This is a genomic window from Pseudomonas frederiksbergensis (assembly GCF_000802155.2).
In the GTDB taxonomy this organism is placed as follows: Bacteria; Pseudomonadota; Gammaproteobacteria; order Pseudomonadales; family Pseudomonadaceae; genus Aquipseudomonas; species Aquipseudomonas frederiksbergensis_A.
In genome coordinates this window covers 173,014-230,684 of sequence record NZ_JQGJ02000009.1, presented here as the reverse complement: position 1 = coordinate 230,684, position 57,671 = coordinate 173,014, and the positions used below count along the sequence as shown (strand labels likewise).

Genomic DNA, 57,671 nt, shown 5'->3' with positions numbered 1-57,671 from the left:
GTCCCTGCGCCGCCAGCAGGGTCATCCCGACCAACAGTAGCAGTGATCCCAAGGCGTAGCGAAACATGCGCCCGCCGGCTATCGCCAGAGTTTCAGTGTCCATAGTCAGCCTTGGATTGTTCTTAGTAGGGACTCAAGCGACCGCTGCCTGGTAGCGTCGTGCAACTTCCGGCCAATGGATCACGTTGTAGAACGCGTTGATGTATTCGGGACGACGGTTCTGGTACAGCAGGTAATATGCGTGCTCCCACACATCCAGGCCGAGAATTGGCGTGTTGCCACTCATCAAGGGGCTGTCCTGGTTGCCACTGCTTTCAACAACCAAGGTCTTTTGCGGGGTCACGCTCAGCCAGGCCCAGCCGCTGCCGAAACGGCTCAACGCGGCTTTGGTGAAGGCTTCCTTGAACCGCTCGATGCCGCCCAGCTGCGCTTCGATCGCCGCCGCCAGTGCGCCGTCCGGCTTGCCACCACCGTGGGGCGCCATCACCTCCCAGAACAACGAATGATTCGCATGGCCGCCGCCCTGGTTGATCACCGCAGCTTTCAATTCCTGGGGAAGCTGCTCAACGCTGGCCACCAGTTGCTCGACGGGCCAATCGGCGTATTCGGTGCCCTCCACCGCCGCGTTGAGGTTGTTGATGTACGTCTGGTGATGCTTGGTGTAGTGGATTTCCATGGTCTTCGCATCGATGTGCGGTTCCAGGGCGTCGTAGGCATAAGGCAACGCAGGCAAGGTAAAAGCCATCTCAATGGACTCCGTAATGAACAGGGGTGTCGCGATGCCGGGTCGAAGCGGCATCGCCGTGGAGCAAGCGGTGGGTGCGTGGGTATTCGCCGTGCTCGCCGATGAAATTCAACAGCTCGACATAGGTCTTGTGGCTCTGGCGCATCGCAGCGGCACGCAGGGCCGGGGCCAGGCGTTCGTCCTGCAGGGCCGTCAGCAGGCGCTGGTGGATGGCACACAGGTACTCCGCGCTCTCCTCCGGCTGATTCAAGCGCAGGTGCAGGTCCGCCAGGTTGTGGTGGGACACGACACAAGCCGCCACGGCTTCATCCGCGTCCGCCCAACGCTCGAACAACACCTGCGCCAGCGCCAGCGCTTGCAGGTAGGCTTCGCGAGCATCGACCAACTCGCCTTGCATGAAACAGCGATTGGCACGCTCGATCGTACGTTTCCAGTGTTCCATGATGAGTCCTCCACATGAGTGTCGGGGTCACACCCCCCCGGCGGTGAGTTTCTCGGGGTCCAGCAGGACCTCAAGCTCGGCGCGCGTCAGGTCGGTGTGCTCCAGGGCGACATCGATGACCGGGCGACCTTGCTGATAAGCCTTCTTGGCGATTTCAGCGGCCTTCTGGTAACCGATGATCGGATTCAGCGCCGTGACCAGGATCGGGTTACGCGACAGCGCCTCCTTGAGCCTGGCTTCGTTGACCTTGAACGTGGCGATGGCCTTGTCCGCCAGCAACCGGCTGGCGGTGGACATCAACGTGATGCTGCTCAGCAGGTTCTGGGCGATGATCGGCAGCATTACGTTGAGTTCGAAATTGCCCGATTGACCGGCGATGGTGATCACCGTGTCGTTGCCGATCACTTGGGCCGCTACCATCGCCGTGGCTTCAGGAATGACCGGGTTGACCTTGCCGGGCATGATCGAGGAACCCGGCTGCAAGCCTTCCAGCTCGATCTCGCCCAGGCCCGCCAGCGGCCCGGAATTCATCCAGCGCAGGTCGTTGGCAATTTTCATCAGCGACACGGCCGTGGTCTTGAGCTGTCCGGAAACCGCCACGGCGGTGTCCTGGGAGCCGATCAGCGCGAACAGATTCGTTCCCGGCGTGAATTGCACCTGGGTCAACTGCGTCAGTTGTTGGCTGAACAACTCGGCGAAGCGTGGATGGGCATTGACCCCGGTGCCGACCGCCGTACCGCCCTGGGCCAAGGATTGCAGGCTCGGCAGCAGGTCCTGCAGATGGCCGATATTGGCCTTGAGCTGCTGCGCCCAACCGTCGAGCACCTGGCTCAGGCGCACCGGCATGGCATCCATCAGATGGGTCCGACCGGTCTTGATGAACGGGTGGACCTCTCCCGCCTTGCGCTCGATCACCTGCACCAGGTGCGACAGCGCTGGCAGCAACTGCTCATGCAAGGCCAGCGCGGCGCTGACGTGAATACTGGTGGGAATGATGTCGTTGCTGCTCTGCCCGCAATTGACGTGATCGTTCGGGTTGACCGGCTCTCCCAACAGGCGACTGGCCAGGGTGGCGATCACTTCGTTGGCGTTCATGTTGGAACTGGTGCCGGAGCCGGTCTGGAAAATATCCACCGGGAAATGTTCCATGAAGTCGCCTTCCAGCAAGCCCTGGGCCGCATCGACGATGGCCTTGCCTTGGGCCGCGCTGACTTGTCCCAACTCTACGTTGGCCCTGGCGGCGGCAGCCTTGGCCAGGATCAGGGCGCGAATGAACTGCGCCGGCATGCGCTGGCCACTGACAGGAAAGTTATCCACCGCACGCTGGGTCTGCGCGCCATAGAGCGCAGCCACCGGCACCTGGAGTTCGCCCATGCTGTCGCGTTCGATACGGGTATTACTCATCGGGGAATCCTTGTTCCAGTTCAGTAAGGGAAATCGATGGCTCCAGCGCGCAGGTCGCCAGCGCCCAGGCGTGGCTCTGCCAACGCCTGAGACGGCAGCGGCAATTCGACTGCTGCTCCAAGTCGCGAAGTGGACGCCAGGCTTGATCAAGACACAGGTTGCGCCAATGCCATGGCAGCGCGACGTCGCGGGCGGTATCGAGGAGCAGGCGAAAGGCGGTTTCGGAAATCATCCACGGTGAAGTGGCAGTGCAGCAGGCAAGGTAGCGGCCCTCGGCCAGGTAATGCTCGATCAGCCGAGGCTCGTCCGGACTTGTCGCGCAACGGATCTGGCGACTCATCCAGCGCAAGCTTTCAAGGTAGGGTTGTTCGTGCAGGGCAACACTCATGACCGGGTCCCGCTCAGCAAATGAGATTTATTATTAAATGATAATAAGACGCAACACAAGCGAGACAGGGGACAAAGGAAATTTGCTGGCACAAAAAAGGCGCGTCACCTCAATGGATGACGCGCCTTTGTTTTACACGGTGAGGTGTTAGCTACCCGCCACCGTCATCCGTTCAATCAACACCGAGCCAGTGCGAATGTTGCTGCGCAGCTCCAAATCATTCCCCACCGCCACGATTTGCTTGAACATGTCGCGCATGTTCCCCGCAATGGTCACTTCCTGGACCGGGAACTGGATCTCGCCATTCTCGACCCAGAACCCCGCCGCGCCACGGGAATAATCCCCGGTGACCATGTTCAGGCCATGGCCCATCAGTTCCGTCACCAACAAGCCGCGGCCCATGCGCCGCAGCAGTGCAGCCTGGTCCTCTTCGCCATGGGTAACGAACAGGTTGTGCACGCCGCCGGCATTGGCGGTGCTTGGCATGCCCAGCTTGCGGCCCGAATAAGTCCCGAGGATGTAGGACACCAACTCGCCTTTTTCCACGAACGGCTTGGCATAGGTGGCCAGGCCATCGCCATCGAACGCCGAACTGCCCATGGCTTGCATCAGGTGTGGTCGCTCGTCGATGGTCATCCATTCCGGGAACAGTTTCTGGCCCAGCGCGCCCTCGAGGAACGACGACTTGCGGTACAGGTTGCCGCCGGACACCGCCGACAGGAAGCTGCCGAACAAGCCACCGGCCAGTTCGGCAGAAAACAGCACCGGCACTTCGCAGGTCGGTACCGGCCGTGCGCCCAGACGGCTGGCTGCCCGTTGCGCGGCTTTCTGGCCGATGCTCACAGGGTCCGCCAACAACGTGCCCTGGCGGTTGACGTCGTACCAGTAGTCGCGCTGCATCTGCCCGTCGGCCTCGGCGATCATCACGCAACTGAGGCTGTGGCGGGTCGATGCGTAACCGCCGACAAAGCCATGGCTATTGCCATAGACGCGGCAACCCTGGTGGGTATTGAGCGTCGTACCATCGGCATTCTTGATCCGGCTGTCGGCCTCGAATGCCGCCGCCTCACAGCGCAGTGCCTGTTCGATAGCCTGCTCGGGCGTGATGTCCCAGGCGTGGAACAGGTCGAAATCCTTCAGCTCCTTGCACATCAGCGCGGCGTCGGCCAAGCCCGAGGCTTCGTCTTCGGACGTGTGCTTGGCAATCGCCAGCGCCGCGGCCACCGTTTCGCGAATGGCCTCGGGCCCGCTGGCCGAAGTGCTGGCCGAGCCCTTGCGCTGGCCTACGTACAAGGTAATGCCGAAACCCTGGTCGCGATTGAATTCAACGGTTTCCACCTCGCGCTGGCGCACCGAGGTCGACAGTCCCTGCTCCAGCGATACCGCCACTTCACAGGCGCTGGCCCCCTGTCGCTTGGCCTCGGCGAGAATCTGCTCGACTTGCTCCTGCAGTGCCGGCAATGCTTGCGGGCCGACGCTTTGAACTGCACTCATGGTGTTCTCCACTCAAATTCTGCTTTCGGTAACGGTTTTGAACGCAAACGGCCTGCGCGGCGATTTTTCGTACAAACCCTTGGCCTTCTAGCGACCGGGCCGGACAAGCGGCCCCCGACTGGTTATCATGGCGGCGTTTCTTTGCGGACTGCCACCATGGTTGATTCTTACGACGACTCCCTCTACGAGGGTGAAAAAAGCAAATCCCAGGTCAAACGCGAGCTGCATGCTCTGGTTGACCTCGGCGAGCGCCTGACAACACTCAAGCCTGACTTGCTGGCCAAACTGCCCCTGACCGACGCCTTGCGCCGGGCCTTGGCCGATGCGCCCAAGCACACCGCGAATATCGCGCGTAAACGGCACCTGCAATTCATCGGCAAACTGATGCGCGACCAGGACACTGACGCCATCCTCGTTTTGCTCGACCAGCTCGACGCCTCCACCCGGCAGTACAACGAGCGCTTCCACAACCTGGAACGCTGGCGCGATCGCTTGATCGCGGGCGATGACGGCACCCTGGAAAAATTCGTCATCGATTACCCGGAGGCTGATCGCCAGCAATTGCGCTCCCTGATCCGTCAGGCCCAGCACGAACTGGCGCAGAACAAACCGCCGGCCTCGAGCCGTAAAATCTTCAAGTACATCCGAGAGCTGGACGAGACTCAACGCGGTCTGCGCTGAGTTACGCCCTTGGGTGGAGGCCATGCACTCCACCCAATGCTCCATCATGCGCCCGTGCCACCCACGGTAATCGCATCGATCTTCAGGGTCGGCTGGCCGACGCCCACCGGCACCGATTGTCCGTCCTTGCCACACGTCCCCACGCCGCTGTCCAGCGCCAGATCGTTACCGACCATCGACACCTTGCTCATTGCCTCCGGCCCGTTGCCGATAAGGGTCGCGCCTTTGACCGGCGCGGTGATCTTGCCGTCTTCGATCAGGTAGGCCTCGCTGGTGGAAAACACGAACTTGCCGCTGGTGATGTCCACCTGGCCACCGCCGAGGTTGGCGCAATAGATGCCTTTCTTCACCGAGGCGATGATTTCCGCCGGATCGCTCTGGCCGCCCAACATGTAGGTATTGGTCATGCGCGGCATCGGCAGGTGTGCGTAGGATTCGCGGCGACCGTTGCCGGTTCGGGCCACGCCCATGAGCCGGGCGTTGAGCTTGTCCTGCATGTAGCCCTTGAGCACGCCGTTTTCGATCAAAGTGGTGCACTCGGTCGGGGTGCCTTCATCGTCGACGCTCAGGGACCCGCGACGTCCAGCCAGCGTGCCGTCGTCGACGATGGTGCAGAGTTTCGAGGCGACCATTTCGCCCATGCGCCCACTGTAGGCCGAGCTGCCCTTGCGGTTGAAATCGCCTTCCAGGCCGTGGCCCACCGCTTCGTGCAGCAACACCCCGGACCAGCCGGACCCGAGCACCACTGGCAAGGTACCGGCCGGGGCCGGGATCGCTTCGAGGTTGACCAGCGCCTGGCGCAGCGCTTCGCGGGCGTAGCCCATGGCACGGTCTTCACTGAGGAAATAACGGTAGTCGGTGCGCCCGCCACCGCCATGGCCACCGCGCTCGCGACGGCCATTCTGCTCGACGATCACGCTGACATTGAAGCGCACCAGAGGCCGTACGTCCGCCGCCAGGCCGCCATCGGTAGAGGCCACCAGGATCCGCTCCCAGACCCCGGCCATGCTGACCGACACCTGCTGGATACGCGGGTCGAGGGCGCGGGTGGCGACGTCGATGCGCTTGAGCAATTCGACTTTCTCGGCACGGCTCATGACTTCCAGCGGATTATCCGGGGCATAGAGTTGCGCCACATCCCTGCTGCTGAAGGCCTGGACCGTGCCGTTCTGCCCGGCCCTGGAGATCGATCGAGCGGCACGGGCCGCCGTACCAAGGGCTTCGAGGGTGATGGCATTGCTGTAGGCAAAACCGGTTTTTTCCCCGGATTGGGCACGCACGCCCACGCCTTGGTCGAGGTTGAAACTGCCTTCCTTGACGATGCCGTCTTCCAGCGACCATGACTCGGAAATCTGGCCCTGGAAATACAGGTCGGCGGCATCGATGCCTGGGCCGGCCAGGTCGCCCAGCACGCCTTGCAGGCTTTCGAGGGTCACGCCACCGGGGGCTAGAAGGTGTTCACTGACTGAGGACAACAACCCGCTCATATGTTTTACGCCTTGAATTCGTCGTCTTGGGCAGGTCGCTGTCGAGCGCCCTGCGAGAAAAAGCGCCGATGACTCGCCACCGGCATGCGCGCCCTTATGGACGCCTGTTCGCTGCTGTCGAGCTCGGCCAGCAGCACGGCCTCGCCTTGATCCTGTTGCGCCAGCACGCGGCCCCACGGGTCGACAATCGCGGCATGGCCGAAGGTTTCCCTTGGCCCCGGATGCGTCCCACCCTGGGCAGCCGCCAGCATATAGCACTGGGTCTCGATGGCCCGGGCGCGAATCAACACGTCCCAATGGGCGGCGCCGGTCACCGCTGTAAATGCGGAAGGCGCGGTAATCAGTTCGGCCCCGGCTGCCCGCAGCTCACTGTAGAGCTCCGGGAAACGCAGGTCGTAACAGACCGTCAACCCCACCCGGCCCACGGGGGTATCGGCGACCACCACGTTGCGTCCATAAGCATAGTCATCGGATTCACGGTAGCGCCCCCGATTGTCCGCCACGTCCACGTCAAACAGGTGCAGCTTGTCATAACGCGCGACGATCTGGCCCTGGTCGTCCACCAGCAACGAACAGGCATGAACCCTGGCTTCGGGCTCGTCCACCGGCGGCAACGGCAGCGTGCCGGCGACAATCCATAACTTGAGGTCGCGGGCGACCTGTTTCAACCAAGGCAGGATCGGTCCCTGACCAAAGGCTTCGGCGCGCCCCATGTCGGCGACGTCCCGCCGCCCCATTGCGGCGAAGTTTTCCGGCAGCACCGCCAGCCTCGCACCGCCCGCCGCCGCCTGCTCCAGCAGTACACGGGCACGGGCCAGGTTGGCGAGGACATCGCTCTGGCTGACCATTTGAATCACGGCGACTGGCATGCGCTCCCTCCCTTCTCGTATCGCTCCCCCAGGGGATCAGTGCCAACTCGTCAGAACGGTTTGTCGAAAGTGATTTTCGGCTCTTTCCACGGCCCCTTGACGTCGTATCTTACGCTGGCAAAACGCGCGACGCGGTCACCGATCAGTTTGTCGATCAAGAACAATGCCCCACCCACCGCCGGGGCGCCAACGATCAGCGCGGCGATGGGCAGGTTATTGGTTACCGGCAACGTCACCAGCAGCTTGGCATCGACCCGGTCAGTGACCATATCCAGCGTGCCGTTGAGCTCCAGATTGCTCGAAGGCCCGGTCAAGGTGATGGGCTCGCGTGTCACATAGACGCCACTGCTCGCCACCAGCAAACCCTTGACCCGATCGTAGCTCAGCCCTTTGCCGAACAGGTCGGAGAAATCCAGGCGCAGGCGTCGGCCAATGGAATTGAAGTTCAGCAGGCCAAATACCCGCAATGCCTGCGCGCTGCCTTCGACCTCGACGAACTGCCCCTTGTTCAGCGATGCATCGAGGCTTCCAGAGAAGCGCTTGGTGGCCACCCAGGCGGGTGAACCCGGCCAGCGGCCATCGACGTCCAGGCGAAACTCCTGGCTGGTCACGCTGGGGGCGAATCCCCAGCCCTTCAGGACATCAGCCAGGTTCTTGCCCTTGATACGGCCTTTGTACCAGCTGCTGGTCGAGCCCGGCGCGCCTTCCCAGGCGCCGTTGCCATTGAGGACCATGCCCTTGAGGCCCATGTCCAGGTCGTTCAACGCGATGCCCTTGCCGGTCGGGCGCACCTTCAACGACCAGGCTCCGATCAGATCCGGCCCTTGGAACAACTGGTCGATGGCGATATCCATCGCCGGTATCTTGCTTGGATCAACCGAAGCCAGCGGATCCGGGGCGTTTTCATCGGCCTGGACGGTCGGGTCGACCGCTGGCAAACGCACGTAGTCCAGCTTGATACCGATCGGGGCGGCTTTGGCGTCCGGCAGGTTGACGGTGCCCTTGGCCTGCTGGCTGTCGAGCCGCATGGCCCAGGCGTCCGGCTTGCGGTCCAGTTGCACCGATGCCTGGTCCAGCGTCGTGCCCATGGCCGTGAGCTTGCCCACTTTCAGGTCGGCGCTGCTGAGCACTTGCCGGGCACTGCCCCCCGGATCCTGGCCGGCATATTTGGCCACCAGGTCCTGCCAGGGGCTCACGTCCAGTTCCGACAAGGTGCCGCGCAAGCGCAGCCCCTTGCCTCCAGGCAGTACTGCCTCGCCCCCGCCCAGCAGCAATTCGCCACGGCCGTCGGCCGTTTTACCGCTCGGCGCGGCATACGTGAAGCTCGCCAGGTCGCCGTAATTGCCCCAGTAACGCCGCTCCGGCCCCTGCAATGTCATGCGAAACACGGTATCGCGCCCAACATCCGCAGCCATGCCGAAGGGGGCCGGCAAATCCACCACGACGCCTTTGAGATTGGAATTGATCGACAGTTGGCTGTCGGCACCGTCGAGGATCACTTGCAACTGGTACGGAACCACGCCGGAGACAGGCAGCGGCTGGGTCACGCTCAGCCAGTCGGTGAGTTTTTTCACCTCGACCCGTCCGGACGCCGTGACACGCGTGTTGAGCGCACCAGCGCGGCCCTCGGCGAAAATCTGTGCGGTCACGGGGCGGTCGAATGCCCGGGCGGCGATGTTCTTGCCGCTCAGGCCCTTGCTGCTGTCGAAGCGGAAGTCGCCCTTGAGCTGCGTCAATTCCAAGGCCGGTTCGCTGAGCTTGAGTCGCGCCTTGTCCGTGGCGAAGTCCACGAGGATTTTCGGTTGTTCGCCCTTCTCCAGCGCAATATCGAGCTTCACGCTGCCTTGCAGATCGCCCTCGCCTTCCCAGCCGGCGAATGTCTCTGCCGTGCCAATGGGCGCGGTCTGGAGAATCTTTAATCCGTCGCCCAGGCCGCCGGCAAACCCACCGTCCAGCAGCAGATGGGAGCTCTGTCCGGTTGGCACATGGGGAATGTTCACCGAAACATCCTTCACCTGGGTATTCAGCAATTGCCCCTGGCTGGCGAAGATGCGTACACCGCTGTCTTCGACAAATACATCGCCGCTGACCTTGCTGACCGAAGGCCAGCCGGGCTGGAACGCCAGCTCGGCGTCATGCACCTTGAAAAACAGGCTGATGCTGCGGGCCGCGTCCTCGGCGCCTTTGTTCAGCGAACCTTGGTACTGGAAAAAACCCTCATCCACGGCGCCTTTGACAATCGCCGTGCGCAGCCACTCGTCCAGCGCCGGGCTGAGGACGGTCGGCAAGTACTTGGCGGTGTAGCGCCCGTCGCCGTCCACCAGGCCGACCCGCAGGTCCATGTAGTCTTCCTGGCTGTGGTCGAAATGCAGGCGGATCAGGAAGTCGCCGGCAATCCGGCCCTCCTCTCCCAACACTTTCAGGTAAGGCGCGACCAGGGTGAACCCTTGTTTGTCCAGCTTCCAGGTCAGCCGGGCGTTGGCCTGCAAGTATTGCCAGGGCTTGGCGAAGATCGGGTCCAGGTGCAGGGAAAAATCCTTGCTGTCCATGCGCAGTTCGCCACCGCCGAGGTCGCCGCTGAGGCTGCCCGAGACATTGCGCGCGGCCGGTGCGCCGCGATAGGCGTTGAAACCCACCGTATCCAGGTTCGTGGCAAAGCTGATTTTCTGATCGCCGGTATTCTGTGGCCGGTAATCCAGCAAGACATTACGCAAGCCACCGGTCACCTTGAGCCGGTCGATTGCGGTGGCAACCCCTTCGGGCAAGGGCGCCAGGGCATTGAGCAACGGCGTCAGCGGCGTCAGGTCGAGGCGATCGGCCTGCAAGTGCCAGCGCTCCTCGGCCTGGTCGGTGGCGTCGTTGTGTTGCAGTTGCAGGCGCGATTCCCAGCGGGTCTCGCCCAGGCTCATCGCCAGGGTGTCGAAGGTCGCGACGAATCCTTGGCTGCCTCGCTGGAAATAGCCGTTGAGGGCCAGGTTGTGGACCTGCACCGGCTTGCGGTCGGCATACGCGCCTTGCAGCTGCGGCGCGTTCAAGCGCATGGCTGCGCTTTGCACCGTGCCTGCGGCCCAACTGAGCCAGAACTCGCCACCGGCCTTGATCTCGGAAAAATTCCACTGCCGGGTCAGGCGTTTCGGCAGCCATTGGGACCAATCGCTTTGCGGCAGGCTCAGGTAGGCATCGGCCTCGCCGTTTTTCCAATCGTTGGCGCGGATGCGGGTACGCAGGTTGATCGCCACGGGCTGGCCATCAGGCAGGGTCAGCCGCGCGTCCAGGCGCTGGCGGGAAACACCGGTGCGCAGGCTCAGACCGACGTAGGTCAAGCTCAGGGGCGGATGATCCAGCGGCTGCAAGGTGACCTGGCTGTCGAGCACCGACAGCTTCGAGACCATTTGCATCCGATCCAGCAGTTGCTGCGGATCGAGCGGCTGGTCGTCCCGCACCGGCAGGCCTTCCAGGGCCCATTTGCCGTCGGTGCCTTCCTTCAGGCTGATTTTCAGGCCGCTGACTTCCAGATGGGCGATGCGCACCTGTCGCGCCACCAGGCTATCCCACACTGCGGGCACGGCGCGCACATGATCCAGGTGCAGCGTATTGGGTCCGTCGCCGACCACTACATCGCGCGCGGCGAGTATCGGCGCCAGGGCGCTCCAACTGCCTTCGAGGCTACCGACGTGCACCGGCATGCCTAGCGCTTCGCCAGCGCGGGCCTCGACCTCGCTACGGTACTCGGCAACCAACGGGACCAACTCCCGGCCGAGGCTGACGTACAAGGCCAGCACCACCAGCAGCAGCGCGCACAGGCCCAACCCCCAGCGTGTCAGTGTCGCCAACAGGCGTGTCAGACGCTCCATGTCAGCAGCCCCCCTTGGCAAAGGCATTCACGGCGCGGCCTCGCCACTGCGCCTGCGACGTCAGAGCAACACCACGTCGTATTGTTCTTGGGAATACATGGTCTCGACCTGGAAACGAATCGTACGACCGATAAAGGCTTCCAGCTCCGCGACATTGCCCGACTCTTCATCGAGCAGCCGATCCACCACTTTCTGGTTCGCCAACACTCTATAGCCGGTCGCCTGGTAGGCGCGCGCCTCCCGGAGGATTTCACGGAAGATTTCGTAACACACGGTTTCCGGGGTCTTGAGCTTGCCTCGGCCCTGGCAGCTGCTGCATGGCTCGCACAGTACTTGCTCAAGGCTTTCACGCGTGCGCTTGCGGGTCATCTGCACCAGGCCCAGTTCGGTGATGCCGATGATGTTGGTCTTGGCGTGATCGCGCTCCAGCTGTTTTTCCAGGGTCCGTAGCACCTGGCGCTGGTGCTCTTCGTCTTCCATGTCGATGAAATCGATGATGATGATCCCGCCGAGGTTGCGCAGGCGTAGTTGCCGGGCAATGGCGGTCGCCGCTTCAAGATTGGTCTTGAAGATGGTTTCCTCGAGATTGCGATGGCCGACAAAAGCACCGGTGTTAACGTCGATGGTACTCATCGCCTCGGCTGGATCGACCACCAGGTAACCGCCCGACTTGAGCGGCACCTTGCGTTCAAGGGCGCGCTGGATTTCGTCTTCAACGCCGTACAGGTCGAAAATCGGCCGCTCGCCAGGGTAGTGCTCCAGGCGATCGGCGATTTCCGGCATCAGCTCGCCGACGAACTGGGTGGTTTTCTGGAAAGTTTCCCGGGAATCGATGCGGATCTTCTCGATCTTGGGGCTGACCAGGTCCCGCAGGGTACGCAACGCCAGGCCCAGGTCTTCGTAAATCACGCTGGGGGTGGCGATGGTCTTGATCTGTGCGGCGATCTGGTCCCAGAGCCTGCGCAGGTAGCGGATGTCCATGAGGATCTCATCGGCCCCGGCGCCTTCGGCGGCGGTGCGCAGGATGAAGCCGCCGGCTTCCTTGATGCCCTCTTTTTCCACGCAGTCGCTGACCACTTGCTTCAAGCGCTCGCGCTCGGCTTCGTCTTCGATCTTCAGGGATATGCCGACATGGGCGGTGCGCGGCATGTACACCAGGTAGCGCGATGGGATCGACAGCTGGGTGGTCAAACGCGCGCCCTTGGAGCCAATGGGGTCCTTGGTGACCTGCACTACCAGGCTCTGGCCCTCGTGGACCAACGCACTGATGCTCTCCACCGCCGGCCCTTCGCGCATGGAGATTTCCGAGGCGTGGATGAACGCCGCGCGGTCCAGGCCGATGTCGACGAACGCGGCCTGCATGCCCGGCAGCACCCGCACTACCTTGCCTTTGTAGATATTGCCGACGATGCCACGCTTTTGCGTGCGCTCGACGTGAACCTCTTGCAGCACACCGTTTTCAACCACCGCCACGCGCGATTCCATCGGCGTGATGTTGATCAGAATCTCTTCACTCATGGCAGGGTCTCGTTCAGGCATATTCACGATTATGGCCGCATCTAGTCAGACGGCGCTCAGCGCGCGCTCAAGGTTTGCCAACAGGGTATGCCGAAATGGCCGAGCAATTCTGCGGTTTCGCACAACGGCAGCCCGACCACGGCCGAATAACTGCCTTCAAGCCCGGCGACAAACACCGCGCCCAGCCCTTGGATACCATAGCTGCCTGCCTTGTCCCGCGGTTCGCCGCTGGCCCAATAGGCGAGCGCTTCCTGCTCCGTGATCAGGCGAAAGCGCACCCGGCTGCGAACCATCCGGGTCTCACAGCGCCGGCCATCCAGCACGGCAACGGCGGTCAGTACGTCATGGTCGCGACCTGACAGGCCCAGGAGCATCGACAACGCGTCGGCCTGGTCGACCGGCTTGCCGAGAATCCTTCCATCCAGCACGACAGCGGTATCCGCGCCGAGCACGCAGCCCTCCACACCGGCTTCCAGGGCTCGCAGCCCGGCCTCGGCCTTGCCGCGCGCCAGGCGTTCGACATAGGCCGACGGGGTTTCATGATCGAGGGGAGTTTCGTCGATGTCCGCACTGACGGCGGTAAACGGCACGCCAATCTGCGTGAGCAATTCACGCCGGCGCGGCGAACCTGAGGCGAGGTAAAGCGGTTTCATCAAGACATCTCCCTTCCAAGGTACGGGCCAATGCCTGACCGAATCAGTTGATTTTGAAACGCAGCCGCAAGCCACGCAAACCGAAGCTTATCCACGGCCAGAGCAAGGCGCTGACCAAGGCCGGCAATACCAGCGCCAGGGTCGGCTGGCGGTTGCCGGTCAGTGCGCTGAGCCACAGCTGCACCAGCTGTGCCAGGCCAAAGATCACCAGGATCACCAGGCTCTGCTGCCACATCGGGAACATCCGCAGGCGCTGTTGCAACGACAGCACCAGGAACGTAATCAACGTCAGGATAAGCGCGTTCTGGCCCAGCAACGTGCCGTAGAGCACATCTTCGGCCAAGCCCAGGCACCAGGCCGTGACCATGCCGACCTTGTGCGGCAAGGCCAGCGCCCAGAAGGCCAGCAACAAGGCCAGCCACAGCGGGCGCAGGATTTCCATGAACTGCGGCAGCGGTGAAACACTGAGCAACAGGCCAATGGCGAAGGTCAGCCAAACCATCCAGCCGTTCCCGGATCGAGTACTGCTCATTCTTCTCGTGCTCCCCTGGTGGCGGGCGTAGCGGCAGGCGCCGGGGCCGGCGGTTTGGTCGCCGGCCTGGCAGGTTGGGTGGCAGGCCTGGCAGGTGGGGCCGCCGGCTGCTGGGCGGCTGGGCGGGCTGGAGTCGCGGCGGGTGCAACCGGGGCCACCGTTGCCGGGGCCGCAGCAGCAGGCGTTGTCGCCTGGGGCTTGGGCACAGCGGCCGGTGCAGGCGCAGGCGTCGGTGTGACCGGAGCGGATGAATCGCTGCCCTGGCGATCCTGGGCCTCCTGCGCCACGGCGGCATCGTTGGCGCGCTCTTCAGGCGTGCGGTTGTCGCTGAACACCAGCAGCAGGTAGCGACTGCGGTTCAAAGCAGCCGTCGGCACCGCCCGCACGATCGCGAACGGCTGGCCGGAGTCATGGATGACTTCCTTGACCGTCGCCACCGGATAACCGGCCGGGAACCGCTGGCCGAGGCCGGAGCTGACCAGCAGGTCGCCTTCCTTGATGTCGGCGGTATCGGCCACGTGCCGCAGCTCCAGGCGTTCCGGGTTGCCGGTGCCGCTGGCAATCGCCCGCAGGCCATTGCGGTTGACCTGCACGGGAATGCTGTGGGTGGTATCGGTCAGCAACAGCACACGGGACGTGTACGGCATCAATTCCACCACCTGCCCCATCAGGCCCCGGGCGTCGAGCACCGGTTGGCCGAGGACCACGCCGTCGCGTTCGCCCTTGTTGATGATGATGCGGTGAGTGAACGGGTTGGGGTCCATGCCGATCAGCTCGGCCACTTCGACCTTCTCATTGACCAGCGCGGAGGAATTGAGCAACTCGCGCAGCCGCACGTTTTGCTCGGTGAGCGCCGCCAGCTTCTGCATGCGCCCCTGCAGCAGCAGGTTTTCCGTCTTGAGCTTTTCGTTTTCGGCAACCAGTTCGGTCCGGCTGCCAAACTGGCTGGCCACACCCTGCCACAACCGTTGCGGCAGATCGGTGATCCAGTAGGACTCCATCAATACCAGCGAAATCTGGCTGCGCACTGGCTTGAGCAGTGTGAAGCGGGCATCCACCACCATCAGCGCAACCGACAGCACGGCCAGCACCAGCAGGCGTACACCCAATGAGGGGCCTTTGGCAAAAAGCGGTTTAATAGGCCGCTCCTCCCAGGCAAATGTTTTCTTTATTCATACGGCATCAAACCGGCCTGGATACGAATGACAGAAGATAAACGCCAACGGGCAGCACTGCAAAGTGCTGCCCGGGAGCGAACAACATAGGCGATCCCGCCAGCTTATTCGCTGGAGAGCAGGTCCATGGTGTGCTTGTCCATCATTTCCAGCGCACGGCCACCACCGCGGGCAACGCACGTCAGCGGATCTTCGGCAACGATCACCGGCAGGCCGGTTTCCTGGGCCAGCAGCTTGTCGAGGTCACGCAGCAGCGCCCCGCCACCGGTCAGCACCAGGCCACGCTCGGCGATATCCGACGCCAGCTCCGGCGGCGATTGCTCCAGGGCGCTCTTGACCGCCTGGACGATGGTCGCCAGCGATTCCTGCAGCGCTTCGAGCACTTCGTTGGAGTTGAGGGTGAACGCGCGTGGAACACCTTCAGCCAGGTTGCGACCGCGGACGTCGACTTCGCGCACTTCACCGCCCGGATAGGCCGTGCCGATTTCCTGCTTGATACGCTCGGCGGTGGATTCGCCGATCAGGCTGCCGTAGTTGCGGCGCACATAGGTGATGATCGCTTCGTCGAAACGGTCGCCGCCTACACGCACGGATTCGGCGTAGACCACACCGTTGAGGGAGATCAGCGCGATTTCAGTGGTACCGCCACCAATATCCACGACCATCGAACCGCGGGCCTCTTCAACCGGCAGGCCGGCACCAATGGCAGCGGCCATCGGCTCTTCGATCAGGAACACTTCACGGGCACCGGCACCGAGGGCCGATTCACGGATGGCGCGACGTTCCACCTGGGTGGACTTGCAGGGCACGCAGATCAGCACGCGAGGGCTGGGCTGCAGGAAACTGTTTTCGTGGACCTTGTTGATGAAGTACTGCAGCATCTTTTCGCAGACGCTGAAGTCGGCGATCACGCCGTCCTTCATGGGGCGAATGGCTGCAATGTTGCCCGGCGTACGGCCCAGCATGCGCTTGGCTTCCGTACCGACAGCCACGACACTTTTCTGGTTACCGTGGGTGCGGATGGCCACGACCGAGGGTTCATTCAGGACGATACCGCGCTCGCGCACGTAAATAAGGGTGTTGGCAGTGCCCAGGTCGATGGATAGATCGCTGGAAAACATGCCACGCAGTTTCTTGAACATGGGAAAGGGACCCTAGGCAACGCGTGGGTAAAAAAGTGCGGCAAACTCTAACAACGACAGGGATTTTGGGCAAGGCGCCAATATGTTAAATTGGCCGCTTTTCTGTGCACCAAACACCGAGATCGCGGCCGTAGGGCCGTAGAAATGCGGTAGTGTTCCGACAATCTAACACACGGACAGACTGCGTCCGTTTTGTTTTCCACTGGAGAATCCCATGGCGCTTGAACGCTCCGACGTGGAAAAAATCGCTCATCTGGCCTGCCTGGGCCTCAATGAAGCCGATCTTCCACACATCACTTCTGCCCTGAACAGCATTCTCGGGCTGGTCGACGAGATGCAGGCGGTCGATACCGACGGTATCGAGCCGCTGGCCCACCCACTGGAAGCCAGCCAGCGCCTGCGCGCCGACGTCGTGACCGAGTCCAATAACCGCGAGGCCTACCAGTCCATCGCGCCAGCGGTCGAAAACGGCCTGTACCTGGTTCCGAAAGTCATCGACTAAAGGGAAAGAGCCTCTCATGCATCACATGACACTGGCCGAGATCGCCCGCGGACTCGCCGATAAAAAGTTTTCCTCCGAAGAGCTGACCAAGGCCCTGCTGGCGCGCATCGCCCAGCTCGACCCGCAGCTCAACAGCTTCATCAGCCTCACCGAAGAACTGGCCCTGGGCCAGGCCAAGGCCGCCGACGCCCGTCGCGCCAACGGTGAGAGCGGCGCCCTGCTCGGCGCGCCGATCGCCCACAAGGACTTGTTCTGCACCCAAGGCATCCGCACCAGCTGCGGTTCGAGGATGCTCGACAACTTCAAGGCCCCGTACGACGCCACCGTGGTCGCCAAGCTGGCCGCCGCTGGCACCGTGACCCTGGGCAAGACCAACATGGACGAATTCGCCATGGGTTCGGCCAACGAGTCGAGCTACTACGGCGCGGTGAAAAACCCGTGGAACCTGGAGCACGTACCGGGCGGCTCGTCCGGTGGCTCCGCCGCTGCCGTGGCCGCGCGCCTGTTGCCGGCCGCCACCGCCACCGACACCGGCGGTTCGATTCGCCAACCGGCGGCGTTCACCAACCTCACCGGCCTCAAGCCCACCTACGGTCGTGTCTCGCGCTGGGGCATGATCGCCTACGCCTCCAGCCTCGACCAGGGTGGCCCACTGGCCCGCACCGCCGAAGACTGCGCGATCCTGCTGCAAGGCATGGCCGGCTTCGACCCGAACGACTCCACCAGCATCGATGAGCCCGTGCCGGACTACAGCGCCAGCCTCAACGGCTCGCTGCAAGGCTTGCGCATCGGCGTGCCGAAGGAATACTTCAGCGCCGGCCTCGACCCACGCATCGCCGAGCTGGTCCACAACAGCGTCAAGGAGCTGGAGAAGCTCGGCGCGGTCATCAAGCAAATCAGCCTGCCGAACATGCAGCACGCGATTCCGGCGTACTACGTGATCGCTCCGGCGGAAGCCTCCTCGAACCTGTCGCGTTTCGACGGCGTGCGCTTCGGCTATCGCTGCGAGAATCCACAAAACCTGGTCGACTTGTACAAGCGCTCCCGTGGCGAAGGCTTCGGCGCCGAAGTGCAGCGCCGGATCATGGTCGGCGCCTACGCGTTGTCCGCCGGCTACTACGATGCCTACTACCTCAAGGCGCAGAAAATCCGCCGCCTGGTGAAGAACGACTTCATGGCCGCCTTCAACGAGGTCGACATCATCCTCGGCCCGACCACGCCGAACCCGGCCTGGAAGCTCGGCGCCAAAAACAGCGACCCGGTCGCCGAGTACCTGGAAGACGTCTACACCATCACCGCCAACCTCGCCGGCTTGCCGGGCCTGTCCATGCCGGCCGGTTTCGTCGATGGCCTGCCGGTGGGCGTGCAGCTGCTCGCGCCGTATTTCCAGGAAGGCCGCCTGTTGAATGTTGCCCACCAGTATCAATTGAATACTGATTGGCACACCCGCACCCCAACCGGCTTCTGAGGAGAAACACATGCAATGGGAAGTCGTGATCGGGCTGGAGATTCATACCCAGCTCACCACCCGGTCGAAAATCTTTTCCGGTAGCTCGACCACTTTCGGTTCCGAGCCCAACACCCAGGCCAGCCTCGTTGACCTGGGCATGCCCGGCGTGCTGCCGGTGCTCAATGCCGAAGCGGTGCGCATGGCGGTGATGTTCGGCCTGGCGATTGACGCCGAGATCGGCCAGCACAACGTGTTCGCCCGCAAGAACTACTTCTACCCGGACCTGCCCAAGGGCTACCAGATCAGCCAGATGGAATTGCCGATCGTCGGCAAGGGCCACCTGGACATCGCCCTGGAAGACGGCACGGTCAAGCGCGTCGGCATCACCCGCGCGCACCTGGAAGAAGACGCCGGCAAGAGCCTGCATGAAGAGTTCAACGGTGCCACCGGCATCGACCTGAACCGTGCCGGCACGCCGTTGCTGGAAATCGTCTCCGAGCCGGACATGCGCAGCGCCAAGGAAGCCGTGGCCTACGTCAAGGCGATCCATGCATTGGTGCGCTACCTGGGCATCTGCGACGGCAACATGGCCGAAGGCTCGCTGCGCTGCGACTGCAACGTGTCGATCCGGCCGAAAGGCCAGGTCGAGTTCGGCACCCGCTGCGAGATCAAGAACGTCAACTCGTTCCGCTTCATCGAGAAGGCGATCAACAGCGAGATCCAGCGCCAGATCGAACTGATCGAGGACGGCGGCAAGGTCATCCAGCAGACCCGCCTGTACGACCCGAACAAGGACGAGACCCGTCCGATGCGCAGCAAGGAAGAAGCCAACGACTACCGTTACTTCCCCGACCCGGACCTGCTGCCGGTGGTCATCGAGAATTCGTTCCTCGATGAAGTGCGCGCCACCCTGCCGGAACTGCCGCCACAGAAACGCGAGCGCTTCCAGGCGCAGTTCGGCCTGTCGAGCTATGACGCCAACGTCCTGGCCACCAGCCGCGAACAGGCCGATTACTTCGAGAAAGTCGTGAGCATCGGCGGCGACGCCAAGCTGGCGGCCAACTGGGTGATGGTCGAGTTGGGCAGCCTGTTGAACAAGCAGGGCCTGGAAATCGATGAGTCGCCGGTTTCGGCCGAGCAACTGGGCGGCATGTTGTTGCGGATCAAGGACAACACCATTTCCGGCAAGATCGCCAAGATGGTGTTCGAAGCCATGGCCAATGGTGAAGGCAGCGCCGACGAGATCATCGAGAAGCGCGGCTTGAAGCAGGTCACCGACACCGGTGCGATCAGCGCCGTGCTCGATGAAATGCTCGCGGCCAATGCCGAACAGGTCGAACAGTACCGTGCGGCAGACGAAGCCAAGCGCGGCAAGATGTTCGGTTTCTTCGTCGGCCAGGCCATGAAAGCGTCCAAGGGCAAGGCCAACCCGCAGCAAGTCAACGAACTGCTTAAAAGCAAGCTCGAAGGCTGATGGCCATGGAGCCAGCCTTCCAATCTGGCTCAATCCCCCGTGGCGAGGGAGCTTGCTCCCTCGCCACAATGATCCTCACAACCACACCGACGTGGGAAACCCTTTGATGAAGCGTCTCCTCGGCGCCTGCGCCCTGCTGTCCCTGCTGGCCGGTTGCGCCAGCCAGAGCGGGACGGTCGATCCACACGGCTACGACCAGACGGGCGTCGCCTCCTATTACGGCGCAAGGCACCATGGCAAGCGCACCGCCAGCGGCGAGCGTTTCGACCAGCATGGCCTGACCGCCGCCCATCGCCAGCTGCCATTCGGCACCCGGGTGAAAGTCACCAACTTGAAAAACAACGACAGCGTCGTGGTCCGCATCAACGACCGTGGCCCGTATACTCGTGGCCGTTTGATCGACGTGTCCCGTGAAGCCGCCGAGCAACTGGGCATGTTGCGCAGCGGTACCGCACGGGTGCGCGTGCAAGCCCTCGACGACTGATAGACGGAGCCCGGCCATTTCCCTGATCAACGCTTTACCGCTGCTCAGCCTGATCGAACTGTTCGGTGCCCTGCTGTTGCTGATCGCAGGCGCCGAACTGCTGGTGCGCGCCGCCGTCGGCCTGGCGGCACGCTTGCAGGTCCGCCCCTTGATCATCGGCCTGACCGTCGTCGCGTTCGGCAGCAGCGCGCCGCAAATGGCCGTCAGCCTGCAGGCGACCCTGGCGCAGAACGCCGACATCGCCGTGGGCAGCGTGATCGGCAGCAGCATCTTCAACATCCTCGTCACCCTCGGGCTGTCGGCGCTGATCATTCCGCTGCGCGTCTCGCGCCAATTGGTGCGGTTGGACATCCCGCTGATGATCGGCGCCAGCCTGCTGGTGTTCGTGCTGGCCTGGAACGAGGAACTGACCCGACTCGACGGCGTCCTGCTGCTGATGGCCCTGGCGGTGTACCTGGGCTTGTTGCTGCGTCAGTCACGGCATTCGGCGCGACCGCACCCGGTGGGGGGCGACGTGGCCCACATGCCCTGGTTCAAGAGTGTGCTGATGATTGCGGCGGGCCTGACAATGCTGATTTTCGCCGGCCACCTGTTGCTGGGGGCGGCGGTGGAAGTGGCCACGGACCTGGGCTTGTCGGAGCGCATCATCGGCCTGACCATCGTCGCCGTCAGCACCTCGCTGCCGGAGCTCGCCACATCGCTGATCGCCGCCCTGCGCGGCCAGCGGGATATCGCCGTGGGCAACGTGATCGGCAGCAACCTGTTCAACCTGCTGGGCGTGCTCGGCGTGACCGCCCTCGCCGCACCCACACCACTGTCGGTCTCGCCCAATGCCCTGGATTTCGACCTGCCGGTGATGCTCGGCGTGGCGGTGCTGTGCCTGCCGGTGTTCTATTCCGGCTACCGCGTCACCCGCGCCGAAGGCTTGCTGTTGCTGGGCTTGTACACGGCCTACGGGCTGCACGTGGTGTCGTTCACGACCGGCATGCCATTGGCCGGCCAGCTTGAACGGCTGATGTTGTTCTACGTGCTCCCGGCGCTGCTCGCGTTCTTGCTGTTCACCTCCCTGCGCGCCTGGCGCCGCCAACATCACAAGAGGGATTTGCCATGACCGACACTCCAAAGACCGGCCTGGACATGCGTCGCCAGGTCATGGGCGACGCGTTCGTCGACCGCGCCCTGGGCAACGCCACCGAATTCACCCAGCCGTTGCAGGACTTCGTCAACGAACACGCCTGGGGCAGCGTCTGGAGCCGCGAGGGGCTGCCGCTGAAGACTCGCAGCCTGATCACCCTCGCCGCCCTCACCGCCCTCAAGTGCCCGCAGGAACTCAAGGGCCACGTGCGCGGCGCGCTGAACAATGGCTGCACCGTGGAAGAGATTCGCGAGGCGTTGCTGCATTGCGCGGTGTATGCGGGAGTGCCGGCGGCGATCGATGCGTTTCGGGCGGCGCAGGAAGTGATCGATAGTTACCAGAAAGCCGAGTAACCGTTGGCTCGCTATCGCGAGCCTAGATCCACCCACCCCACTGCAACACAAAGATCCCCAGGTTAGTGGTAATCGCCGCCATCAGGGTGGTGATGACGATGATCGCCGCCGCCAGTTCATGGTTGCCATCGGCTGCCCGGGCCATGACATAACTGGCGGCGGCGGTAGGGCTGCCGAAGTACAGGAACAGGATCCCCAGCTCAGCCCCGCGAAAGCCCCACAGCCATGCGCCTAGCGTGGTCACCAGCGGCAAGCCGACCATCTTCACCAGGCTCGAACTCAGGGCCATCTTGCCGCTCTTGCGCAAGGCCGCCAGCGACAGCGTGCCGCCGATGCAGATCAGCGCCAGGGGCAAGGTCATTTGCGACAGGTACCTGGCCGAGGTCTCGAACCAGTTTGGCAGGCCTATCTGCCAATAGGCGAACGGCGCGGCGGCGATCACGCTGATGATCAGCGGATTGCTGATCACGCTTTTGCAGATGCTCCATGGGTCGGACTTGATCACCGGGCTGTAGACCGCCAAGACGATGGTCGACAAGGTGTTGTAGAACAGGATCACCAGCGCCGCGAGAATCGATCCCAGGGAAATCCCATAGTCGCCGTACATGCTCGCGGCCAGTGCCAGGCCGATCACGCCGTTATTGCCGCGAAACGCACCCTGGGTGTAGATGCCGCGATCTTCCCGCGGGCAACGCCAGATCGCCCAGCCCCAGGCCATCGCAAAGCTCACCAGGGTCGCGATGGAGAAATAGATCAGCAGGTCCGGTTGCAACGCCGCATGCAGGTCGGCATGCAGGATCCCGAGGAACAACAGCGCCGGCATGGTGACGTTGAACACCAGCGACGAGGCGATGTGGATGAAATTGTCATTGATCCAATAGATACGCTTGAGCAACGTCCCCAGGAACAGCATGGCAAACACCGGCGCGGTGACGTTCAGGGTTTCGAGGAAAATTGCCAGCATGCCGGGGGACCTTGAGAAGGGTGTGCCGTTAGGTGGCTAATGATAAGCCACTCACGGCACTGGCGTCTGGTCGAGCCTGCTCGCGAAGGCGCCGGGTCAGCTTGCATCAATGCTGAATGTACCTCCGCTATCGCGAGCAAGCTTTCGCACTGGATCTCCAGCGATCACGAAGTCATCAGGTAATCGGCGCCGGGTTGAACAACGTGATGTCGTTGAACAGCTTGTGCCGCTCGGCCCAGGTCTGCTTTTTGCCGCTGGCCACATCCAGGTAATAGTGGAACAGCTCCCAGCCCAACTCTTCGATGGTTGCACGCCCGGTGGCGATCCGACCGGCGTCGATGTCGATCAGGTCCGGCCAGCGCTGGGCCAGTTCGGTACGGGTCGAGACCTTCACCACTGGCGCCATCGCCAGGCCGTACGGCGTGCCTCGACCCGTGGTGAACACGTGCAGGTTCATCCCCGCCGCCAATTGCAGCGTGCCGCAGACAAAATCACTCGCCGGCGTGGCGCAGAAGATCAGGCCCTTTTGCTTGAAACGCTCGCCCGGGCCAAGCACGCCGTTGATGGCGCTGCTGCCGGACTTGACGATCGATCCCAGGGACTTCTCGACGATGTTCGACAACCCACCCTTCTTGTTGCCCGGCGTGGTATTGGCACTGCGATCGGCTTCGCCCTTGGCCAGGTAACGGTCGTACCAGTCCATTTCGCGCACCAGTTCCTGGGCGATTTCCTGGGTTTGCGCACGGGAAGTCAGCAGGTAGATCGCATCGCGCACTTCGGTGACTTCGGAAAACATCACCGTCGCCCCCGCCCGCAGCAACAGGTCCGAGGCATAACCCAACGCCGGGTTGGCGGTGATGCCGGAAAACGCATCGCTGCCGCCGCACTGCATGCCCAGGATCAGCTCCGAGGCCGGCACGGTTTCGCGGCGGCGCTGGTCGAGTTTCTTCAGGCGCGTCTCGGCCAGTTCCATGATCTGCTCGATCATTTCCGTGAAGCCGTGGCTGGAATCCTGCAAGCGATACAACCAGGGCTCGCTGAGGTCCACCGAGCTGTCGCCTTCATGCATCACCTGCCCGGCCTGCAATTTCTCGCAGCCCAGGCTGATCACCAGCGCCTCGCCCCCCAGGTTCGGGTTGCGCGCCAGGTTGCGCACAGTGCGGATCGGAATGTAGGCGTCGGTGGCAGTGATCGCCACGCCACAACCATAGCTGTGGGTCAGCGCCACCACGTCATCGACGTTCGGGTACTTGGGCAGCAGCTCGTCCTTGATGCGCTTGACCGCATGGTCCAAAACACCGGTGACGCACTGCACCGTGGTGGTGATCCCCAGGATGTTGCGCGTTCCGACGGTGCCGTCGGCGTTGCGGTAGCCCTCGAAGGTGTAGCCCTCCAACGGCGCATCGGCCGCCGGCACATCGGTGGACAGCGGCAGGCTGTCCAGCGGCGGCGCGGTGGGCATGCGCAGCTGGTCTTCCTTGACCCAACTGCCACGAGGGATCGGTTGCAGCGCGTAGCCAATGACCTGGCCGTAGCGAATCACCTCGCCGCCCTCGGGAATGTCCACCAGGGTGACTTTGTGGCTTTGCGGCACGAAGTCGACGGTGACCAGCCCGTCCGGGAATTCGGTCCCGGCCGGTACGCCCTGGTCGTTGACAACAATCACCACGTTGTCCCGCTCATGCAGGCGGATGTAACGGGGCGAATCGGCATGTTCAATCAATTGCATCGACGCCGCTCCTCAGGATTTGGCTTCAGACAGGCTGGAAAGATCGGCTTCTTTGGCCGCTGGTTCCTTGAGCACCACACGCTTGATCGGGCCGACGATGACCAGATAGCTGAACACCGCCATCAACGCGTTGCAACCGACAAACACCAGCGCCCATTTGAACGAGCCGGTGGAGCTGATGATGTAGCCGATGACGATTGGCGTGGTGATCGACGCCAGGTTACCGAAAGTGTTGAACAGGCCGCCGCTCAAGCCAGCGATCTGTTTTGGCGAGGTATCGGAGACCACGGCCCAGCCCAGTGCACCAACGCCTTTGCCGAAGAACGCCAGGGCCATGAAGCCCACCACCATCCATTCGATGTCCACGTAGTTGCACGCCACGATGCTGCTGGATACCAGCAGGCCGGCGATGATCGGCGCCTTGCGGGCGAAGGTCAGCGAGTGGCCCTTGCGCAGCAGGTAATCGGAAATCACCCCACCGAGCACGCCGCCGATGAAGCCGCAGATCGCCGGCAAGGACGCGATGAAACCGGCCTTGAGGATGGTCATGCCGCGCTCCTGGACCAGGTACACCGGGAACCAGGTCAGGAAGAAGTAAGTGATGCCGTTGATGCAGTACTGGCCCAGGTAGACACCGAGCATCATGCGGTTGGTCAGCAATTGGCGGATGTAGTCCCACTTCGGACCGTCGGCTTTCTTTTCCTTGCCCTTGTCCTGGTCCATGTCGACCATCGCGCCGTTGGACGCGATGTGATTGAACTCGGCCTCGTTGATCATCGGGTGTTGACGGGGGCTGTAGATCACCTTCAGCCAGACCAGCGAGAACACGATGCCGATCACGCCCATGACGATGAATACGTGCTGCCAGCCAAAGCGGTAGACGATCCAGCCCATCAGCGGTGCGAACAATACGGTGGCGAAATACTGCGCCGAGTTGAAGATCGCCGACGCGGTGCCGCGTTCCGCGGTGGGGAACCAGGCGGCGACGATCCGCGCGTTGCCCGGGAACGAAGGCGCTTCGGCCAGCCCGACCAAGAAGCGCAGCATGAACAGCGCGACCACGGCGGTGGACATTCCGAACTCACCGACATAACCCTGCAGCACGGTGAACAGCGACCAGGTGAAAATGCTCAAGGCATAGATTTTCTTCGACCCGAAACGGTCGAGCAGCCAGCCGCCCGGAATCTGCCCGGCGACGTAGGCCCAGCCGAAGGCAGAGAAAATATAACCGAGGGTGACGGCGTCGATGCCGAGGTCTTTTTGCAGGCTGGAACCAGCGATGGCGATAGTCGCACGGTCGGCATAGTTGATCGTCGTCACCAAAAACAGCATGAGCAGGATCAAATAGCGGACGTGCGTCGGCTTGGTCTCTTGCATGTAATCTACTTCCACTATTTATTTTTATGCGGGAAATCAAATTGTGCGGTCGGCGCCGGAGTGCGGCGCCGACCGGTGTTGCGTATTACGAACCGATGTAGGAGGTCTTCACCACGGTGTAGAACTCTTGCGCGTAGCGGCCTTGCTCACGCGAACCGTAGGACGACCCTTTGCGCCCGCCGAACGGCACGTGGTAATCCACGCCGGCGGTTGGCAGGTTGACCATCACCATGCCCGCCTGGGAATGGCGCTTGAAGTGGTTGGCGTACTTCAACGACGTGGTGGCGATACCGGCGGACAAGCCGAACTCGGTGTCGTTGGCCATCGCCAGCGCCGCCTCGTAGTCCGCCACGCGCACGACGTTGGCCACCGGGCCGAAGATCTCTTCGCGGCTGATGCGCATCGAAGCTTCGCTGTCGGCAAACAGCGTCGGGGCCAGGAAGTAACCTTCGGTGTCGCACGTCACTAAACCACCACCGCTGACCAGCCGCGCACCTTCGCTCTGGCCGATGTCGATGTACTTCAAGTCCTGGTTGAGCTGGGCTTCGGACACCACCGGGCCGATGTCGGTGCCGGCCTTCAGCGCATGGCCAACCTTGATCGATTGCATGCGCTCGGCCATGGCCGCGACGAACTTGTCGTGGATGCCAGCCGTGACGATCAGGCGGCTCGACGCCGTGCAGCGCTGACCGGTGGAGTAGAACGCGCTCTGCACGGCCAGTTCGACGGCCTGCTTGAGGTCGGCGTCGTCGAGGATGATTTGCGGGTTCTTGCCGCCCATTTCCAACTGCACCTTGGCCTGGCGCGACACGCAGTTGACCGCGATCTGCCGACCCACGCCCACCGAACCGGTGAAGCTGATGCCGTCGACTTTCGGGCTGTTGACCAGGATGTCGCCGACCACGCGGCCGCTGCCCATTACCAGGTTGAACGCACCGGCCGGGAAACCGGCGCGGGAAATGATCTCGGCCAGGGCCCAGGCGCAACCCGGCACCAGCTCGGCGGGCTTGATCACCACGCAGTTGCCGTAGGCCAGGGCCGGGGCGATTTTCCACGCGGGAATGGCAATCGGGAAGTTCCACGGGGTGATCAGGCCAACCACACCGAGGGCTTCGCGGGTCACTTCGACGTTGACGCCCGGGCGCACCGAGGGCACGTAGTCGCCCGACAGACGCAGGCATTCACCGGCGAAGAATTTGAAAATGTTGCCGGCGCGAGTCACTTCGCCGATGGCTTCAGGCAGGGTCTTGCCCTCTTCCCGGGCCAGCAGTTGGCCGAGTTCTTCACGGCGGGCGAGGATCTCGGTGCCGACTTTGTCCAGCGCATCGTGACGCGCCTGGATGCCGGAGGTCGACCAGGCCGGGAACGCGGCGCGGGCGGCTTCGATGGCGGCGTTGACCTGCGCTGCGTCAGCCTTGGCGTATTCACCGATGACATCGGACAAGTCAGACGGGTTGATGTTGGTGCAATAGTCGGCACCGGCCACCCACTGACCGTTGATGTAGTTATCGAAACGCTTTGCATCTGCCACGGAGCTTCTCCTCTCACAAAAGCTGTCTAGGAACGCTGTGCGTCCCTGGCTGCATCTCCACGCACGCGTGGAAACGATCAAGCCTTACGCAAAAAGCCGCTGATTGCTCAGCGGCCTTGTCGGGTCTGTTACTGCTTGCCTTGCTTGTCGATCAGCGCGGCGAGGGCTTCGTATTCTTCTGGCAGCAGGTCGGTCAGCGGCGTGCGCACAGGGCCTGCGTCATAGCCAACGATCTTCGCGCCGGCCTTGACGATGCTCACTGCATAACCGGCCTTGCGGTTGCGAATGTCCAGGTACGGCAGGAAGAAGTCGTCGATGATCTTGCCGACGGTGTCGTGATCGTCACGGGCAATGGCGTGGTAGAAGTCCATCGCGGTTTTCGGGATGAAGTTGAACACCGCCGAGGAGTAGACCGGCACGCCCAGGGCCTTGTAGGCCGCGGCGTAGACTTCAGCGGTCGGCAGGCCACCCAGGTAGCTGAAACGATCGCCGAGGCGACGACGGATCGACACCATCAGTTCGATGTCGCCCAGGCCGTCCTTGTAGCCGATCAGGTTCGGGCAGCGCTCGGCCAGTTGTTCCAACTGGACAGCGTTCAGACGGCAAACGTTGCGGTTGTACACCACCACGCCGATTTTCACCGATTTGCACACGGCTTCAACGTGGGCGGCAACGCCGTCCTGGCTGGCTTCGGTCAGGTAGTGCGGCAGCAGCAACAGGCCCTTGGCGCCCAGGCGCTCGGCTTCTTGCGCGTATTCGATGGCCTGGCGGGTCGCACCGCCGACACCGGCGAGGATTGGCACGCTGGTGGCGCAGGTATCGACGGCAGTCTTGATGACTTGCGAATACTCACTGGCGGCCAGGGAGAAAAATTCACCGGTGCCGCCCGCTGCGAACAGTGCAGAGGCGCCGTACGGGGCCAGCCACTCGAGGCGCTTGATGTAGCTGTCGCGATTGAAATCGCCATTGGCAGTGAAATCGGTGACCGGGAACGACAGCAGGCCAGACGAGAGGATGGACTTCAGTTCTTGTGGATTCATTATTCGAACACCCTGGACGCAAATGTTGTGTTGTAGGAAACGGTTCAGCTTCATGTGAAGTTGTAGGTCATCGTACAACTTAAAATGTGGGCGTCAACTGTATTTCGTCTTTTGTCTTGGCGTGGACGGTGTCGGGGTTTTGCGCGAAGCCCAGCAGATCAAGCTTTCGCACGTTTTTGTAGTCGGGCGCGCGCGAAAAAAAACTTACGAGGACACTAGGCCTTGCCACGAGGCAAGCCGTTTGTCGCCACTGTCAACTCTGACCAGCAGTCGTCGTCCAGCGAGCGGGGCATAAGATCAGCGAGTGCTTCAGAACGGCAAGACGGAGCAGAAATGTTCCTTGCGAAAGCAGTTGAATAAAGGCGACGGAAAGCCTCTGCCTTGGAGCTCTCAAGGTCAAACGTTAGCCTCTGGTCCATGTTGAAAGGAACTTGATCATGCCTCTAAGCCCCCCGGTGATTAATGAAAACGCTCGCAGCCTCAGCGACTCGACTCAAATTGAAGTGCCGTCATACCTCAATGTCTCCATAGGCGATGTCGTGAAATTTGAAGTCGTCATCTCTACGGGAGAGAGATCGGAACACACGATAAACGTGACGCAGCCAGGACAACCGATGACATTCGAGGTGCCGAATGATTGGCTGAGAAAGAACGCCCCAAACGCGCAGATCAACACCCGAGTGACTGTTACCCGGCCATCGGGAAATTTTGCCGTCGGGGAAAGCACTCTCGACCTCAAGATATGAGGCTCCTTACTCCTGTACCCAAACGCTGGTGATGGCTCTCCCGTTCAGCATCCGGAGGGCGGTTCGTCACTGCGGTACCAGACCGCTCGTCGCCACTGTCAACTCTGTCGGTAGGCGCCGTTACGGCGAGGGAGCATAACCCGGGCATGGCTGTGCTGTGCGCGCCGTAGTCCCTTTCACAATCTTTTAAGTGAGTCGCCCGGACGCGACGCCGCCTCATAAGGAGTGACATCAATGACGACGTATGCGAAGCCCACGCTCAAGGGTTTTCCAACCACAGGGGAAGTCCAGATCAACTTGTCACGGGTAGAGACGTTGACCGTGAAGATTCCGGATGCAGATTTCGCATAGAACTCGAACGCTCAACTGACTCTGGGCGTCGGCTCGGAGTCCCCTACTCGGGTAAGCGCTTTTGCTTCCCCCGACTGAAGGCGAAGAGACTGCACCACTCTAGGGTGTGACATTGACGCTAACCAATGTCGACTTGAACGCGTTCAACGAAAAAATTGGTTGAGCTTCGTGACGAGGTTAGTTACGAGAGCGACTGGGAAAACGATAAATCCGATCCGCAAATGCTGCGGATTACGAGCAAGGCGTAGGGCTGCGCGCCTGCTATTTGTCAAACAGCCGCCCGGAAGCCGGACACCACTCTTTTGTGGTGAGAGGAATTTCTCTGTTGCGAGGGAGCTTGCTCTCGGTTGCGCAGCAACCGCCACCAACCTGGGGCCGATTCGCAGCCCAGCGGGAGCAAGCTCCCTCGCCACAAAAGCAACCTTGCTACCCGAGCAGTGAGCGACTTTCAGCCCTGCGCCTGCGCCTCTTCATGAGCTTGGCGCAGCCTTTTGCGGTGGCTCTGATTCCCAGCGCTGTATACCGGTAATAAAAAATCTACCGCTCGTCCAGACTGTAAGATTTGACAGTAGCCGTCAGGTAGCGTCCCGCCCTTTAATGAAGTGGCGCAATTCAAATAGCGCTCATTGCATGCCGACTGACAACGTGCCCTTCATTTAAGGATGAAACTACCATGCCATTACGCACACCGATGCTCAATCATAATTACCTATTGGTTCAAACATCTTCACTACCGGACCTCGTACTGGTAGAGGTGCCCAAAATTGAACATGCTGAGCTTAACGACCAAATCGAATTTTTCGTGAGGATCAACGACAGAGACCAATTGGTAAACAGAATTGTTATTACCGCCGACACAACATTTCCACTGGTCTGTCCGATTCCGAAGGAAGTTTTCTCAGAAGACATTAAATTTATTACAGCCGAACTTTATTACTTACATATCAGATCCCAAGACGGAAATATGGATCGGTCACCCATGCTGACACTTCTCTTGATCTAAAACGATGCTCATGCCTGCGCCTGCGCCTCCTCATGGGCCTGGCGCAGCCTTTCGCGGCTGTTGGTCAGGTGCAAGCGCATGGCCGCCCGGGCCGCATCCGAATCCTGGCGGGCAATGGCCTCGTAGATTTCTTCGTGTTCGCGACTCAGGCGATCCATGTAGTGCTGGTGGTCGTCGTGGGCCAGGCGCGCCGAGTTCAGCCGGGTGCGCGGGATGATGCTGGTGCCCAGGTGGGTCATGATGTCGGTGAAGTAACGGTTGCCCGTGGACAGCGCAATTTCCAAGTGGAAAGCGAAGTCCGAGGCCACCGCGTCGCTGGCGTGGGCGGCGCTTTCATTCAAGGCGTCGAGGGCGGCGCGCATCGCGGCAAGTTGCTCGTCGCTGCGGCGTTGTGCCGCCAGGCCGGCAGATTCCACTTCCAGGCTGATGCGCAATTCGAGGATCGCCAGTACATCGCGCAAGGTGACCACTGTCGCCGGGTCGATGCGAAAGCCGCTCGGGCTGGGCGTGTCCAGCACGAAGGTGCCGATGCCGTGGCGAGTTTCCACCTGGCCGGCCGCCTGCAATCGGGAAATCGCCTCGCGCACCACCGTGCGGCTGACGCCATGGGCCTCCATGATCGCCGACTCGGTGGGCAATTTATCGCCACGCTTGAGCAGGCCGTCGCGAATCTGCTCGGTCAGCACAGTCACCAGCTCCTGCGCCAGGCTGCGGCGCTTGCGGGGAAGGCGTGGGACGTTGATCGGGTTTTCCATGGTGTGTCTCTATATTTGGCAAGCGGCTAAGTGTGCATCATAGCGCAACGTGGTTGTACGATCACCGTGCTCACTGGTTGGCCTTCTCAAAGGTTACTGCCACAACAGCGTTCGACAATGACAATCAAGCGGTCACGGCCTGCTCCACCAGTTGGCCATTTTCGATACGCACATGTCGCGGATGGAAACGTTTCAAGCTGCTTCGGTGGCCGACGCTGACAATGCTCAGGCCCGGCAGTTGGTCGATCAGCGCCTGGTACAGCGTCGCCTCGTCTTCTTCATCCATCGCCGAGGTCGCTTCGTCCATGTACAACCACAGCGGCGCATAGAGCAATGCGCGGGCGAAAGCCAGGCGTTGTTGCTCGCCGGGCGAGAGCATGCGCTGCCAGTGGTTGCTCTCGTCCAACCGCGAAACCAGATGCGGCAGGCGGCAGGTTTCCAGCACCTGTGCATAACGTTCGTTGGGATAAACATCGCCGGCCTGTGGATAACTCAGCACTTCGCGCAGGCTGCCGATCGGCAAGTAAGGCTTTTGCGGCAGGAATAGATAACGTGCCGACGGCAGCAGAATGCTGCCATGCCCGGCGGGCCATAAGTGCCCCATCGCCCTGAGCAAAGTGGATTTGCCGCTGCCGGAACGACCGCTGAGCATCACCCGCTCGCCGGGTTCGACATCCAGCTCTGCATGGGTCAGCAAATGACGACCGTCGCCCAAGTCCAGCCCGAGATTACGTACTTTCAGCTCGTTACCCTGGTTCTGCACATCGATCGCCGGCACGCGGTCTTCGTTGTCACTCATCGCCTGGCGGAAACTCAACAAGCGGTCACAGGTGGCGCGCCACGCGGCAAGGTCGGCGTAGGCGGTGATGAACCAACTGAAATTTTCCTGCACGTTACCGAACGCCGAGTTGATCTGCATGAGCTCGCCCAGTTGGATCTTGCCCGCGAAATAACGCGGTGCGGCGACGATGAACGGGAAGATAATCGCAATCTGGCCGTAGCCGGAGGTGAAGAACGTCAGGCGCTTGGACACTCGCATGATATCCCAGAAGTTGTGCCAGACCAGGCCGAAACGACCGCTCAGGCGACGATTCTCGTTGGGCTCGCCGCCATACAGCGCAATGCTCTCGGCGTTCTCGCGCACCCGTACCATGGAGAAACGCAGGTCGGCTTCGAAGCGCTGCTGGTTATTGTTCAGGCCGATCAGGCGACGGCCGATCAGGTGGGTCAGCCAACTGCCCACCGCCGCGTACACCAGCGCACACCAGAACATATAGCCGGGAATGGTGTAGCCGAACACCTCGATGCTGCCGGACACGCCCCACAAGATGATCGAGAACGACACCAGGCTGACCACGGTGCGCAGCAACCCCAAGCCCAAGCTCAAGGTATTGGTGGTGAAACTGTTGAGGTCCTCGGAAATCCGCTGGTCCGGGTTATCGGTGTAGCCGCCCTGCTCCAGCCGATAGTAGTTCTTGTCAGCGAGCCAACGGGCAAAGTGTTTTTCGGTGAGCCAGGCCCGCCAACGGATGGTGAGCATCTGCGTGAGGTACAAGCGGTACACCGCGCCAAGGATCGCCACCGCCGCGATGCCGCAGAAGTACAGGATCAACCGCCAGAAAGCCTCAGTGTCCTTCTCTTGAAGGGCGTTGTAGAAATCCCGGTACCAGCTGTTGACCCACACCGAGATCGCCACGCTGAACAACGACAGCGCGATCACGGCGATCAACAGCGTCCAGGCCTTGCCCTTCTCCTCACTGCGCCAGTATGGCGTGGTCATTTGCCAGACACGGCGGAAAAACTGGCCGCGCACCGCGTCATTGACCGCGGAATATTCAGCGTTCTGATTCATGGTTAAGGCTCAATAGGAGGAAAACTCGGGCCGATCATAAAGCAACGGCCCGATATGTCGCGAGGGTGGACAGCATCTGTTCAGCGCAGGTTCAGCGACGTACCGGACGCTTTTGCAATTTGCGCTGCAAGGTCCGCCGGTGCATGCCCAAGGCGCGGGCGGTGGCGGAGATGTTGCCTTCGTGCTCGGTCAGCACCCGCTGGATATGCTCCCATTGCAGGCGATCCACCGACATCGGGTTTTCCGGCACCAGCGTGTCGAGGTCGGCATGCTCGGACAGCAGCGCCGCCAGCACATCGTCGGCGTCCGCCGGTTTGCACAGGTAGTTGCAGGCGCCGCGCTTGATGGCCTCGACCGCCGTGGCGATGCTGGAATAACCGGTGAGGATCACCACGCGCATTTCCGGGTCCAGCTCCAGCAGCTTGGGCAGCAGCACCAGACCCGAATCGCCGTCCATCTTCAGGTCGAGAGCGGCATAGTCCGGCAGGTCGGCCTGGGCGATGGTCAGGCCCTCCTCGGCAGAACCTGCGGTGCTGACGCGAAAACCGCGACGGGACATGGCCCGGGCCATGACGCGGGTGAAGGTGGCGTCGTCATCCACCAGCAGCAGGTGCGGCAGTTCTTCGCCGTCGACTTGGATCTCGTCACTCATATTCGTTTCCTCGGTCGGCATGGGGCAGGCGCAGCTCGGTGAGCGTGCCGCCTTCCTCATGGGGGTAGAGTTTCACCGAGCCGCCGGCGCGTGTCACGCTGGCCTTGCTCAAAAACAGGCCCAGGCCGAAACCTTTGCCCTTGGTGGTGAAAAACGGTTTGCCGATCTGCTCGGCAATCGCCAGCGGCACACCGGCGCCGTGGTCGCGGATACAGATCGTCAATTCATAGGCGTCCCAGTCCAACACCACTTCCAAGCCCTCCGGGCAGGCGTCTGCGGCGTTGTTCAACAGGTTCAGCAAGGCCTGGGTCAAGTCCGGCGGCGGCGCCATGCGCGGCACCGTGCCTTTGCCCAGGCACTGGAAGCGGTAACTGGCTTCGGGGCGCATCAGGTGCCAACGGTTCAAGGCATCGTCGAGCCAGAAGGTGACCGCCTGCATGTCAATGTCCAGCCGCCGGTTGGCCTCGGCCGCGCGCACCAGGTATTGCAGAGTCTCCTTGCAGAGTTTGACCTGGTCCTGCAGCACGCTGAGGTCTTCCTGCAACGCCGGGTCTTTATGGTCCTGGCGCATTTCCTTGAGCAGCACGCTCATGGTCGCCAGCGGCGTGCCCAACTCATGGGCGGCGCCGGCGGCCTGGGTCGCCACGGCCAGCAGTTGCTCGTCCCGCAGGCCTTCCTCGCGACGAATCGCCCGCAATTCTTCCTGACGGCGCAGTTCCTCGGCCATGCGCGCGGCAAAAAACGTGATGACCGCCGCAGCCAGGGCGAAGCTCAGCCACATGCCGTAGATCTGCAGATTCTCCCGGGCGATGGGGAAGGTTTCCAGCGGATAGAACCGCGCCAGCAACAAGGTGTACAGCGCCAGGGCGATGCCGGACAGGATCAGCGAAAAACGCCATGGCAGCGTCACGGCGGCGATGGTCAGCGGCACCAGATAATAGGAGACGAAGGGGTTGGTCGAGCCGCCGGAGAAATACAGCAGCGCACTGTGGATAAACAGGTCGCAGGCCAGTTGCACGGCGTATTCAAGCTCGGTCACCGGCCAGGACGTGCGCAGGCGAATCGCCGTCAACGCACACAGCACGCTGGAGCACACCAGGGTGATCGCCAGTTGCAGCCAGGGCAGCGGCAGCAGGTCGAACCAATAGGCGAGCCCCACGGAGCCGGCCTGGGCCGCGAGGACCAGAATGCGGATAAACGTCAGGCGCCAGAGGTTCTGGCGCGAAGCGGAAGTCATTTGCAAAGGGGCGAGCATGAGCTCTCCTGATGAGCGCTCCAGGCGGATCGCACGGAGTATAACCAAGGCACGGTGGGCAGAGGCAGATATGCGGCAAAGCGCCACAGCCCTGAAGCTACCTATACCCCCTGTGGCGAGGGAGCCACTTTGCTGCAATCTGTATAGAAGTTGTAACTGTGCGAACCGCACCATAAACGCTAGAGTCTTATCGTTCACGCAGGCCTGGAACCTACCCCTGCGCATCATCCCAAGGAGCTTTCATGCACACGTTCAGTCGCCCCGCCGCCCTGCTCGCCCTCAGCCTCGGCACCGTCGCCAGCCTGCCGGCCCTGGCCGCCGACGAGCTTCATTACAACCAGATCTCCCTGCGCGCCGAAGCCAGCCAGGAAGTGGCCCGCGACCTGATGATCGTCACCCTCTACACCGAGGAACAGAACACCGACCCGGCCAAGCTCGCGGCAGCCATCAGCACCACCCTGAACAAAGCCATCGGCCAGGCCAAGCAAGTCAAGGACATCAACCTGCGCCAAGGCAGCCGCAACAGCTATCCGATCTACGACAACAAGGGCCAGAAAATCACCGGCTGGCGCGAACGCGCCGAACTGCGCCTGGAAAGCGCCGACTTCGCTGCCCTGTCCAAACTCACCGGTGAACTGCTCACCGACATGAAAATGGCCGGCATGGACTTCGCCATCGCCACCGCCACCCGCCAGACCAGCGAAGACGCCCTGCTCAAGGATGCCGTCAACGCCTTCAAAGCCCGCGCCCAACTGGCCACCGAAGCGTTGGGCGGCAAGGGCTACAAGATCGTCAACCTGAACTTCAATACCAACGGCTACCCGCAACCGTACATGCGCCCGCAGATGATGATGAAAGCGGCGTCCATGGATGCTGAGTCGGTGACGCCTGAGGTGGAAGCGGGCACCAGCAAAGTGACGATGACTGCGGACGGGGTTGTTGAGGTGTTGATGCAGTGATCGATGGACTAACTGTGCCGTCGGCCCAGTTAAGCCCTTGTGGCGAGGGGATTTATCCCCGCTGGGCTGCACAGCAGCCCCAAAGGCAGCGACTCAATCTACCTGACACACCAAGGTGTCAGGGTTGGGGCTGCTGCGCAGCCCGACGGGGATAAATCCCCTCGCCACAGGAGCGTCCGACTTGGGTTGATGGGTCGGACGCATCTTCCCTCCCGCTATACTTCGGCTGGGCTGGCCGGCGCTTCAAGCTGATCCAACGCCTTGTCCACCAGCAACTGGCACAACTCCACCAACTGATGAATCCCCAGCGCCACGCTGCGCCGCGTGCCCTCCACTTCAAACGCCAGGTCCTCGGCCATGGTCTTGATCGAGGCCAGGGTTTCGGAAGTGCTGGTCAGCAGCGTATCGGTGTCGGCCTTAGCGGTGACGGAGAACAGGCTATCGATGCGTGGATCGGTACTGGGCTTTGAAGGCTTCGGATTGAGGTAATGATCGAGGGCCCGTTCGGCGGCGGCTCGGTCTTTTAGCAGGTCTTCGATGGCGTCGAATTCTGCTAGGGGGGTTGTTCGGTTGAAGGGTGGGTCGGGGACTGACTTATCCATTGATTTGTACCTATTGAGTGATGTGAGCCATCACCTGCCGTTTCTCACTCGACAAAGTGGTGGCAGCTGTGTGCAGGGGTGAGAAATCCGAGAATAGGTACTCGGCCAGACCGAAGCCTGCCCGCACACAGCCGCCATAACGCATCTACTACAGGCAGCGGATAAGCTGGCGGCAATTATGCAGGTACAGAGGCTGGATGCCTATTATTCGGGTTTCTCACGCCCGGCCGCTGAATGGCAGCGACAGACAAGAGGTTAGAGACCGCACTTCCGACCGGCAACCTTAAAAATATGTCGGATCTTTCGTTTCCCAAGCCAGAACGTTCCTACCCTCTTGAAGGACAACTACACCTTGACGGTCCACAATCCCCCGTGGCGAGGGAGCTTGCTCCCGCTGGGTTGCGCAGCAGCCCCAAACCAGACACCTCGGTACGACATGACACCATCAAGCCACCCACCCCACTCGCTCCAAGCTAAGGCAAGCTCGCAACCGGAACACGCTCCTGCGGCCGCGTGACATCAAACACATGCTGCTCGCAACGGCTGCCCACAAACTGAAATTCCACCAGATAAACCTTGCCCCGCTCCGGCGTAAAAGTGCTTCGGACCGGACCACAGCGGTAACCATTACCGATGCTGCCACCACTGGCGTAACCGGAAACCTCGAACGGTTGATCAACATCAGCCTGAACTTCCAACTGCGGGAAATGCTTCAAGGTTGCGCTGTGCACCGTTTCGTTGACCTTGGCAATCCAGCCGAACACCTTGCCCCGACCGGTATCCACCACGGTTCCTTGCACATCCATACGCTGATCAGGATCCGCCGCGCGCCTGATGGAAAACTCCACTGGATAAGTAGCCCCGGACGCTTTCATGATGACCTTGGCGTGCTGCGCATCGATGGTCACTTTGTTTTGCTGGAACTGGATACCGTTGTTGAGCACGGTGGGGGAGGAATCTCTGACGTTGGATTTGCAGCCGGGCAAGGTCAGGATCAGGGTTAAGATCATCAGGGGGAACTTATACATAAACACTCCATGCGTATGATTAGGTGGCTCATCGGTGCTTGACGCGCCATTCCAGCTTCTATTTTTTACAACACTGAATTGTAAAGCTCATGCCTTAGCAGACAACAAACACGTCGATCATCCTGGGCTGAGATCACGGAAAATCGACACTGGGAGAGGGTTAAATAAGTGCCATTCAGATCAGTACCCTTTTCTGTGGTTTTCTACCCCCCATTTTTTCTTAGATCACCATATTGTTTTTGTACACAACACCATCCCCCTCATTAAACGCATATACACGATCAAACTGAAAAGAAAGGACGAAGCGCGACGAAGAGCATTTGGAAACCTCTTCCATCAGATGCTTGATTTCGCTCCAGTTTTGCTCCAGCTGCTGCATAGGACAATGAAATGCACCCAATACACCCACCTGCCACTCAACGTTCCATCCTTCCGCTGCGACGGCACTCGGAGGCTCAACCTCCTCAAAATAAAAGAAACCGTTCGATGCAGAAAAATACCCCTCAAAGGACCTCTCCTCCATTTCAATATCGTTAGCGATTTCTGCCACGGCCCCCTTAATTATTTCCAATGACACGCCAACCTCTACTTCCATAAACATTGTTATTGTCATTAGTCAATCTCGATAACACGCTTGTTATCACCCTTCATCAGAAACAAGCGCTTCAGATTTTTAATAGGACTTAATTTCAATGCACTCTCTATCGCCTCGATACTTAGGGGCGAGTCAGCGAGGTTTATCACGATATTGTCAGCTTGCTTCTGCACCTTGTAGCCTACCGTTTTCAATACTGAAATAGGGCTCGTTGAGGTCGGGGAATACACATCGGCCAGTTCTCCATTTATCCGAAGATCTGGACGCGATTCGCCTTTTTTCCCTTGGTTCGGCAATTGTTCAACGTCATATCCTGCTTTTGCAAACTCTTTCGCAGCCTCGTTCTGTCGTTGAATGGAACGCACCATATCTGGTGGAGCGTTCGGTGGCGGTATTTCTGCTTCACCTTTCAACGAACCAGTCTTAGGCAAGCCACTTACTGCGGCCTCTGAGTCAGTGACCGCGCTGGAAGGGTTGCTGTTCTTGCCCGTAGAAGCTCCCGTACGTACCGCCTTGGCTTCCGTAAATTTATCCAGAGCAGCCTGAACTCTAGGCGAAAGCCCGCCTTCGCCAGCACCACGCGCACCGCCGGAGCCGGGTATGACCAGTGCAGCCAAGCTCGTTGCGTTTTCCCACTGGTCAGTGACCTTCGCTAGGTTCGTCAGGTCGTTTAGTGCACGCTCTGTCAGGGTGTCCTTGTATTGCGTGCAGAGCGTCGTCGTACAGTTAAAACATACAAAGGGGACGGATTTATTTCTCATCCCTTATCCCAAGCAGCAGGAAACATAACAAGAAAGAGGACAGATTTATTTTCCGATCAGCTTTTGCCCCTACACAATCAATCAGGGCTTGATCACTCCCCGTCATGACAGGCTTAGAAAATAAATCTGTCTCCTTTTTTCGCCGGTTCTGCTCTATTTCAGCCAGTCAAAGCACATCACAAAAACGTGGTCTGTCCCCGGTTCTGTGTGGCTTTCAAGACTGCTCGATCAATCATGCCATCAGTAATGTAAGGTACAAAACCAAGCCTATCTCCCATCTCAAAGCTCTTCTTGTAACCGTCCAATCGTTCAGCGTCACCAGCTATTGCCAATGCAGCCAAGTGCCGAAGGGGCATCGCGCCTTTACTGTCAGTCGGCAGATTTCTATAAACCATCAGGCCGGACTCAATATTTTGAGAGCGTGCCCAAGACATGGCTTTCTCAGACATCCTGAGAACATCATCACTAGAAAATTTAGGCAACTTCTCTGGAGGCTCATTACTAACTATTACTGGCGAATATCCGTCCCCCTCTCCCCGCACAAAAGCAACAGTTTCCGAGAATTCTCTGGTCGAAACCGATGGCATAAGTGACACCCGAAAATGGTCCGAGCGCTTCCTCACAGATGGGATTATCTGAACTTTAACCCTATCAACATCTGTCACGCAAAAATAATCCCCGACTTCATCCTTACTACAAGCCCAGCCTTGCTCCGTCAAAATTGAAACCACATCTTTTTCTTTCATCACTTAGCACCAGGAAAATTAATTACCTCAATAGGGATACCGTTAGGATAACCTTGACCCTTTAGTTGTACGCCTGGTGTCAGGCCGAAACTTACGGCAACTTTCCCTCTTGGAATTGAAGTCCCATCTTTTATTTGAGGGAAAATTTCTGACTGACGTATACTCAAAAAAGGGGGACAGATTTATTATCCAGATTCACCGTAGGCGAGCCTAAGCAAGCGGTCAATCAGCCCGCATTCCGTTCGTCATTTCGTAATAACGACTGGAATGATCATCGGAGAGGGTCCTGCCGGCGGGCTGATCATGCCTTCGCTTTTCACAACGGGTATTCCCTTGCGTTTGATTGCCTCAAACAGCTCCTTGGTAGCTGACGAGTCGATATAGCCACCCTCATCTATCGACGCGCTCAACGCTAACTGACGCCGTTCTTCCGTCATTTGGAGCTGACTGGTCCGAAAAATCGTATGCAGGGCAATGTTTTTAAGCGCCGATATATCCACATGAGCGATCTCGACGTATTTCAATGCCTTCGCATCCCACCCCTGAACGTAGAGATTACTGGCGGTCAATGCATAGGTGCAGAAATAGTAAGTGCCGGTGTTCGAACCGGGGGTTGAGACGATCAGAGAGCAACGGCCGTGTTGCAGGATAGGGCCAGTCAGCCCTGGGTAGTCCTTGGCAAGTTGCGCAGGAAACTGAGCACGATCGTAATAGATGGTGGCTTTGTCGTAAGGGGTTGTGTTGCAGGCGGACAGAAGCAATGTCATGGACAGTAAAAGAGACGTGGCGAAATAGCGCATTGAACAACCCTTAAGAACCGAAACACAAAATAATGGAATTTTTCTTGCGGCAGGTCTTCCTCTTGAAAGACCAAAGCCAACTTGCTTCATTTTGCAGGGACATAAACTTATCGGCACTAAATAGCACATTCAAATCTGCTACCTCTTCCCAGAATTCGAAGATCAGCGATTATCGCTCTCATAGACATTCCGCAAACACAAACGCTGGGACACGTCCGATCAAGTTTAATTTCTACAACTCACCAAACCTCATGAGTCTCAGCTCTGTAATTCTTTTCAATACGTTCAACAAGCAATGGCGCACTGATAATTCCTCTTGTGGGTAGTTTCAGTTCTTCCACGCTCACCTCTCTTTCCAGCCGAACTGATTCGCTTCCATTCCACAGCCAAACGGCGCCCCCCGGCCCTCCATTCCTGGAGCGGAACGTAGGGAAGATTTGTAAAGCTTCGGGAACCGGAACGTTTGCCACGACGGATAGCAGACCTTGATTGACCGCACTTTGAACAACAAAAAATGCCGAGAACTGTGGTTCGCCCTCAACCACCGTTGAGAAATCTTTTGGTTGTTCATTATAGAAACCGGGGAAGACACGAATTAAAAAACCGAACTCCGGGTGCTTGTGGGTAACTTGCGCATAGGCGACGCCTTGTGAGGTTAATACTTGCAATACATCACCAAACTTTACTTTCTTGGCCATTTAAAAACCCTCACATCCCTCGGCGATGGGCCACGTTTTCTATCTGAGAAACGCACGGATAACGTGGTCTGTCCCCGGTTCTCTCCTAACGCTCAATTTTAATTAGCTCCGAATATTCCCCAAATTTCGGAAACACCTCATAATTATTGACCGGATCAAAACTAGAAACCGCCTTCTCAACCGCGTGCGGATTAAAGGCCTGCCGCCTAATAACTAGTTCCCCACTCCGATCAAAAAAATACGTCACACCCTCTTTGACTTTATCGCCACCATCAAAAAATTCCCGATGCGTCACCATGGAGAGAAATAACTTATCATCCTCCACCCGGTGAAACTGATAGCTCATGTATTCACGTAAATTCTGATCCAAGAACCCAACGCCCACCATACCTTTATCAGTTAAAAATTCTAAAAAACAGCTAGGTTTCGTTGCAGAACCGATAAGAGCTGTATACGGCACCCCCGATTCATGATTGATACGCGCGGCAGCCTCGTCATAGGGCTCGAGAGCGATTTTCTTTATCCTAAACCAAGACTTGCAAAAATAAACTTCAGCTTTCATCAGTAAATTTTCCCATTAGAATCTCTGATTACCACGCCAACTTTTGTTGCCGCATCGAGGACCGATTTCGGAACGCCTTTCACTTGCGGCGGAACCTCCAAAAAAAAAGGGGACGGATTTATTTTCCCGTGAGCTCGCGCAGATCCGCTAGATAGCGTTGATAATCCTCGGGAACCGCAAAAACCACCTGACGGTTATGACCGCGTTGCACAATATGGTGTGGGTAATTCGGCAAATAATACGTCCCATCCTGGGCATATCTGACCTCTCCTCCGTGGAAGCTTTCAGCGTAGCAAATACTCAGAAAATAAATCTGTCCCCTTTTTTCCACTTTTTTCCACCACTCCTTACCGAGAAAAGGAAAATAAACCCATGATCCAGCTACATCTCAACAATACGCTCTACAACCCCAATTATCGTACCCACTGGCAGCAGCTTCTCGTACACAACCTTGCCAAAATCATAACTCCAAACGAGCCGATCCGACTGCTCAGTCTTCTGAAAATAAACAAACAAACCGGAATCCCCCAGTACAGTACACGTCATATCTTGAACCCCTTTTGGAGGAGCCAAGTCACCCTCAAAAAAATGACCGTGAGCGGTCCTGAATAATTCCGCTGCTGAGATCGTTGCATCACCTGTTACACTCCAATCGAACTGCATATTCGCATAAAAATTAACCGCAGTTCTCAACTCAACAACATCAATACAATCTAACAGGCGCTCCCCGTCGACAAGCATCGAGAATAAACCATTTTTCCAAAAGCAACTTGAATCGGTCCACTCCTCCACCACATCAAACTGCAATGAGAACACAAACGGATCGCCATAAATCATTTCAATCTTACTCCTAGCGCTTTTTGCACCGCAGTCGGCACGTAATTAGCCCCTAATGGATTTTTCGCATCCCCCGTACTTCCATTCCAGTGAAAAACGCCGTTTGTACCTTCAAATCGGTGAACATTTCCATCCTTATCCTTCGCAAACGTCACGACTTTATTGGGATACGTAATAGGGCTAACGATAGACTGCCCAAAAAGTTCTAATGAATTTTTAGGCTCAATTCCCGCATTAGGCCGGTTTCCTACCTGCCCATAAGTATGCTTGGGATTCGACTGATAGGTTAGCCCATTGGAAGCAACTGTTGGCTCAGCGGTGGGAATCGGACTACCTTTGTTTTTACCCACCACCGCCGCAACAGACGTCTTGCCCCTAGACGCCAAGCCACCCGCCCCCAACGCCTCGGCGGTATCCTTCGCCACCAAGGCAACCTTTTCCCAGGCTGGCAAGGAGTTATAGAGCAACGCCATATCACCCTGATTTTCCTCGGTGACAAACTGACGTATCCGCTGCGCATCTTCGGGCGACAGGTCAAAAAACCACGTCAGGCTGCTGAGCCCATCCGCAGCAACGATACCGCCATCCATTTCAGCTTGATAATAAATTGAGCAACTCGCCCCACAATTTGAGGCCAACATTTCTGCGCGTTGTTTGGCGCTCAACGCCTTGTATTTCTCCCAGATGGGTTCGTTGGTTTTCCCTTCTTTGTTAGCCTTTATGATTTCTTGTGCGAAATTATTTACATCTTCGAAGCTCAGTTGGTTGTTTTCTACCGCGTTCTTCCCAACCAACGCCGCAGTCACCGCATCAAGCGAACTTGTGCCGGCAGATGCACCACCGATACCCGCAACCAACGTGGCAAGGCTGGATATGGTTTGCTTCTGCTCCGGCGTGAGCTGGTCGTTGCTCACACCTCCATACAACTCCTCCTTGATAATCCGTGCCGCCTCTTCCGCCGCAACCGCCCCTACTGCTCCAGCAAGCGCTGAGTTACCGCTGGCTCTGGCAACCAATGCCCCCAGCACCGCGTGCGCCATCAGGTTTGCAGTCGGGTCACCTTCGGTAGCGTCTCTGATCTCCTGAGCGATGTAGGGCGCCGCTGCACCACTCAAGGCACCGGTGATATTTCCTCCCAAGACACCTTGAACAATCGAAGCTATAGCCTGGGACGCTTTCTGGAAGCTGCTGCCCATTCCATAATCACGTTGAACCTGCTGGGCGACCTGCTCTCCTGTCGGGTTAAAGATTCCTTGGTCCCTAAGTTTTCGGATAGCAACTTTTGACGCTTCGCTCTCCGGATTCTGTGCCTCCTTGATCTTCGCCGCCGCAACCGCGTCCCCAATCCCCTTCGCCAACTCCACCGAGCTCTTCACCAGCTCAATGCGCTCGTTCATCGCCTCTTCGTCAGGCTTGTCCAAAATCTCGTTGGCATTCTTCGTATCGCGATTCAGGCCAACCGTGTCCTGTGCACCCTCCGGATTGCGGACAATGATCGTGCCTTCACTCACCGCACTACGTGTATGGCTCTTATCGGACTCGCTTAAAGCAATACCGTACAAGCCCCCCACCGAGGCGGAGGCACCTGCGCCACCGTAGCTTCCGGAAATGCTGATACCTGCCGATTGAGCCTCGATTTCGCTGACGTTCTTGATATCGCGCGCGATGAGCCGGTCAGTGATCAACAGGTTTTTATTCGCCGAGGCATCGCTGGCAATCACACCACCTTCCAAGGTGGTGGTTTTGCCGACATCGACGGTGTAGCCACCCGTTCCGGCGAAGAGACCGGTCTGGTCCGTGACACCTTTGTATTCGCTGTTCATGTTGCCGGCAGCCAGGTTGGCTGAAGCGGCGACAGGTGTGCCGTAGCAGAACGGTGGAATGCAGATGCTTGCACCAAAACCGCCACTGCTTTGCTTGCTTTTCTGGTCCTGGGTGTCCTGGCGGGAAATGATGTTGAGGTTGCCATCAATCAGTGCATTGATTTCATCAGCACGAACCTGAGCCCCCGCCAGCGTGGTGTCGCCGCCGCTACGCAACAACAACGAACCGGTATCGACCGTCGTGTTGACCTGCGTGACGGAACTGCCGTTACCCATGCCTTTGGCAAGCTGTGCACCGAGGTCCAAGGTGAAGCCGTTTTGCTGGCCGATGTTGAAGCTCGCGCCGATAGCGGTCTTGTTGTTGCTGTTACGGTTGGACCAATCAGCCGTGTTCTGTGCGCTTTCCAGGAGGATGTCGTTGCTGGCGAGCAGCGATGTGTTGGCCGCTTTGATGCTGCTGCCTATGACATGCAAATCACCATCGTTTCCCGCTGCGCTGCCATTGGCAATGATGGATAAGGTGGTGCCGGCATTAAGGGTGCTTTGCTTCGCGGTTTGGCTGGCGTAGTCGCTGGTGCTTTTGCTGCGAGTATTGGCGAGTTCGGTACCGATTTTGATCAACGAACCATTGCTGCCGGTGCCGCCCTGTTTGTCGGCAAAACCATTTTTCTGTGCGTTGGCGTCCGTCGCCATCCCGCCGAGGTTGTAGGCCGCCAGCGCAGCCTGGGCCAGCTTCACAGCCTTGAGCCGAGGGTCGTCCGCGTCCTTCGCGGCTTCGACCGACGAGCGAATGGTGTTGACCGTGTCGATGATCGCACCACCGACGACACGCCCCACGGCCAGGCTGCTCGATTTATCGGCAGTGCTTTGCTTCGCCGTTTCCATGCCTGCGGCGATGGTGACGTTCGAACCGCGAAGGCTCATGTTCTTGGTGCTGACCAAGTCACTGGCGATCACGTTGAGGTCGCCACCGGCAACGAGGCTGACGTTGCCTTTGCTGGATCCGATGGTGCTGCCGGTCAGGGTGGTCTGTGACGCGGTGCCGTTGTGTTTCTGGTTGCTGATCGACAGGTGCTGGTTGCCGGTAATGTCGTCGAGGCCCAGGTTGTTGGCAGTTAATACGCCGGTCAGGTCGCGATTTTTCTCCTTGTGCATTTGGATACGGGAGAAGGTGTTTTCTGCCGCGTCGATGGTCAAGTCGCGTCCGGCACGTACTGCCAGGTCATTGGTACTGACGAGTGCAGAACCGGTCACGGTGGCATCGCGTTTGGCGCTGACGGCGATGGTATCGCCCGAGATCAAGCTTCCAACGGCAGTTGTCTGGGTCTGGGCCAGCTTGTCCTGTACCTTGCTCGACTTCAAACCACCCCAACTGCTTTTGCTTTTGCTGCGCTCGTGGCGAGCGCTCTCGGAGTCGGTAACCGCAACAATTTCCACATCATTGCCGGCCCCCAGGCCGACGCTGCCTTTTTCGGAAATCACGTTGCTGCCTTTGATCAGCAGGTCGTTGCCGGCGGTCAGGACGTTGTTGCCTCCGGAGGTAACCGAACTGGCTACGTTGGTGACACTACTGGTCTCATCCAACCGAAACTTCTTCCCGGAAGAAGACTTCTTGGTCTTGCTGTAGAAGCTGTAGTCCGAATCCTCAGCCGATTGCAGCACCAGGTTCGCGCCGGCGACCAGATACGCTTCATCCCCAGCACTCACCCGACTGGCGATCAACCCCAGATCTTTCCCGGCACTCAGCGTCACATTCCCACCCGCCGTCACGCTGGTGGAGACTTGGCTCACATGGTCTTCCTGAGCCGTGACCTTCTTGCTCTTGCCATACGAATGCTGCTCATCCGCCGCAGACGCCAAGGTCAGGTCGCCGATGGCGCTCATGGTGATGTCGCGCTTGGCGTCGATCTGGCTGGCTACAGCGGTGAGGTCGCGGCCGGCGTTGGCGGTCAGGTCGCGGCCGATGTCGAGGCTGGAGCCGTACTGGGTAATGGTTTCGTTGCGATGCGTGCCGCGATTGCCGCTGGTGATGCGCTCAGCGGAGGCAAGGTTGACGTCGCGGGTGGCGTTGAGGGTGGTGTCGGCTCCGCTTTTGAGCACGCCGCCGACGTTGTTGATGTCACGCCCGGCGCTGATGGTCAGGTTATTCGCGGCTTCGATGCGTGAGGCGCTGTCGATGAAATCGGTGCGTTCGCGACGGTAGCCGCTGTCGCTTTCATGGGTGGTGACGGTGCGTTCGTTGATCACGTCGCCACGGGTGGCGGTGAGCGTGACGTCGCGTCCGGCGATGATGCCGCCGGCCTTGTTGACGAGGTTGTTGCCGGCCAGCAGGTCGAGGCGGTTGCCGGCTTCCACCAGGCCGCTGTTGACCAAGTCGTTGGTGGCGGTCGCGGACAGGTTGTTGCTCGCGCGCAGGGTACCGGCATTGTCCAGGTCCTTGCCAGCGATCAGGGTGACGTCGCTGCCCTGGATCAAGGCTCCGTTGGCCGCCAAACGATTGTTGGCATTGGCCAGGTACAGCACCGGCACCAGGACTTGCTCACCGTCGACCTCGACGTTTTCCATCCAGACGATGTCGTGGGTCAGGGCCGCGACTTGCTCAGAGGTGAGGCTGACGCCTAGGGCCAGGTTGAGCGCCTGCTTGCTGGCGATGGCGTTGTTCATCAGGTACTTGAACATGTCCTCGTTGGAGGTCTGGCCGTCGATGAAGCGCTGGCCGGTGCGGGCGACCACGGCTTGCTGGATCAGGGTCTGCTCATACAACCCGTCGCCCAGGCGCTTGGCGCTCTGGTCGGGGTCGTAGCCGAGGTTTGACAGCAGGTAGTCCGAGCTCATGAATTGCTTGAGGTCGGTGAGTACCGGGTTGGTTTCGATCAGGTATTTGTGCGGATTGGCCGCCACAGTGGAAGCGGGCAGGCCCTGGACGCGGTTGACCGTAAACGCGGTGGTGCGGCCAGGCATGGCGCCGGCCACGGGGGCGCCGCCGGTGCTGGTGTCGAATGTGCTGGCCTGGTCGCCAATATTGGTTGCCTGGCGTGCTGCGATGCTCAGGTCAAGATTGCTGGCGGTAGCTTGCGGGGCGTTACCCGGTTGAAGGTCTCTGGCCTGGACGGCAGGCAGGCCTTGTTGGCGCTGGGCCTGGGTCAGGCTCGCGTTACCCAGCGCCCAGCTTTGCGGGCCGCTGACCGCCGGCACAGCGCCGCTCTGCCCGCTCAGGCGGAACAGGCCGTTCTGGCCGATGGGCAGGCTGAAACCAGGCAAGGCTACCGGATTGACTTGCTGTTGCGCCAGGTTGGGCGGCAGTTGTTGATTGAGCGTGATGCGGGTGGAATATGCGGTGCCGGAAGCGCCCGTGTTGGTACGTGGACCACTGCCGATGTATGTGTAGCCGGGTCGCACGACGCTGTTATTGATGTTGTTCTGCGCGTTGATATTTACGGCGCCGCCGGCCTGGATCACGGCTGCGTAGCTTTGGTCACCGCCGGCGAGTTTTTTGGTGGTGCCCAGGTTCGTGTACTCCATTTCGGTCATGCCGATGAAGTTGGCGATACCTGCTTCCAGACTGCTCAGGTTGTTGACGTCATAACCGGCGCTTTCGAACCAGTATTTGTTGGTGAAGTTACTGGCGGCGGTGTACCAGGCACCCGCATTTCGGGTTCGCTGGGAACGTAACACCCGCGTCGTTTCCGTCTCGCCGGTTTCGACGCCGGTGTTGGTCAAATTGACCAATGAGGCCGTCAGGTTGCCGCCGCTGGCAATGGTGCTGCTCTGGTTCAGCAGGTCGCCGCCGCTCAGATTGAGGTTGCCACCCGCCGTGATGCTGGAAGCCGCAGTGGCTGCGGTCACTTCGGTTTTTTCGCGTTGCAGCAATTCCCAAACGTGGTTCTGCTTGCCGCTGCAGTCACCCGCGTTGTAACCCTCGATGCAGGGGAGTTCGGTGATTTTGGCAGTGTAGATGCCGCTGCTGCCCATGGTCAGCAGGGTGCGGATGTTCTGGATCGTGCTGGCGGCCAGGCTCATGCTGCCGTCGCTCTGGATCGAGCTGGAACTGTTGACTATGCTGCTGGCCAAGGCGCCCAAGCCATTACGGTCAACGGTGAGATTGCCCAGGCTGTAGATGCTGGCGTCGAGGTTGTTCAGCGTATCGACCCGCAGGCCCATGTCGCCGCCGCTGAAAATCAGCCCCTGGTGGTTCGCCAGCGCGCCGGTCGTGACGGTCAAAGCTTGACCACCACCCAACGTCCCAAAGTTGTTGATCCCCGTGGCGCCAATCGTCAGGCGCGCCGCCGAGGTCAAGCGACCGGCATTGTCGAGCTGACCATTAACGCCAATGGTGGTATCGCCGCCGCCCGTTATGCTGGAGCTGACGCTGTTGAGGCTCACTTGTGCCGCGCTGAGGCCAAGCGTCCCCAGGCTGTTGAGACGACCGCCCCCCCAATAGGCACCACCCAGGTCGATTTTCAGGCTGCCATTACTGGCGACCAGACCTTCATTAAACCAATTGACGCCGCCGCCAATGAAGCTGTCGGAAGCCAGTAACTGGCCGCCAGCAGTCTGGGTGAAATGGTTGACATTGACGCTAAGGCGTCCTGCCTGGATGACCCCGCTGTTGGTCCATGTGTCGGTGCTGATAGTCAGACCGCCACGCGTCACCACCGTACCACCGGCTCCGGTGACGTTAGCGGTGGAGATATCAAACGTGCCAGTGCCAACGTGCAGCAAGCTGCCGCCGGTATTGAGGAAACTGGTCGCGCCAAGAGTCAGGTCGGTGTTGGCACTTTCCAACACACCACTGCGGTTATCGAACAACCCACCAATCTGGAAATGGGTCTTGCCGCCCGTACCCAACGCACGGATCTGCCCCGTCTGGTTATCCAGGCTCGCGGCCTTGATCATCAGCGTGCTGTCGCTTTCGATGACGCCCAGGCGGTTGTTCATGGCGCCGGTGAGGTTCAGGTCGATCTGGCTGCCGGCGATCTGGCCGCCGTTGTCGCCGCTGTTATCGAAGTTGTTGGCGGTGACGTTGACCTTGCCTTTGGCGTAGAGGCCGCCGTTGCGGTTGTCGACGTTGCCGGTGGTGATGACGGCATCGCCGGTTTGCGCCGAGATGCGTCCGCCATAATTGTCCAGGCCGCCCAATGCGATCAGGTTCAGACGCTGGGCCTGGGTGATGCCGCCCTGGCGGTTGTTGTTAAGGTCGTAGCCGTTTTTCAGCACGCCGCTCAGGTCGGTCTTCAGCAGCCCTTGCAGGCTGGCGAGCACGCCGCCGCGGTTGTCGAGGTTGCGCGCTTCAATGGTCAGGTCGCCGGCCTTGGCCTGGATGCGGCCGCTCTGGTTGTCGATGTCTTGGTCGACGACCAGGGTCAGGTTGCCCTGGCTTTGTACGGTGCCCTTGCCGTTGGCGAGGCTGTTGGCGTCGATTTGCACGGTGCCGTTCTGGCTGTAGATCAGGCCATCGCCACCGTTCTGCACCGCGCCGGAGGCGGTCAGGATGAGTGCGTCATTGGCCGCGACGGTGCCGCGATTGCGGTTGTCCAAGCCGCCAATGAGCAAGGTCAGCAGACCCTGGCTGGCGATCTGACCGCCCTGGTTGTTGATTTGCGTGGCGCGCTCGACCCGCAGCGGCCCGGTGCTGGCCAGTTTGCCGTTGGTGTTGGTCAGGGCGCCGAGCAGGTCCAGGGTCACGGCGGCGTTGCCGATCAGCGTGCCGCCGGTGTTGTCCAGGGTGGTGCCGGTGAAGGTCAGCGCTTGTTGCGCGTTGACGGTGCCGCCGGCGTTGCCCAGGGTCATGGCGTTCATGACCAGGGTGGCGGCGCTGTCGATCAAGCCGCCTTGGGCGTTGTTCAGCAAACCGCCGGTGACGGTCAAGGTCTGGTCGGCACCGCTGGACAGAATCCCGCCGCGGTTGTCGACGCTGGCCGCGGTGACGGTGAGGTTTTTCTTGCCGGCCACCGCACCGTCAGCACTGTTGAGCAGCGCGCCGCTCAACGTAACGCTGACGTCTTCGTCGCGGCTCGACAGGGTGCCGGCGTTGCGGTTGTCCAGGCTCGTGGCGCTCAGGTCGAGGCCTTTGAAACCGGACATCAAGCCGCCTTGGTTGATGACGTCGTGGGCCTTCACGGTCAGTAAACCATTGCTGATGAGTTTGCCGGCGCTGTTGTTGAGATCGCGAGCCGTCAGGTCGAGGGGCTGGCTGCTGGAGATTTCGCCGCCCTGGTTGTCCAGGTCCCGCAGGTGCTTGAGGCTGAGTACACCGGCGGTGGTGATCAGGCCGGCGCTGTTGTTCAGATCGCCAGTGGCGGCACCGAAGTCGATGGCGATGGCGCTGCCCAGCAACGAACCCTGGTGGTTGTTCAGGTTTCGGGTGCTGACGGTCAAGGCGTCGGCGGCGTTGATAAGGCCCTGGCTCTGGTTGATCAGCGGGCCGGCCAATTTCAGGTCGAGGTTGGCGCGGCTGGTCAGGGTGCCGGCGCTGTTGTCCAGGCTGGCGGCCTCGACGTCCAACGCGGCGGCGGCGATCAGGCCCTTGAGGTTGGTCAGCGCGTTATCGATGCGCAGGGTCAGGGCCTGGTTGCTCAACAATTTGCCGTTGTCGTTGTTCAGGTTTTGCGCGGCCAGGGTGAATGCCTGGGCGCTGGAGATTTCGCCGCCGGCGTTGTTGACGCCCTTGAGGTTTTTCAGCATCAGCAAGGGGGCGTTGATCAAGCCGTTCTGGTTGTTCAGTTGCCCTTGGTTCAGATCAAGGCTCAGCGACGTGTTGCTGAAAAGCTGGCCGCCCTGCTGATCGAGGCCGGTGACGCTGGCGCTCAGCGCGCCGCTGCTAGCGATGCGGCCGCCGTCCTGGTTGGTCAATTGTTTTGCGGTGAGATCGAGGTGCGTGCCGCTGCTGAGCTGGCCGGCCTGGCTGTTGTCGAACGCGCCGGTTTCAACAGTGACCGCTTGCTTGGCGCTGATGCTGCCTTGGTTGCGGTTGTCCAGGCTTGCGCTTTTGAAGGTGAGACCGGCGTCGGTGACGATTTCGCCGCCCTGGTTGAGCAAAGCGTTGTCGAGGGTGAGTGCCAACGCTCCGGCACTGGAAACGCTGCCCAGGGTGTTGATGAGGCTGGCGGCGGTGACTTCAAGCGTGCCTTCGGCGCTCAATGTGCCCTTGGCGTTGTTCAGGTCCCCATCGAGGTGAGCGGTGAGGTTCTTCTGAGTCAGCAGCGCGCCGCCGCTGTTGTCCAGCGTCTCGCCGGTCAAGGTCAGTCCGGTCTTGCCGGACAGCAGGCCCTTGGTGCGGTTGAGCACTTCCTGCACCGTCAGGGCCAACGCGCCGTTGGCGATGACTTGGCCGCCGTCGCTGTTGTCCAGCGCGTCGCCTGTCAAAGCAACATCGCCGTGGCCGGACAGCTCGCCGCCACGGTTGTCGATCGAACCGACGTTCAGCGTCAGCGTGTCAGTCGCCCCGACCAGCCCTGCGGCGCGGTTGTCCAGCGAGGCGCCAGTCAGCGTCAATCCGCCGAGGGCGATCATCTGCCCGCCCTGGTTGTTCACACTGTCGATAGTGGCCGTGACGTTGGTTTTGCCGGCGATCTGGCCGGCGCTGTTGTCGAGGTGGGTGGCCTCGATGTGCAGATCACCGTCAGCAATGATCGCGGCGTCCCGATTGGTCAGTTGACCGTCCACAGTCATGACCAGGGTGCCACGGCTACTGATCAGGCCACCGCTGTTGTCCAGGCTGGCGCTATGGGTGTCGATGGATTGCGCGGAAACCAGCCCCTTGATGGTGTTGAGCGCCTGGTCGATACGCAGGGTCAACGCCTGGTTGCTGATCAGCTTGCCGTCGCGGTTATCGAGGTTGCGGGCCGCCAGCGTGAACGCCTGGGCACTGGAAATCTCGCCGCCACGGTTATTCACGTCCTTGAGGTTTTTCAACACCAGGAGCGGCGCGTTGATCACGCCCTTGAGGTTGTTCAACTGGCCGTTGTTAAGGTCCAGGGTCAAGGCTGTCTTGCTGAACAGTTCACCGCCCTGCTGATCCAGACCGGTCACGCTGGCGGTCAGTGCGTTGTCGCTGGCGATGCGACTGCCGGCGCCGTTGTTGACTTGGTTGGCGGTGAGGTCAAGGGTGTCGCCACTGACCAGATAACCGCCGGAGGTGTTGTCGAACGTCCCCGTGGTGACGCGAATGGCGCCTTTGGCGCTGAGCAGGCCGTTGCCATGGTTATCCAGGCTTTGGCTGCTGACGGTCAGGCCGGCTTCGGTGGTGATGGCGCCGCCGACGTTGATCAACGCACCGTCCAGGCGAATATCCAGACCCAGGCGGGCGACCAGATTGGCGCCGCTGTTGTCCAGGCTTTTGCCCTCGACAGTGGTTACGCCGGTACTGAATAACAGGCCTTTGGTCTGGTTGATGATGGCCGCGACTTTCAGGCCCAGATCAGTGCCGGCGAGGACCTTGCCGCCATCGCTGTTGTTCAGGCCCTGGCCGGTGATGTTGATACTGGTGGTGCTGGAGATTTCGCCGCCTCGATTGTCCAGCGCGTCGATGTCGAGTTTCAGTGCGTTGGTCGCGCCAACCAATCCGCCGCGGTTATTCAGGTCCTGGCCGCTGACGGTGAGCAGGCCTTGGGCGACCAGTTCGCCGCCCTGGTTGTTCAGGTGCGAGACGTTGGCGGTGAGGTCGGTTTTGCTGGAGATTCGTCCGCCGCTGTTGTCGATGTCAGTTACCTGCAAATGCACAGGGCCGGCGGCACTGAGCAGGCCGCCGCGATTATCCAATTGCGAGCCATCGACACGCAGCCCCGCCTGGCTGCTGAGCAAGCCTTGCTCGCGGTTATCGAGCCTGGCGACTGTCAGTTGCAGGTCTTTGACGGACTGGACCTTGCCGCCACGATTGTCCAGGCTGCCCGCTTGGACATCCGTCGAGCCCTTGGCGCCGAGGCTGCCTTGCCGGTTGTCGAACAGACCGCTGATACGCGTGGTCAGGCTGCCATCGCTGACCAGGCTACCCTGGAGGGTGTTGTCGAGACTGGCGGCGGTGACGGTCAGGCCCTTGCCGGAACCCAACACCCCGTTCCGGTTGTTCAGGGCACCGATCAACCCGATGTTCAGCGCCACGTCGCCGGTGAGCAAACCATCGCTGTTGTCCAGCGCAGTGCCGATGACTTGAGTGGTGGCGGCGCTGGAGACTTCGCCGTCGTGGTTATTCAACTGCCCGACATTGGCCGTCAGGTTGCCGTTGCTGCTGACGATGCCCTGCGTGTTGAGGAGTTTGTCGGCAGTAACGCCCAGCGCGCCGTTGCTCAGCACCCGGCCCTTGTTCTGGTTGTCCAGCGTTCCGGCTTTTACCGTGGCGGTCTGCCCGGCACTGAGGGTGCCGCCCTGGTTGCTCAGCGTTTGCGTAACGTTGGCCGTGAGGTTACGGCTGGCGACGATGCTCTTGCCGTGGTTATCGAGCGTATTTGCAGTAACGCTCACATCCCCCGAAGCATTACGGGTGTTATCCGCATTCACCCCCGCTTCAATAATCCCGTTGTTGCTCAACTGCCCACCGGCACTGAGGCTGATGCCATCGCGCGCCGCCAATGTCTGCCGGTTGACCAAGTCACCCTGAACCTGCGCATTCAACGTCGTCCCGGCATAAACCGGTCCCTTCACTTCAACGCTCGCAGCCTTGACGTTAACCGCCCCGCTGGCCGAGGTATCAACCATGCTCAAACGCCCATTGGCATCAAGCTGGATATCCCCGCCACTGGCAATCAACTTGCCGTCCAACTTCACCCCAACCCCGGCCTCGGTGCCGACCAACTTGATCGCCCCGGCGTACATGCCACCCAGCGCCGAAGAGTCAATGGCCAGTTCCGGCTTGGCGCTGCCGTCATCGGCGCGAGCGGTGGCGCTCAAAGTCTCTGCATTGACGTCATTGCGACCGGCCACAATCGTCAGGTTTTTCGCCTGGATCTCGGCGTTGATCTTGGCGCTGCGGGTGATGATTTCGAAGTGGTCGACGTTGCTGGCATTGAGGCCCGCGCCTTCGATGGCGACGCTGCCCTGATCCACTTGGTAGCGGTCCAACCGACCGTTTTCCACCACCGGTTTGCCGGTGCTCAAGGTCACTTTCGGGCTGTTGATGAAGCCGCAGCCGTTGCAGGTGATGCCATACGGGTTGGCGACGATGACGTGGGCCGACTGACCCGCCACTTCGGTGTAGCCGCGCAGTTGGCTGGGGTTGCCGCCGTTGACTTCGTTGAGGATGGTTTGTGCGGCTGAGCCTTTGAGGTTCGGGTTGCCGAGGATGATCCCGCCCAGTTGCGTGGATTGGGTGCGGTTGGTGGCGTTGTTGAGGATCACGCCGTTGCTGTCGACGTTGTAGTCCTTGAACTGGTTGTGGGACAGGCCGTTGGCATTGGGCTTGGCGATGTTGACGATGGGCACGCCATTGCCCGCGCGGTCGAGGCCGGTGCCGGGCGCGCTGACCACAATGCCCTCGGCCTGGGCCCACATTGGTTGCCAGAACATGACGTTGGCCAGCAGGAACGCCAGGCCGCGCTTGGGCATGCCGAGGAACCGCTCGCGGTTTTTCAGGGCAGCAGAAGGTTGGCGGGCCAGGAAGGCGTATTGGCGGTCGTCCATGATCGGGTCTCGTTGCAGCGCAATTAAGGAGGTCATCCGTGCCGAGGTCACTGGCAGAAAAGCCAGACACGACCTCATCCCCAAGGCAAGGAAGACGCTTGTCATTCCCTGCCCAGCAAGCAATATCAAAATAGTGGCGCGATACTAGATAGCCATTATTCCGGCGTCAATTAAATATTGGTAGAAAATGCGGTATGCCCAAACCCAGGGGTGCCCCTTACTTTTGGATATTTCCTACACCCTTGTCCCAACCGCTAGTCTTCGGAAAACCTTTCGCCACGCCCCAAGGGATTTCATGGACAGAACCACGTTAAAACCCCTTTTGCTCGCATTCGCACTGGTCAGCGCAGCGCCACTGGCCCAAGCCGCCAACACCCTGGTCTACTGCTCCGAAGCAAGCCCCGCCGGGTTCGATCCCAGCCAATACACCAGCGGCACCGACTTCGATGCCTCGGCCGAAACCGTCTTCAACCGCCTCACCCAATTCAAGCGCGGCGGCACCGAGGTCGAGCCGGGCTTGGCGACGAGTTGGGACGTGTCCGCCGATGCCTGGCCTACACCTTCCACCTACGCGAGGGTGTGAAATTTCATACAACCGAGTTCTTCACCCCGAGCCGCGACTTCAACGCCGATGATGTGCTGTTCACTTTCCAACGCCTGCTGGACCCACGGCACCCGTTCCGCCAGGCCTACCCCACCGAATCGCCGTACTTCACCGACATGGGCCTGAACACCACGATCAAAAGCGTCGAGAAAGTCGACGAGCACACCGTGCGTTTCAACCTCAATAATGTCGACGCCGCGTTCGTGCAGAACCTGGCGATGAGCTTTGCCTCGGTGCAATCCGCCGAATACGCGGCGCAATTGTTGAAGGAAGGCAAGGCCGGCGACCTGAACCAGAAACCCGTCGGCACCGGGCCGTTCGTGTTCAAGCGTTACCAGAAGGATTCGCAGATCCGCTACGTCGCCAACACCGCGTACTGGAACCCCGAGGACGTGAAGCTCGACAATCTGATTTTTTCCATCACTCCGGACGCCGCCGTGCGCCTGCAGAAGCTCAAGCGCGGCGAATGCCAGGTCAGCGGTTACCCGCGCCCGGCCGATATCGAAGTGATGGAGCAGGACCCGAACCTGAGGGTGCTAAAGCAGCCCGGTTTCAATCTCGGTTTCCTGGCGTACAACGTGACGCACCCGCCGCTGGACCAGCTCAAGGTCCGCCAGGCGCTGGACATGGCCATCGACAAGCCCGCGATCATAAAGGCCGTGTACCAAGGCGCTGGCCAGCTGGCGCAGAACGCCTTGCCACCGGCCCAATGGTCGTTCGACCCAACGATCCAGGACGCGCTCCATGACGTGACCAAGGCCAAGGCGCTCCTCAAGGAAGCCGGGGTTGCGCCCGGTACAACCATTGATTTGTGGGCGATGACAGTGCAGCGCGCCTCCAACCCCAACGCGCGAATGTCGGCGCAAATGATCCAGCAGGATTGGGCCAGGATCGGCATCAAGGCCAACATCGTCAGCTACGAATGGGGCGAATACATCAAGCGCGCCAAGAACGGCGAACACGACGCGATGATCTATGGCTGGACCGGCGACAACGGTGACCCGGACAACTGGCTCGGCGTGCTTTATAGCTGCGCGGCGGTCAAGGGCAGCAACTACGCCAAGTGGTGCGACCCGGCCTACGACCGGTTGATCCAGCAGGCGAAGGTCGCGACCGACCGCCAGAAACGCATCGACTTGTATCAACAGGCGCAGAAAATCCTCAAGCAGCAAGTGCCCATCACGCCCATTGCCAACTCAACGGTGTTCCAGCCGATACGCAAGGAAGTGGTGGATTTCAAACTCAGCCCGTTTGGCCTTACACCCTTCTACGGCGTGGGTTTGAACAAGTAAAACCCGCCCCATGGCGGTGCGTCGCAGCCCTGCGTCGCACCGCCAACGGGCGCCGCTTGCCCCAAAAAAACCGGCGCAAACGGTCAAATGCGTCAAAAGTTATAAAGATGCGACATTAAGGTACGTTCGTTCCACTGTTTCAGACTTGAAACCGCTCTGGATCTTGCATTGGGTATGGGGCCTGCATAAGTATCCGCAGGACGACTCACGAGGTCGCCCTCAAATCCAAAAATGACAACAAATCATGAGGCCAACATGCTTAAACACGCGGTCATTCCGTTTTTAGTCGGCGCAGGCTTGTTAGCCAGCGCTCCTTTCGCTTCCGCCGCGACTAACCTGGTGTTCTGCTCCGAAGGCAGCCCGGCCGGCTTCGACCCTGGTCAGTACACCACCGGAACCGACTTCGACGCCTCTGCAGAAACCATGTTCAACCGCCTGACCCAGTTTGAGCGCGGCGGCACCGCCGTGATTCCTGGCCTGGCCACCAAGTGGGACATTTCCGAAGACGGCCTCACCTATACCTTCCACCTGCGTGAAGGCGTCAAGTTCCACACCACCCCGTATTTCAAGCCGACTCGTGAGTTCAATGCCGACGACGTGCTGTTCACGTTCAACCGCATGATCAACAAGGACGACCCGTTCCGTAAGGCCTACCCAACCGAATTCCCGTACTTCACCGACATGGGGATGGACACCAACATCACCAAGATCGA

General features: G+C 60.2%; 43 protein-coding genes and 2 pseudogenes (2 of these 45 only partly in view). 11 read left to right on the top strand and 34 right to left on the bottom strand.

Annotation, left to right across the window (positions count from 1 at the left end; genetic code table 11):
* The 6 genes from JZ00_RS18285 to pmbA form a co-directional block, all read right to left on the bottom strand.
* Positions 1-103, bottom strand: partial view of a ZIP family metal transporter gene (locus JZ00_RS18285; RefSeq protein WP_039592240.1) — the 5' end (the start) only. It extends 788 nt beyond the left edge of the window; 103 of the gene's 891 nt are visible here — the first part of the coding sequence; its start codon is at positions 101-103; its stop codon lies beyond the left edge, outside the window.
* Positions 104-133: 30 nt separating this feature from the next.
* Positions 134-745, bottom strand: coding sequence for a superoxide dismutase (locus JZ00_RS18280; protein ID WP_039592241.1), 612 nt, complete (start codon positions 743-745; stop codon positions 134-136).
* A 1-nt stretch (position 746) separates the two neighbouring features.
* Complete coding sequence (locus tag JZ00_RS18275; RefSeq protein ID WP_039592242.1) at positions 747-1,187, bottom strand: hypothetical protein; 441 nt, start codon at positions 1,185-1,187, stop codon at positions 747-749.
* Between the two features lie 27 nt (positions 1,188-1,214).
* A complete protein-coding gene (locus JZ00_RS18270) occupies positions 1,215-2,591 on the bottom strand; it encodes a class II fumarate hydratase (protein ID WP_039592243.1) in 1,377 nt (458 codons plus the stop codon).
* Positions 2,584-2,979 (bottom strand): hypothetical protein, encoded by a 396-nt coding sequence (locus tag JZ00_RS18265; protein ID WP_039592244.1) that lies wholly within the window; start codon positions 2,977-2,979, stop codon positions 2,584-2,586. The genes JZ00_RS18270 and JZ00_RS18265 overlap by 8 nt, the downstream gene beginning before the upstream one ends.
* 147 nt (positions 2,980-3,126) lie before the next feature.
* The gene (gene pmbA / locus JZ00_RS18260; protein WP_039592245.1) at positions 3,127-4,473 is read right to left on the bottom strand and encodes a metalloprotease PmbA; all 1,347 of its coding nucleotides are present in this window, start codon (positions 4,471-4,473) and stop codon (positions 3,127-3,129) included.
* 156 nt (positions 4,474-4,629) lie between these two features.
* On the opposite strand from pmbA, the gene yjgA reads away from it, so the two are divergent.
* Positions 4,630-5,154 carry a ribosome biogenesis factor YjgA gene (yjgA, locus tag JZ00_RS18255; protein WP_014336624.1) on the top strand — a complete coding sequence of 175 codons (525 nt, stop codon included), beginning with the start codon at positions 4,630-4,632 and terminating at the stop codon, positions 5,152-5,154.
* Between the two features lie 44 nt (positions 5,155-5,198).
* Here yjgA and tldD read toward each other — a convergent pair whose 3' ends face one another.
* The 8 genes from tldD to mreB form a co-directional block, all read right to left on the bottom strand.
* Positions 5,199-6,641 carry a metalloprotease TldD gene (gene tldD, locus JZ00_RS18250; protein ID WP_039592246.1) on the bottom strand — a complete coding sequence of 481 codons (1,443 nt, stop codon included), beginning with the start codon at positions 6,639-6,641 and terminating at the stop codon, positions 5,199-5,201.
* Between the two features lie 5 nt (positions 6,642-6,646).
* On the bottom strand, positions 6,647-7,510 hold the full coding sequence (locus tag JZ00_RS18245; protein ID WP_039592247.1) for a carbon-nitrogen hydrolase family protein: 864 nt from the start codon (positions 7,508-7,510) through the stop codon (positions 6,647-6,649).
* Between the two features lie 50 nt (positions 7,511-7,560).
* Positions 7,561-11,364 carry a YhdP family protein gene (locus tag JZ00_RS18240; protein WP_039592248.1) on the bottom strand — a complete coding sequence of 1,268 codons (3,804 nt, stop codon included), beginning with the start codon at positions 11,362-11,364 and terminating at the stop codon, positions 7,561-7,563.
* Between the two features lie 60 nt (positions 11,365-11,424).
* Complete coding sequence (gene rng, locus JZ00_RS18235) at positions 11,425-12,882, bottom strand: ribonuclease G (protein WP_039592249.1); 1,458 nt, start codon at positions 12,880-12,882, stop codon at positions 11,425-11,427.
* A gap of 56 nt (positions 12,883-12,938) precedes the next feature.
* Positions 12,939-13,535 (bottom strand): Maf family protein, encoded by a 597-nt coding sequence (locus JZ00_RS18230; protein WP_039592250.1) that lies wholly within the window; start codon positions 13,533-13,535, stop codon positions 12,939-12,941.
* A gap of 43 nt (positions 13,536-13,578) precedes the next feature.
* A complete protein-coding gene (gene mreD / locus JZ00_RS18225; protein ID WP_030139842.1) occupies positions 13,579-14,067 on the bottom strand; it encodes a rod shape-determining protein MreD in 489 nt (162 codons plus the stop codon).
* Positions 14,064-15,206, bottom strand: coding sequence for a rod shape-determining protein MreC (gene mreC, locus JZ00_RS18220; protein WP_082112109.1), 1,143 nt, complete (start codon positions 15,204-15,206; stop codon positions 14,064-14,066). The genes mreD and mreC overlap by 4 nt, the downstream gene beginning before the upstream one ends.
* Before the next feature lie 140 nt (positions 15,207-15,346).
* The gene (mreB, locus tag JZ00_RS18215; RefSeq protein ID WP_002555108.1) at positions 15,347-16,384 is read right to left on the bottom strand and encodes a rod shape-determining protein MreB; all 1,038 of its coding nucleotides are present in this window, start codon (positions 16,382-16,384) and stop codon (positions 15,347-15,349) included.
* Positions 16,385-16,598: 214 nt separating this feature from the next.
* On the opposite strand from mreB, the gene gatC reads away from it, so the two are divergent.
* The 6 genes from gatC to JZ00_RS18185 all read left to right on the top strand — a co-directional run bounded on the left by gatC (position 16,599) and on the right by JZ00_RS18185 (position 21,782).
* Positions 16,599-16,886 (top strand): Asp-tRNA(Asn)/Glu-tRNA(Gln) amidotransferase subunit GatC, encoded by a 288-nt coding sequence (gene gatC / locus JZ00_RS18210; RefSeq protein ID WP_039592252.1) that lies wholly within the window; start codon positions 16,599-16,601, stop codon positions 16,884-16,886.
* Positions 16,887-16,902: 16 nt separating this feature from the next.
* Positions 16,903-18,354: an Asp-tRNA(Asn)/Glu-tRNA(Gln) amidotransferase subunit GatA gene (gatA, locus tag JZ00_RS18205; protein WP_039592253.1), complete on the top strand. Its 1,452-nt coding sequence runs from the start codon at positions 16,903-16,905 to the stop codon at positions 18,352-18,354.
* 10 nt (positions 18,355-18,364) lie between these two features.
* The gene (gene gatB / locus JZ00_RS18200) at positions 18,365-19,810 is read left to right on the top strand and encodes an Asp-tRNA(Asn)/Glu-tRNA(Gln) amidotransferase subunit GatB (protein ID WP_039592254.1); all 1,446 of its coding nucleotides are present in this window, start codon (positions 18,365-18,367) and stop codon (positions 19,808-19,810) included.
* Positions 19,811-19,916: 106 nt separating this feature from the next.
* On the top strand, positions 19,917-20,294 hold the full coding sequence (locus tag JZ00_RS18195) for a septal ring lytic transglycosylase RlpA family protein (protein ID WP_039592255.1): 378 nt from the start codon (positions 19,917-19,919) through the stop codon (positions 20,292-20,294).
* A 49-nt stretch (positions 20,295-20,343) separates the two neighbouring features.
* Positions 20,344-21,405, top strand: coding sequence for a calcium/sodium antiporter (locus JZ00_RS18190; protein ID WP_039592393.1), 1,062 nt, complete (start codon positions 20,344-20,346; stop codon positions 21,403-21,405).
* Positions 21,402-21,782 (top strand): carboxymuconolactone decarboxylase family protein, encoded by a 381-nt coding sequence (locus JZ00_RS18185; RefSeq protein ID WP_039592256.1) that lies wholly within the window; start codon positions 21,402-21,404, stop codon positions 21,780-21,782. The genes JZ00_RS18190 and JZ00_RS18185 overlap by 4 nt, the downstream gene beginning before the upstream one ends.
* Positions 21,783-21,804: 22 nt before the next feature.
* On the opposite strand, the gene JZ00_RS18180 is transcribed toward JZ00_RS18185, so the two are convergent.
* The 5 genes from JZ00_RS18180 to kdgD all read right to left on the bottom strand — a co-directional run bounded on the left by JZ00_RS18180 (position 21,805) and on the right by kdgD (position 28,423).
* Entirely contained in the window at positions 21,805-22,746 is a 942-nt protein-coding gene (locus JZ00_RS18180) for an AEC family transporter (RefSeq protein WP_039592257.1), read from the bottom strand.
* A gap of 175 nt (positions 22,747-22,921) precedes the next feature.
* Positions 22,922-24,475, bottom strand: coding sequence for a galactarate dehydratase (gene garD, locus JZ00_RS18175; RefSeq protein WP_039592258.1), 1,554 nt, complete (start codon positions 24,473-24,475; stop codon positions 22,922-22,924).
* A gap of 12 nt (positions 24,476-24,487) precedes the next feature.
* The gene (locus JZ00_RS18170; protein ID WP_039592259.1) at positions 24,488-25,852 is read right to left on the bottom strand and encodes an MFS transporter; all 1,365 of its coding nucleotides are present in this window, start codon (positions 25,850-25,852) and stop codon (positions 24,488-24,490) included.
* Between the two features lie 85 nt (positions 25,853-25,937).
* Positions 25,938-27,383, bottom strand: a complete 1,446-nt coding sequence (locus JZ00_RS18165) for an aldehyde dehydrogenase family protein (protein WP_039592260.1) — start codon at positions 27,381-27,383, stop codon at positions 25,938-25,940.
* A 128-nt stretch (positions 27,384-27,511) separates the two neighbouring features.
* Entirely contained in the window at positions 27,512-28,423 is a 912-nt protein-coding gene (gene kdgD, locus JZ00_RS18160; RefSeq protein WP_039592261.1) for a 5-dehydro-4-deoxyglucarate dehydratase, read from the bottom strand.
* A 437-nt stretch (positions 28,424-28,860) separates the two neighbouring features.
* Between kdgD and JZ00_RS18155 the strand changes: the two genes are divergently transcribed.
* A complete protein-coding gene (locus tag JZ00_RS18155; protein ID WP_039592262.1) occupies positions 28,861-29,169 on the top strand; it encodes a hypothetical protein in 309 nt (102 codons plus the stop codon).
* Positions 29,170-30,531: 1,362 nt separating this feature from the next.
* On the opposite strand, the gene JZ00_RS18145 is transcribed toward JZ00_RS18155, so the two are convergent.
* The 4 genes from JZ00_RS18145 to JZ00_RS18130 all read right to left on the bottom strand — a co-directional run bounded on the left by JZ00_RS18145 (position 30,532) and on the right by JZ00_RS18130 (position 35,037).
* The gene (locus JZ00_RS18145) at positions 30,532-31,278 is read right to left on the bottom strand and encodes a FadR/GntR family transcriptional regulator (protein ID WP_039592264.1); all 747 of its coding nucleotides are present in this window, start codon (positions 31,276-31,278) and stop codon (positions 30,532-30,534) included.
* A 124-nt stretch (positions 31,279-31,402) separates the two neighbouring features.
* Positions 31,403-33,130 carry an ABC transporter ATP-binding protein/permease gene (locus tag JZ00_RS18140; protein WP_039592265.1) on the bottom strand — a complete coding sequence of 576 codons (1,728 nt, stop codon included), beginning with the start codon at positions 33,128-33,130 and terminating at the stop codon, positions 31,403-31,405.
* Positions 33,131-33,221: 91 nt separating this feature from the next.
* Positions 33,222-33,782, bottom strand: a complete 561-nt coding sequence (locus JZ00_RS18135) for a response regulator transcription factor (protein WP_003177957.1) — start codon at positions 33,780-33,782, stop codon at positions 33,222-33,224.
* Positions 33,775-35,037: an ATP-binding protein gene (locus JZ00_RS18130; protein WP_039592266.1), complete on the bottom strand. Its 1,263-nt coding sequence runs from the start codon at positions 35,035-35,037 to the stop codon at positions 33,775-33,777. The genes JZ00_RS18135 and JZ00_RS18130 overlap by 8 nt, the downstream gene beginning before the upstream one ends.
* A 242-nt stretch (positions 35,038-35,279) precedes the next feature.
* Here JZ00_RS18130 and JZ00_RS18125 point away from each other — a divergent pair, with 242 nt between their 5' ends.
* Positions 35,280-35,996 carry an SIMPL domain-containing protein gene (locus tag JZ00_RS18125; protein ID WP_039592267.1) on the top strand — a complete coding sequence of 239 codons (717 nt, stop codon included), beginning with the start codon at positions 35,280-35,282 and terminating at the stop codon, positions 35,994-35,996.
* A gap of 215 nt (positions 35,997-36,211) precedes the next feature.
* Here JZ00_RS18125 and JZ00_RS18120 read toward each other — a convergent pair whose 3' ends face one another.
* The 11 genes and pseudogenes from JZ00_RS18120 to JZ00_RS18080 form a co-directional block, all read right to left on the bottom strand.
* Positions 36,212-36,598 carry a DUF6124 family protein gene (locus tag JZ00_RS18120; protein ID WP_039592268.1) on the bottom strand — a complete coding sequence of 129 codons (387 nt, stop codon included), beginning with the start codon at positions 36,596-36,598 and terminating at the stop codon, positions 36,212-36,214.
* Between the two features lie 473 nt (positions 36,599-37,071).
* Complete coding sequence (locus JZ00_RS18115) at positions 37,072-37,626, bottom strand: hypothetical protein (RefSeq protein ID WP_039592269.1); 555 nt, start codon at positions 37,624-37,626, stop codon at positions 37,072-37,074.
* A 220-nt stretch (positions 37,627-37,846) separates the two neighbouring features.
* Positions 37,847-38,227 (bottom strand): hypothetical protein, encoded by a 381-nt coding sequence (locus tag JZ00_RS18110; RefSeq protein WP_152668450.1) that lies wholly within the window; start codon positions 38,225-38,227, stop codon positions 37,847-37,849.
* An 11-nt stretch (positions 38,228-38,238) separates the two neighbouring features.
* Positions 38,239-38,982, bottom strand: a complete 744-nt coding sequence (locus tag JZ00_RS29760) for a CdiA C-terminal domain-containing protein (protein WP_052742350.1) — start codon at positions 38,980-38,982, stop codon at positions 38,239-38,241.
* Positions 38,983-39,158: 176 nt separating this feature from the next.
* Positions 39,159-39,728, bottom strand: a complete 570-nt coding sequence (locus JZ00_RS18100; RefSeq protein WP_039592270.1) for a DUF6990 domain-containing protein — start codon at positions 39,726-39,728, stop codon at positions 39,159-39,161.
* Between the two features lie 245 nt (positions 39,729-39,973).
* Positions 39,974-40,528 carry a hypothetical protein gene (locus JZ00_RS18095; RefSeq protein WP_039592271.1) on the bottom strand — a complete coding sequence of 185 codons (555 nt, stop codon included), beginning with the start codon at positions 40,526-40,528 and terminating at the stop codon, positions 39,974-39,976.
* A 239-nt stretch (positions 40,529-40,767) separates the two neighbouring features.
* On the bottom strand, positions 40,768-41,226 hold the full coding sequence (locus JZ00_RS30290) for a hypothetical protein (RefSeq protein WP_082112108.1): 459 nt from the start codon (positions 41,224-41,226) through the stop codon (positions 40,768-40,770).
* Between the two features lie 85 nt (positions 41,227-41,311).
* The gene (locus JZ00_RS18090; RefSeq protein WP_039592272.1) at positions 41,312-41,788 is read right to left on the bottom strand and encodes a hypothetical protein; all 477 of its coding nucleotides are present in this window, start codon (positions 41,786-41,788) and stop codon (positions 41,312-41,314) included.
* Positions 41,789-41,918: 130 nt separating this feature from the next.
* Positions 41,919-42,046, bottom strand: a pseudogene (locus tag JZ00_RS30925) (transposase); the annotation flags it as partial.
* 123 nt (positions 42,047-42,169) lie between these two features.
* Positions 42,170-42,625, bottom strand: a complete 456-nt coding sequence (locus JZ00_RS18085; protein WP_039592273.1) for an Imm42 family immunity protein — start codon at positions 42,623-42,625, stop codon at positions 42,170-42,172.
* Positions 42,622-55,062 (bottom strand): two-partner secretion domain-containing protein, encoded by a 12,441-nt coding sequence (locus tag JZ00_RS18080; protein ID WP_082112106.1) that lies wholly within the window; start codon positions 55,060-55,062, stop codon positions 42,622-42,624. Before JZ00_RS18080 ends, JZ00_RS18085 begins: the two co-directional genes overlap by 4 nt.
* Positions 55,063-55,357: 295 nt before the next feature.
* Between JZ00_RS18080 and JZ00_RS18075 the strand changes: the two are divergent.
* Together JZ00_RS18075 and JZ00_RS18070 are read left to right on the top strand one after the other, a co-directional pair.
* Positions 55,358-56,958 (top strand): annotated as a pseudogene (locus tag JZ00_RS18075) (ABC transporter substrate-binding protein).
* Between the two features lie 255 nt (positions 56,959-57,213).
* On the top strand, positions 57,214-57,671 hold the start of the coding sequence (locus tag JZ00_RS18070; protein WP_039592274.1) for an ABC transporter substrate-binding protein. Its footprint extends 1,168 nt past the window's final position; 458 of the gene's 1,626 nt are visible here — the first part of the coding sequence; the start codon lies at positions 57,214-57,216; the stop codon falls past the right edge of the window.

What these genes read in the sequence shown, in the direction of transcription:
- JZ00_RS18280 (WP_039592241.1), bottom strand. Translation starts at nt 745, where the DNA reads ATGGCTTTTACCTTGCCTGCGTTGCCTTATGCCTACGACGCCCTGGAA.
- JZ00_RS18275 (WP_039592242.1), bottom strand. Translation starts at nt 1,187, where the DNA reads ATGGAACACTGGAAACGTACGATCGAGCGTGCCAATCGCTGTTTCATG.
- JZ00_RS18270 (WP_039592243.1), bottom strand. Translation starts at nt 2,591, where the DNA reads ATGAGTAATACCCGTATCGAACGCGACAGCATGGGCGAACTCCAGGTG.
- JZ00_RS18265 (WP_039592244.1), bottom strand. Translation starts at nt 2,979, where the DNA reads ATGAGTGTTGCCCTGCACGAACAACCCTACCTTGAAAGCTTGCGCTGG.
- pmbA (WP_039592245.1), bottom strand. Translation starts at nt 4,473, where the DNA reads ATGAGTGCAGTTCAAAGCGTCGGCCCGCAAGCATTGCCGGCACTGCAG.
- yjgA (WP_014336624.1), top strand. Translation starts at nt 4,630, where the DNA reads ATGGTTGATTCTTACGACGACTCCCTCTACGAGGGTGAAAAAAGCAAA.
- tldD (WP_039592246.1), bottom strand. Translation starts at nt 6,641, where the DNA reads ATGAGCGGGTTGTTGTCCTCAGTCAGTGAACACCTTCTAGCCCCCGGT.
- JZ00_RS18245 (WP_039592247.1), bottom strand. Translation starts at nt 7,510, where the DNA reads ATGCCAGTCGCCGTGATTCAAATGGTCAGCCAGAGCGATGTCCTCGCC.
- JZ00_RS18240 (WP_039592248.1), bottom strand. Translation starts at nt 11,364, where the DNA reads ATGGAGCGTCTGACACGCCTGTTGGCGACACTGACACGCTGGGGGTTG.
- rng (WP_039592249.1), bottom strand. Translation starts at nt 12,882, where the DNA reads ATGAGTGAAGAGATTCTGATCAACATCACGCCGATGGAATCGCGCGTG.
- JZ00_RS18230 (WP_039592250.1), bottom strand. Translation starts at nt 13,535, where the DNA reads ATGAAACCGCTTTACCTCGCCTCAGGTTCGCCGCGCCGGCGTGAATTG.
- mreD (WP_030139842.1), bottom strand. Translation starts at nt 14,067, where the DNA reads ATGAGCAGTACTCGATCCGGGAACGGCTGGATGGTTTGGCTGACCTTC.
- mreB (WP_002555108.1), bottom strand. Translation starts at nt 16,384, where the DNA reads ATGTTCAAGAAACTGCGTGGCATGTTTTCCAGCGATCTATCCATCGAC.
- gatC (WP_039592252.1), top strand. Translation starts at nt 16,599, where the DNA reads ATGGCGCTTGAACGCTCCGACGTGGAAAAAATCGCTCATCTGGCCTGC.
- gatA (WP_039592253.1), top strand. Translation starts at nt 16,903, where the DNA reads ATGCATCACATGACACTGGCCGAGATCGCCCGCGGACTCGCCGATAAA.
- gatB (WP_039592254.1), top strand. Translation starts at nt 18,365, where the DNA reads ATGCAATGGGAAGTCGTGATCGGGCTGGAGATTCATACCCAGCTCACC.
- JZ00_RS18195 (WP_039592255.1), top strand. Translation starts at nt 19,917, where the DNA reads ATGAAGCGTCTCCTCGGCGCCTGCGCCCTGCTGTCCCTGCTGGCCGGT.
- JZ00_RS18185 (WP_039592256.1), top strand. Translation starts at nt 21,402, where the DNA reads ATGACCGACACTCCAAAGACCGGCCTGGACATGCGTCGCCAGGTCATG.
- JZ00_RS18180 (WP_039592257.1), bottom strand. Translation starts at nt 22,746, where the DNA reads ATGCTGGCAATTTTCCTCGAAACCCTGAACGTCACCGCGCCGGTGTTT.
- garD (WP_039592258.1), bottom strand. Translation starts at nt 24,475, where the DNA reads ATGCAATTGATTGAACATGCCGATTCGCCCCGTTACATCCGCCTGCAT.
- JZ00_RS18170 (WP_039592259.1), bottom strand. Translation starts at nt 25,852, where the DNA reads ATGCAAGAGACCAAGCCGACGCACGTCCGCTATTTGATCCTGCTCATG.
- kdgD (WP_039592261.1), bottom strand. Translation starts at nt 28,423, where the DNA reads ATGAATCCACAAGAACTGAAGTCCATCCTCTCGTCTGGCCTGCTGTCG.
- JZ00_RS18155 (WP_039592262.1), top strand. Translation starts at nt 28,861, where the DNA reads ATGCCTCTAAGCCCCCCGGTGATTAATGAAAACGCTCGCAGCCTCAGC.
- JZ00_RS18145 (WP_039592264.1), bottom strand. Translation starts at nt 31,278, where the DNA reads ATGGAAAACCCGATCAACGTCCCACGCCTTCCCCGCAAGCGCCGCAGC.
- JZ00_RS18140 (WP_039592265.1), bottom strand. Translation starts at nt 33,130, where the DNA reads ATGAATCAGAACGCTGAATATTCCGCGGTCAATGACGCGGTGCGCGGC.
- JZ00_RS18135 (WP_003177957.1), bottom strand. Translation starts at nt 33,782, where the DNA reads ATGAGTGACGAGATCCAAGTCGACGGCGAAGAACTGCCGCACCTGCTG.
- JZ00_RS18130 (WP_039592266.1), bottom strand. Translation starts at nt 35,037, where the DNA reads ATGCTCGCCCCTTTGCAAATGACTTCCGCTTCGCGCCAGAACCTCTGG.
- JZ00_RS18125 (WP_039592267.1), top strand. Translation starts at nt 35,280, where the DNA reads ATGCACACGTTCAGTCGCCCCGCCGCCCTGCTCGCCCTCAGCCTCGGC.
- JZ00_RS18120 (WP_039592268.1), bottom strand. Translation starts at nt 36,598, where the DNA reads ATGGATAAGTCAGTCCCCGACCCACCCTTCAACCGAACAACCCCCCTA.
- JZ00_RS18115 (WP_039592269.1), bottom strand. Translation starts at nt 37,626, where the DNA reads ATGTATAAGTTCCCCCTGATGATCTTAACCCTGATCCTGACCTTGCCC.
- JZ00_RS18110 (WP_152668450.1), bottom strand. Translation starts at nt 38,227, where the DNA reads ATGTTTATGGAAGTAGAGGTTGGCGTGTCATTGGAAATAATTAAGGGG.
- JZ00_RS29760 (WP_052742350.1), bottom strand. Translation starts at nt 38,982, where the DNA reads ATGAGAAATAAATCCGTCCCCTTTGTATGTTTTAACTGTACGACGACG.
- JZ00_RS18100 (WP_039592270.1), bottom strand. Translation starts at nt 39,728, where the DNA reads ATGAAAGAAAAAGATGTGGTTTCAATTTTGACGGAGCAAGGCTGGGCT.
- JZ00_RS18095 (WP_039592271.1), bottom strand. Translation starts at nt 40,528, where the DNA reads ATGCGCTATTTCGCCACGTCTCTTTTACTGTCCATGACATTGCTTCTG.
- JZ00_RS30290 (WP_082112108.1), bottom strand. Translation starts at nt 41,226, where the DNA reads ATGGCCAAGAAAGTAAAGTTTGGTGATGTATTGCAAGTATTAACCTCA.
- JZ00_RS18090 (WP_039592272.1), bottom strand. Translation starts at nt 41,788, where the DNA reads ATGAAAGCTGAAGTTTATTTTTGCAAGTCTTGGTTTAGGATAAAGAAA.
- JZ00_RS18085 (WP_039592273.1), bottom strand. Translation starts at nt 42,625, where the DNA reads ATGATTTATGGCGATCCGTTTGTGTTCTCATTGCAGTTTGATGTGGTG.
- JZ00_RS18080 (WP_082112106.1), bottom strand. Translation starts at nt 55,062, where the DNA reads ATGGACGACCGCCAATACGCCTTCCTGGCCCGCCAACCTTCTGCTGCC.